Source organism: Alloyangia mangrovi (genome assembly GCF_002300555.2).
GTDB lineage: Bacteria > Pseudomonadota > Alphaproteobacteria > Rhodobacterales > Rhodobacteraceae > Salipiger > Salipiger mangrovi.
Map to the genome: position 1 here is coordinate 1 of NZ_NTHN02000034.1, position 55000 is coordinate 55000.

The window sequence follows — 55000 nt, forward strand, 5'->3', positions numbered from 1 at the left end:
GCTGTCGGGCGTGGCGGCGCTGCGCCAGGACCTCACCGGCGCGTTGCAGCCCGGAGCCACGGCGCCGCTCGCCTTCCACGAGGCCTACCCGGCGGAGGTGACGCTGCGCGCGCCCTCGGAGGGAGGGCTTGTCCGGCTCTGGACGGTGGGGCAGGACGCCTCGGGTGGGGCGGTCGTGGCCTGGGCCTTTGCCGCCGAGCCCTATCACGACGCCCCGACCCACATCGCGCGAGCCGAAGTGCTGGCGCTTCTGAAAGCGCAGGGCGCGGGGATCGATGAGGCACCTGCGGGCAGCGGGGCGCAACGTCCGGCTCTGGTCACCTTCCCGAAGGAGGCGGGGGCCACCGACTGACCACCGCCGGGGGAGCGTGCATGCACCCGACCGACCCTGCGCCCGCACCGCTCCTCGGGAAACAGGCGCCGGGGGGTGATCGGCGTCAATCCCCGGTTTCGACCGCGCTTTCCCGGTGCGCCGAGGTCGCCGCCTCGCCCGCGGGAGAGGTGGCGGCGAGCCGGCGGCGCAGCGGCAGCAGCCCGAGAGCCGAGACCGCGGCAAAGCCGGCACCGGCCAGGAAGGTGGCGCCGGGGCCGTAGGCCTCCCACAGCGCCCCTGCGAGCAGGCTGGCGATCAGCAGGGCGACCCCGGTCACAAGATTGAACATTCCGAAGGCAGTCCCGCGAAGCTCTTCGGGCACGGCCTCGGCAACCAGCGCCGCAAGAAGCCCCTGCGTGAAACCCATGTGCAGACCCCAGATGAGCACACCGACGGCGATGCCCGGCAGCCCGTCCGAAAGCGCCAGCACGAGGTCCGCAACGATCAGCAACCCGAGGCCGCAGAGCAGCAGGCCCATCCGGCCGATCCGGTCCGAGAGCACCCCGATGGGCCAGGCCGAGAGCGCGTAGACAAGGTTCATCCCGACCAGCACCAGCGGCACCAGCATCAGTGGCGTGCCCGCGGTCTGCGCGCGCAGGATCAGGAAGGCCTCGCTGAACCGCGCGAGGGTGAACAGTGTGGCGACCACGACGACCCACCAGTACACTCCGCCGAGCAGCTTCAGCTCGGCGCGGGCCAGCGGGTTGCGCACCTTGCGGCGGGTGACAGGACGCGCGGGTTCCTGCACGACCCACAGCAGCAGCCCCACTGACAGGAACGCCGGTATGACGGCGATCCAGAATACGCTGCGGAAGTCGTCCGAGAAGAGCCACATCAGCCCGATCGCCGCGAGCGGTCCGAGAAAGGCCCCCACGGTGTCGAGCGACTGGCGCAGCCCGAAGGCGGCCCCCCTCAGCCCCGGCGGCGCGAGGTCGGCGACCAGAGCGTCGCGTGGCGCGCCCCGGATGCCCTTGCCGATCCGGTCGATGAACCGTGCCGCGACCACCCAGCCCAGCGAGCCCGCGAGCGGGAAAACCGGCTTGGTCACCGCCGCCAGCCCGTAGCCGAGCGCCGCCAGTTCCTTGCGGCGCCCGATGCGGTCCGACAGCGCGCCGGAGAAGACCTTGGTGATGGCGGCGGTGGCCTCCGCGATGCCCTCGATGACGCCGAGTGCCAGCGCCGAGGCGCCGAGGCCGACCGTGAGGTAGACCGGCAGCAGAGCATGGATCATCTCTGACGAGACGTCCATCAGCAGCGAAACGAACCCGAGCGCCCAGATGCCCGCGGGCAGGCGTGCCTTGGTCTTGGGGTTTTGCATGGTCTGTTCGCCTTCGGTGGTGCACGGCCACCAAAGACGCTGGGTGGGCGGGGTTGCAAGAGCTTTCCGGACAGGGCGCCCGGACCGCTGTCCGGGACGCCGGATTGAAGCGCTTTCGAGGGGCGCGCATGCAGATTGCGGGCAAGGGGTCCCCAGTGCCGAGCTGCAGGGCGAGGTCGGCCCCCGCCCGACAGATGCGCGTCAGCCCCGTTCCTCGAGTGAGGCGCCGAGATGCCGCGTCGCCAGATGCACCAGGAGATGCAGCAAAACCGCGAAGACCCCCAGCGTCAGCATCGCGGCGAACATCAGGTCGGTCTTGGCACGGCCGTTTGCCAGCAGCATGAGGTAGCCGAGCCCGCGCGAGGCACCGACCCATTCGCCGATCACCGCGCCGATGGGCGCGTAGACCGCGGCGAGCCGAATGCCGGAGCCCAGCGACGGCAGCGCCGCGGGAATGCGGATCAGCCACAATGTGCGCCAGCGTCCCGCCTGCATGGTCTGCGAAAGGTCCAGCAGCCCCTGCGGAGTCCGCATGAGGCCGTCGCAGAAGGACGAGGTGACCGGGAAGTAGATGATCAGCACGGCCATGGCGATCTTCGATCCCAGCCCGAAACCGAGCCACAGCGTCAGGATCGGCGCGAGCGCGAAGACCGGCAGCGCCTGGGTGAAGACCAGGACCGGCTGGATTACCAGCCGCCCGATGCGCGAGCTTGCGAGGTAGATCGCGCTTGCGATGCCGAGCGCCGTCCCGATGCCGAGGCCGATCAGAACTTCCATTGCAGTAATCAGGGTGTGCTCGGCGATGAGCAGGCGATTGGTCCACCACGTCTCGGCCACGAGCAGAGGCCCGGGCAGGATGAACTTCGGCAGTCCGGTCAGGGTGACAATCCCTTGCCAGAGCACCAGCGCAAAGCCGACCGCCACAAGGCCCGAGGCATATTTCATCACGCGGCGTCCCGAAGCTGGCGCAGCAGCGCGGCCTGGCATTGCAGCGTCTCCAGATCGTCCACCGGGCGCGGGATCGCGGCGGCGGGCGGCGGGCAGGGAGTCACGCCACCGGCAGTCAGCACGAGGATCGCGTGACCCAGCCGCGCCGCCTCGCCGGGATCATGGGTGACCACCAGCACCGTCCGGCCCCGCAGCAATTCGACCGCCAGCTCCTGCATCGCCGCCCGTGTCTGCGCATCGAGCGCCGAGAAGGGCTCGTCGAGCAGGATGATCGGCTTGTCCTCCATCAGTGTCCTTGCCAGGGCAACGCGTTGGCGCTGCCCGCCGGAGAGCGCGCCGGGTTTCTTGTGGGCATGATCCGAGAGCCCGACCCGCCCAAGGATATGCGCGAGGCGGTCTGCGTCCGCCGGCTGTCCGCGAAGGCGCGCGCCGAGCCGGATGTTGTCACAGACGCTCGCCCAGGGCAGCAGCAGGTCGTCCTGCGCCATATAGGCCACCCGGTCCGGGATCGGCGCGGCGTCGGTGGCGGTGATCGTGCCGTCGAAGCGCGCGCCCGTCGGCAGCCCGCAGATCAGCCGCAGCACTGTGGACTTGCCGACGCCGGAGCCGCCGAGCAGGCAGGTCCAGCGCCCGGCGGGCAGCGTCAGGCCGAGCGGCGCGAAGAGCGGCGCGCCGTCGATGCTGGCACGCCCCGCAAGCGTGATCCCCGGGGCTGGGCTCACGGCGTCAGCCCCATCTGCCAGAATTGGACCTCGAGCTCGGTGGCGGTGCGGAAGGTCCGGCACAGCCGCTCCCAGCGGGGCGAGGTCTCGAACTCCGGCCCCAACCTGCGCACCAGCGCGCTATCGAGCAGCTCGCCCACGGCGCTGCAACTCGACTGGTAGTCCTCGCCCGCGTAGGTGCCGATCCAATCGGCATAGCACTCCGAACTGGCCTCGGCCTGCAGCCGCGCACCGATCTCGCCATAGCCCATCACGCAGGGCGCGAGCGCCGCCAGAAGGTCGAGCAGGTCGCCGCTGTAGCCCGCTTCCAGCACGAAGCGCGTGTAGGCAAGGTTCTCGGGCCGCTCGGTGGTGGCAAAAAGCGCGTCCGCCGGGATACCGGCCTGCGCGCAGATCTCCACGTGCAGCTGCATCTCCTCGGCGACGAGCGCGTTCACCGTGCCTACGGCGGCCAGCATCTCTGCGTGGGTTTCCGATTTCACAACCGCAAGAGCCCAGGCCCGCGAGAAGTGGACGAGGAACACGTAGTCCTGCCGGAGGTAGTGGAGAAAGGCCTCGCGCGGCAGGCTGCCGTCGCCAAGCCCCTCGACGAAGGCATGGCGGGTGTAGTCCCGCCATGCCTCGCCCGCCTGCGCGCGCAGCGCGGCAAAGGCGCGCCCATAGTCCCCGCTCATTGCGCGGTCACGTCGAGGGCGATGGCCTCGACGGGGTTCAGCGCGTCGATCATGCCGCTGTCCTTGAGGAACGCCTCGAAGCGGGCATAGCGCCCCGCGTCAAAGGCCGCCGGCCGCAGCGCGAAGCGCGGCAGCGTGTCCTGCCAGGCGCGGGCGTTCAGCTCGTCCTGCAGCTCGGGCGAGGTGGCAGAGAAGATCTCCCAGCTTTCCTCGGGGTTGTTGATGATGAACTGCGTCGCTTTCTCGGTCGCGGCGAGGAAGCGGGCGATCTTGCCCGCGTCCATGCGGTCCGGATTGGCGACGTAGATCAGCTCGTCGTAGGAGGGCACGCCCTCTTCCTCGATGTAGAAGCAGCGCCCCTCGACGCCTTCGATCTCCATCTGGTTCAGCTCGAAATTGCGGAAAGCGCCGATCACCGCGTCGACCTGGCCCGACATCAGCGACGGCGAGAGCGAGAAGTTCACGTTGATCATCTCGATATCCTCGGGCGTGACGCCATGCCCGCCGAGCATCGCCTGAAGCACCGCCTCTTCGACCCCGGCGACGGAAAAGCCGATTTTCCTGCCCTTGAGGTCGGCCAGTTCCTGCACCGGGCCGTCCTTCAGCACCAGCAGGCAGTTCAGCGGCGTCGCGACCAGCGTGCCGACACGCTTCAGCGGCAGGCCCTCGTGGATCTGCAGGTGCAGCTGCGGCTGGTAGGAGACGGCAAGGTCGGCCTGTCCGGCGGCGACGAGGCGCGGCGGCGCCGAGGGATCGGCAGGGGCGACGATCTCGACCTCGAGATCCTGCTCGGCGAAAAAGCCCTTCTCCTGCGCGATCACGATCGGGCCGTGGTCGGGATTGACGAACCAGTCGAGGAGCAGGGTCATCTTGTCGGCGGCCAGCGCGGGGCTGGCGGTCAGAAGGGCGAGGGCGGTCAACAGGGATTTCACAGGGGGTTTCACAGGGGGTCTCCTCCGGGGGGTCATGAGGCGGAGGCCGCGACGAGAACGATCTCGCCGGGCCAGGTTTCGGCGATCTGTTCCGCCGCCCGCCAGGCGCGCAGGCCGGTGGCGCAGCACAGCGCAAGCCGGGTGCCGGGGGCGGGGGGGATGCGAGGCGACGTCGGCGGCGCCGGTGCGCACCGCTTGCGGGTGCAGGAGGGCGCCCTCGGCACGCAAATCGATGATGTCGTCCTCGGCCCGCAGCTGCGATGCCGCGACGAAGCGGAAGCCGCGCGCGGGCTCCGGCGCGCCGTCGAAGCGGAAACTCGAGGAACGCAGGCACAGCCCGTCGTATTGAACCATCAGCCCGAGCGGCGAGGGCGAGAGCCCCAGCAGCACATTCAGCGCCATCTGCGCCTGCATCGCGCCGAGCGCGCCGACCACGGGGCCGAGCACCCCGGCGGTTTCGCAACTGGCGCCACTGTCAGGCGCCTCGGGGAACAGCGCGCGCAGCGAGGGCGCGCCACCGCAGAACCCGCCGACATAGCCGCCAAGCCCGAGCGCCGAGGCGCTGATCAGCGGCAGGCGCTCGGCAAGGCACAGGTCGCTCAGCATGTAGCTCACCGCGTAGCTGTCGGCGCAGTCGAGGACGAGATCGGCATCGGCGACCATGTCCGGCGCGTTGGCGGGGGTCAGGCGGTGCGGCACGGCCTCGACGGTGATCCCGGGGTTGATCGCGCGGCAGCGCTCGGCTGCCACCTGCGCCTTGGGCCGGTCGCAGTCGGCCTCGGTGAAGAGCGTCTGGCGGTGCAGGTTCGACAGGCTCACCACGTCGCCATCGACGATGCTGATCCGGCCCACGCCCGCGCCGGCCAGCAGCGGCAGCACCGGCGCGCCGAGCCCGCCCGCGCCGACCACCAGAACGCGGGCCTCGGCCAGCCGTCGCTGGCCGGAATCGCCGACTTCCGGCAGGATCATCTGGCGGGCATAGCGGTTCATCGCGTGGCCTCGAGCCATTCGCGGACGCGCGCCTCGGGGTCGGCGTTCAGAGTGATGTCGGTGACCGCCGAGACGATGTCCGCCCCGGCCGCGAACACACCACCGGCGCGTTCCACCGACATGCCGCCGATGGCCACCAGCGGCACCGCGCCGACCCGCGCCTTCCACTCGGTGACGCGCGGCAGCCCCTGCTGGTGCCATTTCATCTTCTTCAGGATCGTCGGGTAGACCGGGCCGAGCGCCACGTAGTCCGGCGCCAGCGCCAGCACCCTTTCGAGCTCCTCGTCGTCATGGGTCGAGACACCGAGCTTCAGACCCGCCCTGCGGATGGCGGCGAGATCGGCGCTGTCCAGATCCTCCTGCCCGAGGTGCAGCCAGTCGCAGCCCAGTTCGATGGCCTCCTGCCAATAGTCATTGACCACCAGCACCGCGCCATGCGCGCGGCACAGATCGCGCGAGAGCGCGATCTCTTCGCGAACCGCCTCCGGCGGCTGGTCCTTGATGCGCAGCTGCACCAGCTTGACGCCGAGCGGCAGCATCCGGCGCAGCCAGTCCGAATGGTCGAAGATCGGGTAGAAACGGTCGAGGGTCATGCGAGGAACGCCTTTCCGATCACCGGGGTCGAGGCTTCGGCCATGTCGCGGGCCTCGATGGGATCGGCCTCATGCGCCAGCCGCCCCGCCTCGATCGCGCGCACCATGGCGCAGGCCATGGCGACGGGATCGCCAGCGCGGGCGACGGCGGTGTTCAGGAGCACCGCGTCATAGCCCAGTTCCATCGCTTGCGCGGCGTGGCTCGGCAGGCCGATACCGGCATCGATCACCAGCGGCACCTCGGGGAATTCCGCGCGCATGGCCCGCAACGCATAGGTGTTGTTCAGCCCACGCCCCGAGCCGATCGGCGCGCCCCAGGGCATCAGCACCTCGCAGCCCGCGGCCAGCAGGCGCTCGCCGACGATCAAATCCTCGGTGGTGTAGGGGAAGACCTGGAAGCCGTCCTCGGTCAGGACCTTCGCCGCCTCGACCAGCTGGAAGACATCAGGCTGCAGGCTGTCGGTGTGTCCGATCAGCTCGAGCTTGATCCAGCGCGTGTCGAAGACCTCGCGCGCCATGTGGGCGGTGGTGACCGCTTCCTTGACGGTGTGGCAACCCGCGGTGTTGGGCAGGATGAGCACGCCAAGCTCCTGGATCATCTTCCAGAAGGCGGCGCCCGCGCCCTCGGCCCCCTCGCGGCGCAGCGAGACCGTCGCGACCCCGGCGCCGCTTGTCCGGAAGGCCTGTTCGAGGATCGCGGGGCTCGGGTATTGCGCGGTGCCCAGCATCAGCGGGTTGGGCAATTCAGTTCCGTAGAAACGCTTCATGGTCATCCTCCCTGCATGGGGGCGAGAATTTCGACGCGGTCGCCGTCGCGCAGCGGGTGCGAGGCGCGCAGCCCGGCGGGCACGAACTCTTCGTTCACCGCGGTGGCGACGCGCCCGGCAATGCCGCGCTCTTGCAGCAGACCGGCGAGCGTCGTGGCGCTCACCTCATAGGGGGCGCCGTTAATCACGATCTTCATCGACCATCTCCGAATGGATGTTGTTGAGGGCAAGATCGGCCACGCCTTTCGCCAGCGCCGGGGCCAGCAGGTAGCCGTGGCGATAGAGGCCATTGGCGTAGATCCGGCCACCGATCCGGCGGATCCGCGGCAGGTTGTCGGGGAAGGCGGGGCGCAGATCGACGCCGATCTCCAGCACCTCGGCCTCGCCGAAGGCGGGGTTCAGCGCATAGGCGGCACTGAGCAGCTCCAGCATCGAGCGCGCGGTGATCCGGCGGCGGTCCTCGCTTTCGATCATCGTCGCGCCCAGCATGTAGACGCCGTTGCCGCGCGGCACGATGTAGAGCGGAATCCGCGGGTGCAGCAGGCGGACCGGGCGGGAGAGCGTGACATCCGGGCATCGGATCACCAGCATCTCGCCCTTCACCCCGCGCAGGTCGGGCAGGGCGCCGCGCGCGCTCAGGCCGCGGCAGTCGATGGCATTCTGCAGACCCTCGGGCGCCTCCCCGGCGTGAAAGGCCACGCCGCGCGCCTGCAGCCCGGCGTGGAGGTCGGCCAGCGCCTTGCGGGGGCTCAGATGCGCCTCGTTCTCGAAATAGAGGCCCTTCGAGAAGCCGTGGAGGTCGGGCTCGAGGTTCGCAAGCTCCGCATCGACCTCGCGAAACCCCTCGGTGCGGCGGGCAAAGCGGCGCAGGTCGGGCAGGTCGCGCCGCCCGGCGACGACCAGCGTGCCGCGGCGCGCGACCGTGGTGCGGTCTTGCCACCAGCCGATCGCCTCTCGGCCAAGCCGGAGCACCGGCTCCTCGGCGTTTTCATATTCACACCATGGCGCCAGCATGCCGCCCGCCCACCAAGAGCAGCCATGCGGCCCGGGCGGGCCCGCCGGATCGAAGATCTGCACCGCGGCCCCGCGCGAGACCAGTTCAGAGGCGACCGCGAGGCCCGCCACACCGGCACCGATGACAGAATACATCGCCTCAGCCCCAGACATGGTGGAAGTGGTGCAACGGCCCGTGGCCGTGGCCGACATTCAGCCCGTCGGCTGCCGCAATCGCCTGCTGCACGTAGCGATGCGCCTCGGCGGTCGCCTCCACGAGGGGCAGCCCCTTCGCGAGACCGGCGGCGATGGCCGAGGAGAGCGTGCAGCCGGTGCCATGGGTGTTTCGGGTGTGCTGGCGCGGCGCGGTGACGCTGGCGAGAACCTCGCCGCCCGAGATCAGGATATCCTCGCAAAGCGCGCCCTCGGCATGGCCACCCTTCATCAGCACCGCCTGCGCGCCGCCGGCGCAGAGAGCCTTGCCCTGTTCGACCATCTCGGCGGGAGTGCGCGCCACCGGTCCTTCCAGCAACGCGGCGGCCTCGGGCAGGTTCGGTGTCACAAGGGTCGCGCGGGGTGCCAGCCTTCGCCGCAGCGCCGAGACGGCGTCGGGAGCAAGCAGCGCATCGCCGGATTTCGCGATCATCACCGGGTCGAGGACAACGGCGCCGTCAAACCCCTTGAGGGCACGGCACACGCAATCGATGATCCCGGGCGTTGCCAGCATCCCGATCTTGATCGCGCGCACGTCGAGATCGCCCAGCACTGCGCTGATCTGCGCCTCGATGATGTCCAGCGGGATGGCGTGCACGGCGGTGACGGCGCGGGTGTTCTGGGCGGTCACGGCGGTAATCACGCTGGCGCCGTAGACCCCGAGTGCGGACATGGTCTTCAGGTCCGCCTGGATGCCCGCGCCGCCGCCGCTGTCGGATCCGGCTATGGTCAAAGCGATATGCGCCAAAGGGTGCTCCTCCAAAGACAAGGGCACCGCGCATGGAAAACGTCCGATAGCTGTAGACCGTTCCCTACGCCGGTATTGCCCGGATCAGGTTCGATGGGTTAGCGCGATCACGCCTCTCAGCCTCGACGAGGCACCCCAACGGTTGCGACTCTGGTAGCAACGCGGCTGACCGAAGTCAAACCGCGACGCGCTGCTGCGCCGTCGACCGCCCTCGCGTGGCGAGGACGGTCTGGGTCTGAGTGGGTTGGTCAGCCGACAGGATCAGCGTCGGGCGCGTGACGTTGCCCTCAGGCGGCATCACCGCATTGGACCGGGTCGCCTTGAGGTCGTGATCCAGGCAGGCCCAGATCACGATTGGCGGGGGCGGCCGCCGGGCGCCGAATCTTACGCCACGAGGGCCTGCCGCTCGCGCAGGGCGCGGTAGAGGCCGCCGTCGCGCACCATGAGCTCGGACGGCGTGCCATCTTCCACGATCCGGCCGCGGTCGAAGACCAGGATGCGGTCCATCTTCTCGACGGTCGCCAGCCGGTGCGCGATGACCAGCGTCGTGCGCCCCTGCATCAGCCGCTCGGCCGCCTCGGCAACCTGCGCCTCGGTCTCGGAGTCGAGCGACGAGGTGGCTTCGTCCATCACCAGCACCGGCGCGTCGGACAGGAAAGCCCGCGCGATGGCCACGCGCTGGCGCTCGCCACCCGAGAGTTTCACGCCGCGCTCGCCGACCTCGGTGCCGTAGCCCTTGGGCAACCGCTCGATGAACTCGGCCGCGCCGGCCCGTTGCGCCGAACGGCGCACGTCCGCCAGCGTGGCTCCCGGGCGCGCATAGGCAATGTTCTCGGCCAGGGACCGGTGGAACAGGATCGGCTCCTGCGGCACCAGCGCGATCTGGCTGCGCAGCTGCTCGAGCGGGACCGTTGCGATGTCGACCCCGCCGAGGGTGATCGCGCCGTCGTTGATCTCGTGGATCCGCTGGATGAGCTTGACGAAGGTTGTCTTGCCCGACCCCGACCGGCCGACGAGGCCGACCTTCTGGCCCGCCGGGATGTCGACCCGAAGATCGGTGAACAGCGGCGAAGAGGCGCCGGTGTAGCCGTAGTCGACCCTGTCGAAGGCCAGCGCGGCCGCGCGGGGCGGCAGGGCGCTGGCAGGCAGGCGCGCGATGGTCTGCTCCTGCGCGGCTGACATCAGATCGACCAGTTCTTCAGCATCGTTCACCGCCTTCTGCAGCATCCGCACATGGCTGCCGACCTGCCGAAGGTAGCCGTCGAGCATGCCGAGCGCCGCCACGACAAAGGCGATCTCCCCGGCGCCCGCCGCACCGCGGACGAAGGTCAAGAGAGCGCCGCCCAGCACCGCCGCGCGCAGACCCCAAAGGGCGATGTCCTGCGCGAAGCCGTTCCAGGTCCCGCGCCGCCAGGTCCTCCGGGTCCGATGCGCCCATTTGTCGAGAACACGCTCGAGCCTGTGGTCCTCACGGTGCTCGGCCGCATGCGCCCGGACGACCGCGTTCGAGGTGATCGCATCCGCCAGCGCGCCCGAGACGCGGCTGTCCTGTGCATTCGCGAGCCGCGCCGCCGGAGCGACCCAGCGCAACGTCAGCGTCAGCGACAGCGTCAGGAAGACGGCGGCTCCGAGAAGGGCCGTCAGGCCGACTTCCAGCCGGAAGGCGGTGAGCGTGATGATGGTGCCAAGCAGCACGAGAACCGACGGCAGAAGCGCCACGAAGAGCACATCCGCCATATCGTCGAGCGCCCAGGCCCCGCGGGTGATCTTGCGGACCGTCGAGCCGGCAAAGGCATTTGCGTGCCAATCCGCCGGAAGCCGCTGGACATGGGCAAAGGCCTCCGCCTCGGCCGCACGCATCGTGGGGATTGTCAGGTCGATGATCGCGAAATAGCTCAACACCTTCGCCCCGAGCGACACGGCGCCAAGGCCGAGAAGCACCGCGAAGATCGCCCAGGGGGCGGTGCCCTCCGAGACGGCGGAGACAAGCCGGCCTGTGAACACCGGGATGGCGATATCGGCGCCGGTTGACGTCAGAACGCACAGCACGAGGGCCGCGACATGGCCGCGCCTGCGCAGCCACAGGCGCGCGGCAAAGGAGAGAACGCGCACAAAGGCGCCGCTGGAATTTTTACGGGTCATGAAATTTGCACGGAAATTAAGAATCCGTGTCCTGAAAGGGAGAGTGACGAGGTCCGAGAGTGGACGAGTGGCGAAGACTACGGGCCGTGACGGCCGATGTCTGTCAGGCGAAGGCGGTCCCGGATCGGATTCCGCCGCGGAGGTCACGATATACGATTGTCATATGCGCCCTCCTTTGCCCGTCGCAATGTCGTCGATCCCGTGTTTCGGTTGCCGGCGTCGCCCTGTCAAGGACTTTGGCGGATCGAGGGCAAGATCCCGCCAGTGCAAGATTGTGTCCGGGCGCCCTGTCGCCCGCAATCTCGCGGCCCCACGGGCGCGCTCCACTGTATCGAGCTCCCTCGAATTCGAAAGCGCTCATGTTGGAAATCGGTAAGGATGGTCGCCTTCGACTCAGGAGGCCGGCGCCCTATTCCCTTGAAGCCCTTGTTTGGGTGAGAGCCGGCAGCCAAGCGATGATCGCACATAGCCTGACTGCGGTTACATCATTGAAAGGGCTTTCTTTTCCGGCGGATTTCCCGCAGGCGCGCGATCCGCAACCCGGGTCGCCTTGTGGAAAACTTGCAACATCCGCTTTCACAAAGATCGCAGCTCTGGAATATATTTTCCCGATTTCGCCCGCGCAATTTAGCATCGAGATCATAGCCAGGTTTGGCCGGGAGGGTGGTATGAAGCGTTTACTGGCAATTTCGATGTTTTTGGCGCTCGGCGCTTGTGAGAATTCGTCCTTCAGCGATCGAACTTTGTCGACCAAGGACACGTCGAGCCTGAGTTTTTATCCAGATGACCAGCTTCTGGTTTCCGCGAAGATGCAATTCCGTGAAGGGAATTACGGAAAATCCTACAAGATGTTCAAGGACGCGCTGGACGTGGTTCCCGACGATACCGCGGCTTGGCTGGGATTTGCCGCGAGCGCGGACATGCTGCGCCAGTTCGAGCGCGCCGATTATGCCTACCGGCGCCTGCAGCCGGTGATCGGACATCGCGTCGAATTTCTCAACAACTACGGCTATTCGATGCTGCTGCGCGGCGAACTCATGGCGGCGCGGAAGTATTTCCTCGCGGCCTATGAGAAGGACCCGTCCAATCCGGTGACGGCCAATAACCTCGAGCTGCTCAGAAACTCCGTGAACTCGCCGAAGCGTGCGACCGGGGACCTGCGCGGGATCTGACGGTCCTTCGTCGTGGAGGTGATCTCGATCATCGCGCAACTCGCCGCCGTCGCCCTGCTGGGCTGGGTGGCGGTCTACGACGCGCGCAATTTCACGATCAGGAACGGCACCGTCCTTGCCCTGCTTGCGCTCTACGTGCTGGCGCAGGGCGCGCTCCTGTTTCCCACCTTGCGCGGCGACCTCGTGGCCGGAGCGCTGCTCTTCGGCATCGGCTTCGTCATGTGGCTGCTGCGCGGGCTCGGGGCAGGGGATGCCAAGCTCATGCTGCCGCTGGGGATGATGCTCGGGATGCAGGGCATGCTGCCGTTCGCCGCCCTGCTCATGCTGCTCTCGGTGCTTCTCTATCTGCTGATCGTGATCTGCCGCGCATTTGGTGCCGAACGCAGCCTTTGGGGATGGCTTGCCCGCATGAAGACCGAGGGCCGCGTCCCCTATGGCGTGCCGCTCGCATTGGCCTCGGCGCCGGTGATTTTCATACAAGCAATATGGAATGTTTGAAATTTGGCACGATTGCTGTAAGCTATTCGGTATTTTAGATGTGTGCTTAGCCGTGTGTTCTGGCGTGCCGTAGACGGTGACCGGTTCGGAAAGGTAAGTATGATTAAAGAGTTTCGCAGTTCCGAGGATGGCTTCATCTTCGTGTTTTCCCTGCTTCTATTGCCGGTATTCATCGGCTTTGGCGTGATTCTCTTCGACGTGAGCCGCGGCAACAACGCGCATGCGGATCTTCAGGCTGCGGCGGATGCCGTGGCGCTTGCCGGGGCGCGCGAGCTTGATGGCGGCGCCGATGCGCTGGTGCGGGCGCGGGCGGCCATGGCGCAGCTCGACAACACGGTCTCGCTGCTTCAGTTCGCCACCGCCACGCCGGTCTCCCTCGTTTACGATCAGACCGACACGCCGTTCTACGTGCGCTTCCTCGACCTGATCCCCGTGCAGGACACAATCCCCATTGATGACGCCTGGATCGCCGCGCATCAGACCGAGGACCCCTCCGAAGCGGAATACGTCTATGCACAGGCTCGATCCGCGGATCTCGAGACGCTCTTCGCGCGGGCGCTGAACTGGGTGACCGGGGGCGTCCCAGTGGCGGCCGTTGCCGTGGCCAAGGCCGAATCCGCCGCCTGCGACATCCCGCCGGTCTTCATTTGCAATCCCTTCGAATATGACAGCTCGGGAAATTACGTTGGCGATGGCCTCCAACTGGCCTTTCAGAACGGAGACTTTCACGGCCGAATGATCCGCCTGCATCCCTCCGGCAATGAAACGCCGATGCCGGGTAATTTCGGGTTCCTCGATGTGAGCGAGGCGGATGTCTCGAACGACGCCAATCCCGGAGGCGGGGCGCGCTCGATCAACGATTACTTCGCGGGCCGGCGCAACAGAACGTGCTACTCCTCCAAGAGCGTCACCACCAAGCCCGGCGCCAGCAACTCGATCCGGAGCGGGATCAATACCCGCTTCGACATGTTCGGCGGCCGCTACAGCTCGGGTCGCGTGAACGGACGGGATGGGTTCGACGTCCGCACGGCGCGCAGCGTGCGCAAGGGCATCCTGCCGCGCACCCAGGGCAACACCGTCCAGGACTGTGTGATGAATGGCGGGGCGATCAGCAGCCAGGCCGAGATCGGCGACGACCATGTCTGGACCCCGGGTGTCGGCTTCAACGCAAACGGCGTAACGGACTACGCCTATGGCCTGCCGGACAACGCCACGATGCTGCCGCCCAACACGGGCGGGTCGGTCACCAGCGACGACGTCGCCGGGGCCTATATCGGCACCGGCGTCTGGGACGGGCAGACTTACTTAGACCGCAACTACGGTAGCTACGCCCCGATCTACGCGGACATCCCCAGCTCCTTTCCGGGCGTGACCGAAGGCTACGCGGGGCCCGGCACGGTCGGCGCTTCGCGCTATGACGTCTACCAGTACGAGCTGGAGACGCAGGTCACCGTCGCGGGCACGCCGATGGATCTCTTCGAGGTCCGTGCCCCCGGCGATCCCCTCGTGACCGACCCCTCGCCGAACGGCGAAAGCGGTGCGGCGCTGTGCAATCCGGGCCATGTGGTGAGTGACGACCTGCCGGATCCGCGCGTCCTGATCGCGGCGATCATCGATTGCGGCACCCATGCGGATGAAAACGGGCGCAGCGAGTTCCCGGTGAACAGTTATGCCAGCATCTTCATGACGCGGCCGATGATCAGCTACGCCCCCGGAGTCGATATGACGATCGACGTGGAGATCATCGATATCACCGGCTTCGGCGGAAACGGAACGCTGGAGACCTTTATTCGCCAGGAAGCGATCCTGGTCCGCTGAATGCTTCTTATGCGCGGAGGAGGGTTGGTTGCCCGGATTTAGATATGCAACCCTGAGGCGTATTTTTACCGTTAAGATTGAGAATTTGGCGGGAGGTTCAATTCTGATCGGTCAGGGATGTTTCGGGTGTCCATATTTGATGCATGTCCTTGAGACTATTGCTCGAAACTGCGGCGCAACGAAATAAATTCTTTACCGACACATGTAGATATGGCAATATTGTGAACATGGCTGGTTCATTTTTGGCCATCCTTGATTTTGAAGAAATTGATCACTTTGCGCCCGGTCGGCGCGCATGCCTTTATTTGGAGGAAATCATGTTTGCACGTTTGAAGATGACTGCGGATTTCACAAAGTATCTCGCACAACGGTTCCGTCGCGAAGACGACGGCCTGGCGCTCACCGAATATCTCGTCGTGCTGGGCCTCATGATCGGTGGCGTGATCTTTGCGGTCATGCTGTTCGGCATGAACCTTAACATTGCTTGGACGCAATGGGCGGAATGGATGGAGGGCAACCTTTGGATCACAGATGGGACAGAAATCCCGACGACTGAAAATCCCTTTGATACGGATACCGGCGGCGACACTTCAACAAATTGACCGATATTTCGCTCGGCATCTCCGATGCGGGACGAAAGAAGAAAAGCTTTCACCCCGCATCGGAAACCCACCTTGTTCAGCCGTTTCGCGTCCGTGTCCCAACCCCGGTCGCGTCGAATAAGTTTTCATCCACGCCCCGTGCCCCACTCTCCCCCGTTCAGGAGAAATCCCATGCGTTTCTCGGTAGTTCTGAGTTTCCTCGTCGCCATGATGCTCGCCGCACTGGCCGTCTTCGGCGCGCGGGGCTGGCTGGACGAGCAGCGGCTGATGCTGATGTCGACCGGACCGCAGCAGGTCGTCGCCGAGCCCGAGAACACCATCGTCGTCGCCGCCGAGCCGATCTCCTTCGGTGAGCGGCTGAACCCCACCAAGCTGCGCGAGATCGCCTGGAGCAGCGATGTCCTCCCCGAGGGCGCCTTTACCAAGGCGGCGACCCTCGTCCCCGATGACAGCGAGGAGAACGCGCGTTTCGCGCTCACGACGATGACGGTGGGCGAGCCGATCCTTGCCAGCAAGATCACCATGCCCGGCCAGCGCGCCAAGCTCTCGACCGCGCTCACTCCGGGGATGAAGGCCATCTCGATCCGCGTCAACGACGTGCTCGGTGTCGCCGGTTTCGTGCTCCCCGGCGACAGGGTCGACGTCCTGCTGACCCGCCGCGACAATCGCGAGGGATCCTTTGTCGACGTATTGCTCCAGGGGTTGCGCGTCTTGGCGATCGACCAGATTGCCGACGAATTGAAGGACAAGCCCAGCGTGGTCCGGACGGTGACCTTCGAGGTAAATACCTCCGAGGCGCAAAAACTGGTCTTGGCCGCGAATGTCGGTACGCTTTCCCTCGCGCTCAGGAATGTCGCTTCGAATGATGTCGAGAGCAACGAAAGAATTACCCTCGCCGATCTGTCGGATATCGATGTCGCCGAGGATTTGATCTCTGCTCCCGCTCCGGAACCTGCGCCCGTGGTCCTTCCCGCGGAGCCTGACGCCAATTCGAAACAGCTCGACGCGATGCAGGTGTTGCTGAAAAACACACTCGACGGAATTTCCGATCGTCTGAGCAGCGTCGAGGATAAAATTCAGAAGCCTGAGCCGGTCGAAATTGAGAAGCTGGTCGAGCGTGTCGTGATCGCGCCACCGCCCAAAGCCGAAAAGGCGACGGTGGTCGTTATCCGGGACGGACGACGTGATGAATATAAAGTCCAGCCGGGTCTTGCTGGCTCCCAGGACGTCAATACGACACGCGGATCGGAACTTGTGACGGTCCAACTGGAGAAATAGGCGGGGAGGGCCGCAGGGCGGAGGGGCCGGGCGACAACACAGAGCAGTGGGACAATGTCATGATGTGGTCGAGTTCAATTTCCAGGGGGCTGCTGGATCGAATTGGGAAGCCAGCGGTTTTTCTTGCTGCGGGGCTGCTGTCCTTCGCGGCTTTGCCCGGCGAGCTGGCCGCGCAGAGCCGGGACATCATCATCGACGATGGCACCGTCTCGAAGCTGGTGCTTGCGCCCAGCACGACGCTGACGGTCAACACCAACCAGCCCTTCGCCGACATCGTGATCGGCAACACCGGCATCGCTGACGTCTTCCCGCTCACCGACACCTCGCTCTACATCCAGGCCAAGGCCTCGGGGCTGACCAACGTCACCCTCTATTCAACCGAGAAGCAGCTGCTCGAGGTGATCGATGTCCGCGTGCAGCTGGACTTCAGCGACCTCGAGAACGTCATCCGGCGCACGGTGCCAAGCGCCCGCGTCGATGTGCTCAACGTGAACAACCGCATCCGCCTGTCCGGGATCGTGAAGGACAACGTCGACCGCCAGCGCATCCTGCAGATCGCGTCGCAGTATTCGGCTGATCCGGTGGTCGATGCGCTGCGGGTCGCCAGCGCCCAGCAGGTCGAGCTCGACGTGCGGATCCTCGAGGTCGAGCGCAACTCCGGCCGCAGCCTCGGCGTCGACCTGACCGGCACCCGCGAGAACGGCGAGACAGCCTTTGTCACCAATGGCGCGATCTTCGCGGCGCAATCGGGAACCCCCTTCGGCTCGGCCATCGGCGAGCTGCTCGAGATTTCGGGCTTCCAGATAGACATGGTGATCAACGCGCTCGAGCAGAAGGGCCTCGCGCGGCGCCTTGCCAATCCCAAGCTGGTGACCACCAGCGGGATCGAGGCGAACTTCGTGGTCGGCGGCGAGGTGCCGATCAGCGTGGCGCAGGTCAACGAGAACGGCACCGCCGTGCAAAGCACCGACTACCGCGAATACGGTGTGCGTCTGAACTTCGTGCCGGTGGTTCTCGACGACCAGCTGATCTCGTTGCAGATCATGCCCGAGGTCAGCGACATCGACCCCTCGGTCTCTGTGAACGGCCAGCCCGCCTTCATCTCGCGCAAGGCCGAGACGACGGTGTCGCTGCGCAATGGCCAGAGCTTCGCGATCGCCGGGCTGCTGCAGGCGAACAACGCGCGCAGCGTCGACCAGGTGCCGTGGCTGGGGCAGATCCCGGTGCTCGGCACGCTGTTCAGCTCGCGCAGCTTCGAGAAGCGTGAATCCGACCTGGTGATCCTGGTGACCCCGCGGCTGGTTGCCCCGGTGGGACCGGACACGCCGCTGCGCTCGCCGCTCGACACGACGCGCTCGTCCAATGACATCGAGCTGTTCCTGCTCGGCATGCTCGAGGTCGACCGTGATCTGCTGCGCCGCTTCCGCGAGGGCTCCGGCGTTGTCGGTCCCTATGGCCACATGATTGATCTGGAGTTTGACGATGCCGTCATTGCAAAGAAGTAAGCCTCTTGTCGCCGCGGCTGCGGTGGCGCTCCTGCTGTCGGCCTGCGGATCGGCGGACTACCAGAACAACTGGGACACCTCCTCGGCCCGCAGCGGCGATGCGATGATGGCCAACACCGCGATCCAGGAACTCGAGGCATGGCCGCCCGCGGCCTATCGCACGACGGTGGGATCCGGCGGGTGAGCTGACACCCCAAAGATTGCCGGATCCGGGCACAGTATTCTTTCCGGTTCCGGCAGGGTCAATTTTTCGGACCCGAGACATTTTTTTTGCGAGTCTCTAGATGTTTAAGTCGAGACGTTCATTCAGGAAGGACGAGCGGGGCAGCGTCTTCGTCGAGGCGCTCATCGTGTTCCCGGTGCTGACGCTTGTCACCTTCGGACTGCTCGAGGTCGGTAACATCCTGTGGGAGCGCGAGCAGATGCAGGCCGGACTGCGGGATGCGGCGCGCTACTGGTCGCGCTGCCGTCCGGTGACCGACAATTACGGGGCGACCTGCTCCGAAGACTACGCCCGCAACATCGCCTTTTACGGTGCGCCTGTCGCCGGAACGGTGCTCCGGGTGCCGGGCTGGGACGAGGCTTCCGAGATCACCTTCAGCCCGGCCAAGGCGGATCTGCCGACGAACCCAGCACCGGGCGATCTGGTCGTCGTCTCGGGGCAGGTGGTCTATTCCGGCTCGGGCGCCTTCGATCTGCTCTTCGGCGATGCGCTGACGATCGCCCACGCGGTCGAGCTGAGGCACATCGGATGGTAGTCCGTGCGCTGCATCGGCAACCGTTTCTCCGCGAAACCTCGGGTCTTGCGATGACCGAGGCCCTGATCGTCGTGCCGGTGCTGATGCTGGTCTGCGGCGCGATGGTCGAGTTTGGCCTGATGGTCTACGAGTGGAACCAGACGCTGAAGGCGATGCAGGTCGGTGCGCGCCGCGCGGCGGTCTCGACGCCGCTCACCGACATCAGCGCGCTGTCGGATTACGGCGCGAGTCTGAGCCAAGGCGACCCGGTCCCGATGCCGCCGCCGGATCCCCCGGAGCCTGGGAACACCTACGCGGTCAGCTGCGGAGCCGGGGCCAGCCCCTGCGATGAGGCGGCTCTCACCCGGCTGATGAACGGCAGCGACGACGACGGCTCCGGGATTACCGGCATTCGCGACATCGCGCCTTTCATCGCTCCCGAGAATATCCGGATCACCTATCAGCACTCCGGCCTCGGCTACGTCGGTCGGCCATTTGGGCCGGTGCTGACGGTCACGCTCGAGGTGCGTGACCTGGCCTTCGATCTGCTTCTGCTCGACATGCTGGTGCCGATCACCATCCCCGCCCACCCGGTGGCCATCACCAGCGAAGACCTGTCCGATTGCGAGGAACCCTGCTGATGAACATGACCGTCGAAGGACCCAAGGCCATCGCGAACATCCCCATGACGCGCATGCTGGTGCTGACCGGGGAGGGGGCGGATAGCGGCGAGATCGAGACCCTGGTCGGCTTCTCGCCGCGCATCAGCGTCTCGCCGCTGGAGGCGGCGCGGCTGCCCGAGCAGCTGGCGGGCAGTGCCGCCGATCTGGTCGTTGCCAACCTTGGCGGGCTGGGAGATGCGCAGATTCATCTTCTGGGAGACATCCGGTCGCTGGCGCCGCAACTGCCGCTGATCGTCGTTTCGCCGCAGCTTTCGTCCGAGGAAACCCGCCGCCTCTTCAAGCTCGACATCCAGGACTGGCTGCCGAGGCCGCTGCAGGCCGGGGACCTGATCGACAGCATCCAGAAGGTCCTGCGCAGCCGGCAGGTGGGCGGCAACCGGGTCCACGCGGTGGTCTCGGCGGTCGGCGGCGCAGGGGCGACGACGCTGGCGCTGAGCATGGCCGATCTCGCGGCGGGCCAGATCATGCGCCGACAGGGATCGGTTGCGCTTTTCGATCTGGATTTCTCTTTGGGGAACTGCGGTTACGCGATAAATGCGGTCAATGAGTTCAACCTCGGCAGCGTCGCCGCAACGCCGCGGCGGGTCGATGCCGAGTTCATGAAGGTGATCCAGAAGAAGCCTCCGGCGGGCTTTTTCCTCTATTCCTTCAAGCGTCCCGAGCTGAACACCGAGCTGAACGGATACGAGCTGGTGCTGCGGATGCTCGATGCGGTGAGCGCGGAGCATGACCTCACCTTCCTCGACATCCCCTACTACGAGACCGAGTGGAGAGAGGATGTCTTCTCGGCGGTGAACAGTTTCTCGCTGGTGTGCGAACTCAACCTGCCGGCGATCAAGCACACGCTTGACCAGATCGCCCGCATCCGCGCGCTGCGAGGCCGGGACGTGCCGGTGCATGTGCTGATCAACAAGCATGAGAGCAGCCTTTTCGGGACGCGCATCGGCAAGCGCCGCCTGCGCGAGCTCTTCGAGGAAACGCCTTTCCACTTTCTGCCCTCTGCCGCGGCCCAGCTCGGACAGGCACTGGACCGCGGCGTGCTGCCCAGCGAGGTGAGCAAGCGGTCGCGTTTCCTGAAGGCGTTGGCGAAATACATGAAGGCGGTAGAGATGACCGCGGAGATCGCAAAATGACTGGAGATCGGCCCAGCCGGCGAAGGGTGATCGCCATGGTGTTCGGGGCCGCTCTTATGCCTCGGAGCGCGATGGCGCAGAACAAGGCGGTGCCGCGCGACCACGGACCGCGCAGCGTCGAGCTGGTGCGCTACGATGGCGCAGAGCCGCCGGGCACCATCCTCATCTCGAACGCCGAGCGGGTGCTGCTGCGCGTGCTCGGCGAGGGCCGGGCGGAGCGCTATCGCATCTCTGTTGGCCGCGAGGGGTTCACCTGGGTCGGGACAACCTATGTCGGGCGCAAGGAGGAATGGCCGGGCTGGCGGCCACCGGCCGAGATGCGCCAGCGCGACGGCTCGCTGCCGGACTACGTGCCACCGGGGCCCTACAACCCGCTCGGGGCGCGGGCGCTCTATCTCTACAGCGGTGGCAGCGACACGCTTTACCGCATCCATGGCACGAATTCCTCCGGCACGCTCGGCGGATACGAGACCTCGGGCTGTTTCCGCCTGTCGAACGCGGACGTGCTCGAGCTGTTCGGGAAGGTTGCAATCGGAACCAAGGTGATCGTGCGGTAGCGCAGGGAGGGTACCCCCATGGCAGGGCGATTTTTCAGGAAGTCGGAGGCGTCGGAGCGGGTCGTCGCGTTGCAGGTGCCCGAGCCGGTGCCTCCGGCGCCGGGCGCGCAGGCCGCCTATGAGCAGCCGGATTTCGTCAACGAGCGGGTCACCCTGCACCGTTTCCTGATCGACAAGATTAACCTGTCGATCCTCGACACCATGGAAGAGGACGAGATCCACGAGGAGTTGCGCCCGCTGGTGCGCAGCTACGCCAAGGAGCACAATTTCCCGCTCAGCGCCTCGGAGCTCGATGATCTGATCGTCAGTATCGGCGACGAGATGCTCGGCCTTGGCCCGATCGAGCCGCTGCTCGACGACGACACGATCAGCGACATCCTCATCGTCGGCGCGGGCACGGTCTTTGTCGAGCGCTTCGGCCGGCTCGAGCGGGCCAAGGTCCGCTTCAAGGACGAGGATCACCTGCTGCGGATCATCAACAAGATCGTCGCCTCGGTCGGCCGCAGGGTGGATGAATCCTCGCCGCTGGTCGACGCCCGGCTTGCCGACGGCTCGCGGGTGAACGTCGCGATCCGCCCGGTGGCGGTGGACGGCCCGCAGGTGTCGATCCGCAAGTTCGCAAAGCGGCCCTATTCGCTGGACCGGCTGGTCGACAACTCCGCCTTGGCGCCGGGCATGGCGGCGCTGCTTGCCGCGGCGGTCGAGGGCAAGGTGTCGATCGTCGTCTCGGGCGGCACGGGCTCGGGCAAGACCACCATGCTCAACGCGCTCTCGGCCTATATCCCGCATGGCGAGCGGCTGGTGACCATCGAGGACGCGGCGGAACTGCAACTGCAGCAGCCGCATGTGGTGCGGCTCGAGACCCGCCCGCCGACGGTGGACGGGCGCAACGAAATCCTGCAGCGCGACCTGGTGAAGAACGCGCTGCGGATGCGGCCCGACCGGATCATCATCGGCGAGGTGCGGGGCGGCGAGGCCTTCGACATGCTGCAGGCGATGAACACCGGCCACGAAGGCTCGATGTCGACAATCCACGCCAACAACCCGCGCGATGCCATCGCCCGCATGGAGCAGATGGTCGGCATGGCGGGCATGCCGATGAACCAGACCAGCATCCGCGCGCAGATCACCTCGGCGGTCGATCTCATCGTGCAGCTCGAGCGGCTGCGCGACGGCACCCGCCGTGTGACCTCGATCTCGGAGATCACCGGCATGGAGGGCGACGTTGTGCAGCTTCAGGAGATCATGAGGTTCAAGCGCAGCGGCATCGACGAGGAGGGCCGGGTGCTGGGCAGCTTCCGCGCCACCGGCATCCGGCCACGGTTCCTCGACGATCTGCAGGCGCAGGGTCTGCTGCTGAAGTCCGATCACTTCGATCCCTCGAAGGAGCTGTGAGATGCTGAATGCCCCCATTGCCATTTACGGGCTGATCTTCATCGCCGTGCTGCTGGTCACCGACACCGTGCTGCGCGCGGTCTTCTCGGCACGGCGCAATTCGCTCGAGGTCCGCAACCGGCTCGAGGCGCTGAAGCTCAAGAGGGGTGCCGAGGTGGCCTATTCGGAGCTGCTGCTGCGGCGCGGGGTCGGCAGCGGGACACGCGAGCCGCTCTTCGAGGCGCTGCGGCGCTTCTATGCGCAGACCGGGCTCGACATGCCGCTGGGCAAGCGGCTGCTGGTTCTTGCCGGGTTCTTCCTTGCCGGTTTCCTGCTGGGCCGGCTGTTCGTCGGCGTCGCGGGGCTGGGCAACCTGGCCTTTGCGGCCGGCTTCACCGTGGTGCTGACCGGCCTGCTGCTCTACCGCCGCCGCCAGTCGCGGATCAAGACGCTGACCGCCCAGCTTGCCCCGGCGATCGACATCATCGTGCGCAGCCTCAACGCCGGGCACCCCCTCGCCTCGGCGATCGCGCTGGTGGCCCGGGAGATGCCCGATCCGCTGGGCTCGGAATTCGGCATCCTCAGCGACCAGATGACCTTTGGGCTCGAGCTCGACCAGGCGATGCTGCACATGATCGAGCGCGTCGGGGCCCCCGAGCTGAACCTCCTGGCGGTGACCGTGAGCGTGCAGCGCGGCACCGGCGGCAACCTGTCGGAGATCCTCGAGAACCTGGCGCAGATGATCCGCGCGCGGCTGATGATCAAGGCGAAGATCCGGGCGATCTCGGCAGAGGGTCGGATCACCGCCTGGATCATGATGGGCTTTCCGTTTTTCCTGTTCTTCCTGATCCGCAGCCTGCAGCCGAAGTATTTCGATCCGGTCTGGGAAAGCGGATACGGCCCCGCGCTGGTGACCGGCGGCCTGGTGGTGATGGCGATCGGCATGGTGATCGTCCGCAAGCTCGTGAATTTCGACTACTGACCAGCCGGGCCACCGGGGAGGTGTGTGATGAATGAGACCCTGATCCTGATCGCGATCTTCGTCGCGGTGCTCATCGCGAGTTTCGCGCTGCTCAGTTTCCTCACCCAGCGCAGGGACGTGCAGCGCAATATCGAGGACACCCGGCGTCGGCGGCGCAGCGAAAACGAGATCGACGCGCTGCTCGGCACCGGCAATGATCGGCTGCGCTATTACCTCGACGTGGTCCAGAACGGCCACAAGGACAGCCTGAAGATGCGGCTGGTGCAGGCCGGCTACCTTTCGCGTTCGGCGATCGCCAAGTTCCACCTGCTGCGCATCGCGGTCTCGCTCTCGGTCTTCCTCGTGGTGCATCTGGCCCTGCAGAAGCTCGTGCCGGAGGCGAGTGGCGCGATGCTGATGGCGCTGGCCGCCATGGCCGGGGGGGCTGGCCTTCATGCTCTGCGCGATGATCCTCGAGCGCATCGGCCTTAGGCGCATGCGCGAGTTCCGCAAGATCTTTCCCGATTTCATGGACCTGCTGCTGGTGTGCGTGGATGCCGGTCTCAGCATCGAGGCGGCGATGGACCGGGTCACCCGCGAGTTCCTGCAGACCATCCCGGATTTCGGCGTGCAGCTCTCGATCATCAACCTCGAGGTGCGCGCCGGCCGACCGCTTCACGAGGCACTGAACAATTTCGCGACCCGGGTGCGGATCGAGGAGGCGCGGACGCTGGCGATCCTGTTCCGGCAGTCCGAGGAGCTTGGCTCGAGCGTCAGCCGCACACTGCGCACTTTCGCCCGCGAGATGCGCGACCATCGGCTGGTGAAGGCCGAGGAAAAGGCGAACGCGCTGCCGGTAAAGATGCTGTTCCCGATGGCGCTGTGCATGTTTCCGGTCAGCATCCTGATCGTGCTCGTGCCGATCATGATGACCATCCTCGAGCTGTTCCGGACGATGGCGCCGGGCTGAGCGCGGGCCCGGAAAGTCCGGGCTGCCGAAAGAAAGAAGGCGCCGGCTCAACGCCGGCGCCTTCTTCTGTTCGGGGTGCGGGCCGTCAGGTCCGGTCGCGCCGCTTGCTTGCGGCGACGTTGCGCCAGGCAAGCTCGAGCAGCTCGAGCGACAGCTCGGGCTCGCGGTCGAGGTACCGGCAGGCGGCGAGGATATGGCGCAGCAGGAACCCCGGATGCGCCCCGGAGGTCACGTAGCCTGCGGTCTCGTACTTGTCCGCGAAGAACCGTTCCATCACGTCGGGTTGCCAGATGATCCCGACCTCCTCGCAGGCAGCTTGGAAGATGCTGAAGTAATCCTCCTTGGTCGGCGAGGGGACGTGGATCTTGAAATATATCCGGCGCAGTGCCGCCGCATCGCCCATCTCTTCGGGCATGAGGTTCGACGAGAACACCACGAGCTGATCGAAGGGCACGGAGAACTTCTTGCCGGTGTGCAGCGAGAGGATGTCGAACCCCTTTTCCAGCGGCACGATCCAGCGGTTCAGATAGGCCTGCGGCGGCTCGCTCTGACGCCCGAAGTCGTCCAGCACGAAGACCCCGCCTAGCGCCTTGAGGTGCATCGGGGCCTCGTAGAAGCGCGCGGTATGCTCGAAGGCGAGATCGAGCATGTGGAGCATCAGCTCGCCGCCCGCGATGACCACCGGGCGGTGGCAGGGCACCCAGCGCAGGTCGCCCCGTGGCTGGCCCTCGGGCAGTTCGGCGGTCTGGTGCAGCGTCTCGTCATGGAAACGGATGACCTGGTTCCCGGCGAGGATCGCGTAGGGAAAGCTCACCACGTCGCGAAACGACTGCCCCAGCGCCTCGGCCAGCGAGGTCTTGCCGTTGCCGGGCTCGCCGTAGAGCAGCATAGAGCGCCCGGAATTGGCCGCCGGTCCGAGCTGCGCCTTGAGGATATCCGGGATCACGAGATGCGCGAGCGCGCGGTCGAGTTCTGAGCGGTGGATTTCCTCATGGGCGATCGACTGGCTCTGGATCTGCGCCTCGAAAGCCTCGAGCGTCACCGGGGCAGGGCCGATGTATTGCGACAGCACGAGCGCATCCATCGCCCATGTCTTGCCGAGATTGGTCAGGGAGTAGCGGATATCGGATTTGATGTCCGCGGAGTCGAGTCCCTGCGCCTCGACCAGCATCAGCGCGGTCATCTGCTTGATGAGCTGCCGGCAGACCAGCTTCGGCAGCTTGACCACATCGGCGATCTGCGCCGGGGTCAACGTGCCGCCCGCGTGCATGACCTTGCACAGGTGGTTTATCAGATAACTTTCGCTCAGCCCGGTCTCTTCGACGGTCTTGGGCGCCGCGCCCGGCAGGAAGAGACGGCGGTCTGGCTCCGACGGGATGGGCGCCTCGGGATCGACGGCTGGGACCGGGCGGGCCATTTCGTCTTGCGCAGGCTCTGCCGGCTGCCGGGACGAAAAGGCCTCGGGCGTCTTGGAAAAGAACTTCACCAATAAATCCTCCGACAAAGTGTCACTGGTAATAAAAGGTCAGTGGAAATGCATTGATGGCAGTGTATTGCGATTTTGCGAGATCACGTAGTGAAAACTGCATGTCTGTCCGTTATGGGTCGTCCTCCTGGTCAGTAGGCCAGCGACGGCAGCCAGAGCGTCAGCGCCGGGAAGAGGATCAGGATCAGCAGCGTCGCGAGGTCCATCAGCAGGAACCACCAGATGCCCCGGAAGATCTCGGGCAGGGTGACCGCGTTGTTGAGCGCGCCGTTGATCATGTAGACATTGAGCCCGATCGGCGGCGTGACAAGGCCGATCTCGAGCAGCTTGACGATGATGATGCCGAACCAGATCGCGTCGATCCCGGTGGTCTGCACCAGTGGCACGAGGATCGGCAGCGTCAGCAGCAGCAGGCCGATGGAGTCGATCAGCATCCCTAGAACCAGGTAGATCACCGTCACCGCAAAGAGGATCCACCAGACCTCGCTGCTGACCGAGAGGATCGCGTTGGAAAAGGCCGTCGGCAGGCCCGAGAGCGCGAGGAAGCGGGTGAAGAAGAGCGATCCGATCAGGATGATGAAGATCGACCCGGTGGAGACCACCGCCTGCGTGACCGCCTCGATCACCGCCGCGCGGGTGAGCTTGCCGCGGACCGCGCTGATCACCGCCGCAAAGAAGGCGCCGAGCGCGCCCGCCTCGGTGGGCGAGAAGACACCCGAGAAGATGCCGCCCAGCACCAGCAGGATCAGCGTCGGCAGCGGCCAGACGTCGCGCAGCGCCTCGCGGCGTTCTTCTTCGGTCGGCGGCGGCGGGGTTTCTCCGGCGAGCGCGGGGTTCAGTTTCACCCGGGTGACGATCATCGCCATGTAGATCAGTGCCGACAGGATGCCGGGAATGAAGCCCGCCATGAAGAGCTGCCCGACCGAGACCTGCGCGTAGACGCCGTAGAGGATCAGCAGCACCGAGGGCGGGATCAGCGAGCCGAGCGTGCCCGAGGCGGCGATGGTGCCGGTGGCGAGCCCCTTGTCGTAGCCCTGCTTCAGCATCTCGGGCACCGCCATGCGCGACATGGCCGAGGCGGTGGCGACCGACGAGCCCGAGGCCGCGGCGAAGAACGCGCAGGCGCCGACCGAGGTGATTGCCAGCCCTCCGGGCAGCCGCGCGAGATAGAGCCGCAGTGACAGGAAGAGCCCGCGGGTCATGTCGGTCGAGGAGCACAGGAAGCCCATCAGCAGGAACATGGGCGCCGCCGAGAGCTCCCATTGTCCGACGTAGTCGAAGGGCGTGGCGGAGATCATCCCCCAGGCGACGTTCATGTTGAACATCAGCGAGATGCCGGCGATCGACACCAGGCCGAGCGCCAGGCCGATCGGCACGCGCAGCGCGATCAGCACGAGGGCGAGGACGGTGCCGAGGATACCGATATCGAGATTGCTCATGGGGTCAGGTCCTCTCGGCGGTTACAGCGCGCGCCGCAGCGTCACGGATTTCAGCAGGTTCGACAGCACCGCCAGCCAGATGCCGGCGAAGCCCAATGGCAGCGCCCAGCGGGCCGGCCAGATGTAGAAGGTGACGTTGCTCATCGCCTCTTCGGCGCGGGTCGTGGCGCCGATCGCGTCCTGGGCCGATTGCCAGAACAGCATCCCGAAGAAGACCAGCCCGAGCCCGCAGGCCAGCACGTAAAGCGCAAGCTGCACGCCCTGCGGCATCATCTTGGCGAAGAGATCGACCCGGATGTGCTCGCCGCGCAGCTCGACGTAGCCGAGCGACAGGAACACGATCACCACCATGTAGTAGTAGGAGACAATCTCGAGCGTGCCGATGAGCCGGCCATCGAAGAAGAACCGCAGCGCCACGTCGGTGGTGATATGCGCCATCATCAGCAGCATGAAGGCGCAGGCGAGCGCCATGACGGCGCGGTTGGTCCAGCGGATCAGGGCGTGCATCTGGGCACCTCCTTGGGGCGTGCGGAAACAGGGGCCCGGCAAGGGGCCCCTGAGGGTTTGGATGCGGGGGCGTTACTTGACGCCGTAGCTCGCCGGGTCGATGTCGCCGTAGATCTCGGACATCGCCAGCGCGGTCAGCGCGTCCTCGTCGGAGGTGTCGACCTCGGCCAGCAGCGCGGCCCACTTGTCCATCTTGGCGCGGAAGTCGTCGATCACTGCCTTGGCGTCGGTCAGCCCGTAGGTCTCGGCCGCCTTGTCGTAGACGCCTTCGAGCGTCTTGGCGCGGAACGCCTCGACCGAGGCGGCGATGTCGGCCCCGGGCTCGTAGACGTTGCCGCCCTTGTCCTTGGCGGTCTCGAGGGCGGCTTCGGCCTGCGCGGTGTAGTTGAGGATCATCCGCGCCATGGAGCGGGCCGAGGCCTGCATGAACACGCTGCGCTGCTCGGCGGTCAGGCCGGACCAGAATCCGGGGTTGAAGCCCCAGTTCGGGCCGGACCAGTACATTCCGGTGGGCAGCAGGGTGGTGTGCTCGGCCACTTCCAGAAGCGAACGGTCCACCAGATCGTTGGCCGCGTTGGTGGCGCAGTCCAGCGTGCCGCGCTCGATCCCGGTGTACATCTCGGACGAGGGCACGTTGACCGGGATGCCCCCGGCGGCCTCGACCCAGGCCGAGACGGCGGAGCCCGCGGTGCGGATGCGCTTGCCCTTCAGCTCGGCGAGGGTACGCACAGGCTCGGCGCACATCAGGATGTAGGGCGGCGTCGCGTAGGCGCCGAGGTAGACGATGCCTTGCTCCTCCCATTCGGCCAGCTGCGCGGCGTTGTGCATCGAGAAATCGGTCACCGCGAAGATCGCCACGAGCGGGTCGGAGTAGTTGAAGCCAAGCTCCTGCACCGCGTTGGCCACCGGCAGATCCGAGGGTGTGTAGATGGCGGCGTGGTGGCCGACCTGCACCACGTTGTCGCGGATGCCCTGCATCGAGGCACGCGGGGCCAGCAGCACGGTGCCGGTGAACACCTGCGGGGCAAGATCGCCGCCGGAGAGGTCCTTCACCATCTCGGCCCATTCGGTGTAGCCGTATTTGGCCAGCGGATGCTGCGCGTCATAGAAGGTGTTGGCGATGAAATCGGTCGCCAGCGCAGGACTTGCAAGCACGCCGGCGAGCAGCGTGGTGGTCAGGAAGGTCTTCATGTCTCTCTCCGGGTTGGTCGGCGGGCGGTTCGGGCCGCCCGCACTTGGGGAAGTCTTTGCAGGGGGTTAGAGGCTTGCCGCCTTCTTGATTGCGCGGCCGCCCTGCATGATCAGCGGCATATGCGCGCCTTGACCGGTCAGCAGGTCGAGGTTTTCAAGCGGGTTGCCCTCGACCGCGATGATGTCGGCATGGGCGCCCGGGGCGATCACGCCGACCTCGCCTTCCATGCGCAGAACCTTGGCCGCGTCCACGGTGGCGGAGCGGATCACCGCGTCGGCGGGGATGTAGCGCCCGCGCAGCGGGAATTCGCCCGACTGCTCGGTCTGCATGCCGCCCAGCAGGTCCGAGCCGTAGCCCATGGTCACACCCGCCTCGTGCAGCTTCACCACGCGCTCGAGCCCCGCCTCGCGCACGTCGGCGACCTTGGCCACCGACTCCGGCGGCAGGCCGAACTCGGCGCCCTTGCGGGCCAGCAGGTCGTAGGTGATGTTGGTCGGCACCACGAAGGCCCCCTCGCGGGCGACGCGCTTGATGGTTTCGTCACCGATCAGGTTGCCGTGCTCGATGCAGGTGATGCCGCAGTCCAGCGCCCGCACGATGGCTTCGTCGGCATAGAGGTGCGCGGCGACATAGGTGCCAAAGCCATTCGCGACCTCGACGAGGGCGGTGAGCTCGTCGACCGAGTAGACGAGGTAGCCGATCGGGTCCGAAGGCGAGGAGACGCCGCCGTCCGCCATCACCTTGAGGAACTGGGCACCGCCCTTCAGCTCTTCGCGTGCGGCGCGCAGAAGCTCGGGCTTGCCGTCGCAGATCCGCCCCAAGGTGCCGAGCGCCTGCGCATACCAGCCGACGTCGCGGTTGTCATAGGGGCCGCGGTAGTCGGTGTGGCCGCCGGTCTGGCTCAGCGCCTTGCCGCAGATCACCAGCCGGGGCGCTGTGAAGTGGCCCTCTTCCACCGCCAGTTGCAGCCCGCGATCGGCCCCGCCGAGGTCGCGCACGGTGGTGAAGCCGCGCAGGATCATGTTCTTCATCAGCGTCGCGGCCCGCGCCGCCACCAGCGAGGAGGGCAGCGAGGCATTGAGGCCGAGGTTCGCGGTCGAGGCGATGGTGTGCACGTGGCAGTCGATCAGGCCGGGCATCACGGTCAGCCCGTTGAGGTCGAGCTCTTCCTCGGCGGTGAAGGCGACGGAGGCGCCGACCTCGCGGATGCGGCCGTCCTCGATGGCGATCTGCATCGGCTCAGTGGGCTCGGGCGAGGTGCCGTCGACGATGCGGGCGTTCTTGATCAGCAGGGAGGTCATCTTGGTCGTCCTTTCGGGTGTCAGATCAGCGCCGGCGCGAGGGTCTGCGCGATGAGGGTCATGTCCGCCATGTCGTCGGGGCTGTAGGCGTCGCGCGCATCGTTCAGCGACAGCACGCCGACGCAGCGCCCGGCCCAGAGCACCGGGGCGCAGGCGCAGGCCTCGCAGCCCTTCGACAGGATCAGCTCGGCGTCGGGAAAGGCCCAGCGGACGTCTTCGGCGGAATTGCCCAGCCAGGCTTCGCCAGCGTCGAGCACCACCTTGCCCCAGTCGGTCAGCCCCATCGGCTTCAGCGCCCCGGTCGGGTAGTCCTTCTCCGAGCTGTGCATCCGCATGACGTTGCCGGTGCCCGGCAGGTTCCGCAGCACGGTCAGGAAGCGGAAGCCGAAGCGTTGGCGGCACGTCTCCTCGACGGCGCGGAAGAGCGTGTGGGGCTGGTTGAGCTGCGCCTGCGCGCGCAGCAGCGGCGCGAGATCGAGCGCGCGGGTAGCGGGGGAGGTCATTGTCTTATCCGTAGAAGAAGTTCGGGAGCCAGAGCGCGATGCCGGGGAAGACGGCCAGCAGCGCGACCCCCACCAGCATCAGCACGAAGAAGGGCAGCGCGGCGCGGGCGACGTAGCTGATCGAGCGGCCCGAGATGCCCTGCAGCACGAAGAGGTTGAAGCCGACGGGCGGTGTGACCTGCGCCATCTCGACCATCAGCACGAGGTAGACGCCGAACCAGATCGGATCGAAGCCCGCCTGCAGCGCCAGCGGCAGCGAGATCGGCAGGCTCATCACCACGATCGAGGTGCCATCGAGGAAGAAGCCGAGCCCGAGGTAGAAGAGCGAGAGCACCACCAGCAGCCCCCAGGGCGGCAGGTTGAGCGAGGCGATGCCGTCGGCCACGTCCGCCGGGATGTGCAGGTAGCCGATGGCGGTCGACATGAAGGCGGCGGTGATCAGGATCGAGCACACCATGGTCGAGGTCCGCAGCGCCCCCATCAGCGTGTCGCGCAGAAGGGTCAGCGACAGCTGGCGGGTCACGGCGGCGATGGCGATGGCGGCGATGACGCCCACGGCTGCGGCCTCGGAGGGGGTGGCGATGCCGGTGTAGATCGAGCCGAGCACGATGGTCATCAGCACCACCAGCGGCGCGAGATCCCAGAGCGCGCGCAGGAAGTCCATTGCGCTGCGGCGCTCGCGCGTGGCCGGCACCAGGCCGGGGTCCAGCTTCGCCCGCAGCATGATGTAGCCCGAGTAGAGCGCGGTGATCATCAGCCCCGGCAGGACGCCGGCAGCAAAGAGGCGCGAGATCGACTGCTCGGCAAGGATGCCGTAGACGATCATCACGATGGACGGCGGGATGAGTAGTCCAAGGCTACCCGCGCCCGCCAGCGAACCCAGCGACAGCCGGTCGTCATAGCCGCGCTGGCCCAGCTCGCGCGTGGTGATCCGGCCGACGGTGGCGGTGGTGGCGGGCGACGAGCCCGAGACCGCGGCGAAGAGCGTGCAGCCCAGCACGTTGGTGTGCAGCAGCCGGCCGGGGATATAGTCGACGAAGGGCGACAGGCCGCGGAACAGCCGGGTCGAGATGTCGGTGCGGAAGATGATCTCTCCCATCCAGATGAACATCGGGATGGCCGAGAGCTCCCAGCTCGTGGAATAGCGGTAGATGATGCCCGCGGCGATCGAGCCGATCCGCGAGAGATCCATCCCGTGCAGGAAGAACAGCGCCGAGGTGGCAACCAGCGCCAGCGAGATGAAGACCCAGGCCCCGAGGCCGAGGAACAACAAAAGGAAGGCCAGCGTCGCGGCCGCGGTCAGGAGCGTGTCCATGTGTTCTCTCCGGGTGGGGCGGCTTATTCGACCGGGGTTGCGAGCGGCGTGCTGGGGGCGGGCGACGGGTGGCCGGTGATGTGACGCAACCCATGCGACAGCGCGGCAAGTGCAAAGAGCCCGAGCCCGAGCATGAGCGCGCCCTCGGGGATCCAGGTCGGCACCGCGGCGACGGACGAGGACACGGTGCCCCGCGACCAGGCGCGCGCAACGCGGATCCAGAACATCCAGGCCAGCCCGGCCGAGAGCGCGCAGGCCACCAGCGCGGCCCCGGCGGTCATCAGCTGCTGCGCGCGCGGTGGCAGGCGGTCGAGCACGAGGCCGACGCGGATCAGGTCACCATGTTCGAGCACGTAGCCGAGCGACCAGATCACGCAGATGCTGATCGCGTAGCCGACGAATTCGTCGAGTACGAAGGTCGAAGTGGCGAAGAAGCTGCGCAGGATGATCTCATAGGCGATGTGGCCCACCATGTAGACCAGCGCACATGCGGCGATCACGGCGGCCAGTCGCGACAGGGCGAAAACGCCTGAATAGAAGCGGGTCATGCGAAGCTCCGGGGAAAGCGAAAGAAATGCGCGGGCGGCAACCGGGGCCACCCGCGCCAGTCGGGGAGAAATCAGCGGCTTTGATACGCGTTCATGATGGACTGTGCGCGCTCGCCGGTGTCCGCGATCCACTCGTCGATGAAGGGCTGCGCCGCCTCGGTCAGCGCCTGCGAGAACTCGGCGGGGATTTCCTCGGTCACCGTCATGCCGTTCTCGCGCATCGTGTCGAAATCCTTGGCTGTGGCTTCCATCAGCAGGCCCCAGCCGAAGTCCTCGGCGTCTTCGGCGGCTTCCTTCACGGCGGCCCGCTGCTCTTCGCTCAGGTCGTCCCAGGCGTCGAGGTTGAGGTGGATCGCCTGCAGCGACGAGGCGTAGTTGACGTTGGTGAAGTTCGACTGCAGCTCCCACATCTGCACGCCGACGCCGCCATTGGGCGAGGTCAGCACGGCGTCGATGGCGTTGGTCGAGAGCTGCGCCGGAACATCGGCCCAGGAGATCTGGATCGGGAAGGCACCGGCGTTCTTGATGGTCTCGGTCGAGGCGACGTCATAGGTCCGCACCTTCACGCCCTCGAGGTCGGCAAGCGAGGTGAAGGCCTTGTTGCCCCAAAGGCCGGACGACGGCCAGGGGGTCGCCAGAAGCAGCATCTGGTTGTTGTCCTCGAGCACCTTCTCGTATTCGGGCTTTGCCAGCTCGTAGAGGTCGTGCACGTCGGCCGAGGTCGGCGCGAGGAAGGGCAGCGACGAGAGCTGGAAGATCGGGTCGATGCCGGTCCAGAACACGAAGGCCGAAGAGGCCGCCTGCAGCGCGCCATCACCCACCGCGTCGAAATGGTCGACGCTCTTGTAGCCGAGCGCCGCGCCGTGGTGGACGGTCACCTCGATGTCGCCGCCGGTCTTTTCGGCCACGGCCTTGGCGAAGAAGTCGGCGGTCTGCCCTTGCAGCGAGCCGGCGGGGTATTCGCTCGACAGATCCCAGGTGGCGGCCAGGGCAGGCGCGGCTGCAAGGCCGATGCCCGCGACGGTGACAAGAAGCGTCTTGATGGTCATGTGGTCTTCCCTGTTGCGGCCCGTGCGAGCGGGCGGACGTTCCAGACTGTTCGCGGCTCGGAGTGTTGCCATTTACGGACAGAACTGTTCGCATCATTCAGTCAGACCTGTTCGTAAATCAACCTCTGGCATGCCAAAAATTGCGTCTTGAGCAAAAAAATTTTGCCAGAAAACGCGGCGACCATCGCAAGTCATTGAAATAACTTGGTTCGAATAGTGGTGAATTTACGAGCAGTTTTTGTCCGGATGTTTGTCCGGAGCTGCCGATCAGGCCTTGCGGGCGATGCGCTTCCACAGGTCGATCAGGTTCCGTGCGGTCTGCGGATCGGAATCGAAGCTCTGGTGCATGGCGATTCCGCGCAGCACGGAAAGGTGTAGCTGCACCTTCAGATCCGCCTCGGCGTCATCCACGTCGCCGCCGACCAGCCTCACGGTGATCCGGTCGCGTGCGCGGATCCAGGTGACGAGGATGTCGCGCAGCGCGTGACCTAGCTCGTTGTCCTGTCGCGCCGCCAGCATCAGTTCCATGGCCGCGATGTAGCGACCGTCGGCGAAGATGTTGCTCCAAAGCGCATCGATCAGCTCGTCCACGGACAACTGGACCGTCTCGGGGTCAAGGCCGAAGGGGTAGCCGTCGCGCCACTCGGCGACCAGCTTCTCGAAGGCGGCGACCAGCATGTCGTTGCGCGTTGGAAACTGATGCGTCAGCGCCCCGCGCGACACCTGCGCCTTCTGGGCGATCAGCGTTGTCGAGATTTGCTCGTAGCCAACATCCATGAGCGCCTGCAGCGTCGCTTCGCAAACCTTGTTGCGGGTCTCCTGCGATCGCTCCGCCTGGGTCCGCCGGGGGCGTTCGGCACGCGGAGATGGGGCCTCGACGCTCATGCTTTGTCCAATGCTCATGTAGTTACGAACTGGTCTACCTGTTTTTGATAGCGTTGCAAACGCCGAGGGCAAAACTGCTGCCCGTGGTGACAGATTTGATGGATTTGACGGCGGTACATCCGTGCAGGTGCCGGCAGGGCAACCAGCTCATGCGCTGAGCGCTTTCGGGGCGGCCTGTTGATCTCCACCCGGAACCGACCGGGACTTGCATGGAGAAGTGACCCGTCTAGGATCATGTTGAGGATGATGGCCGAAAGATGGTGCAAGATCGCCGACCTCCGGAGAGGTTCAAGGCTGGTCGGGCCGCCACGCCCGGTAATCGACCCATTGAGCTTCCGACTGTCGCCCGCAGATCGCAATGGCCATGCCAGCCGCGTCTCGATCGGTGACATCGGGAAGCTGTTCACGGTCGGGCGTCAGCACGTGCGGATATCCGTGGTCATCCGGGGATGGGGCAGGTCTTGCCTACCTCACCCTCTCCGTGCGGACGCAGGTAGGAGTCTCCGAATAAGCACCCCTCCTGCACGCAAGGCTGTGAGGGTATCTGGCGTACGCCTATTGGTACAGTCCGGCCGCTCTTGCGGTTGGCACGACGGTCTTGGGGTTCCCGTCCAAGGCGGCGGCGATCTCGGGTTCGAGGTGATCGAGCGCGTAGGGCATCGACAGAACGCTGCCGAACGAAAGGGCCCCGGCCAAGAGCTGGTTGCAGAAGACTTCGCGCCCTTCGACATAGGCTTGGAGGGTCCGGCGCATGGCGAGTTGCGCGATGTCGCCGGCGCGTTCGTCCGAGGAAATCCAGACCAGCAGATCGGCGTCGATGGGGGACAGGTCCTCTGGCGAGAGCGTGGTGTAGAACCCATCGATCGCCTGCATCGCGCTCAGACGTTCCGGCGCACGGAATCCGAGCTCCGCGAGGAATTGCGCGCGCGTGTCGCCGCCCATGAAGGCACCGGTCTGGCCGCCGTCATGCCATGCGCAGACCGCGCTGCGACCCTGCCAGTCGGGATGCGCCTCGCGGAAGGCGGTGAACCGGCCGCGGACCTCGGTGATCAGCCTTTCCGCCCTGTCCTCCGTGCCGGTGGCGCGGGCGATACGGCGCAGCTCCACGTCCCAGGGGCTGCCGTAGGTGGAATAGGCCGGGTCCTGCATGAGAACGGGCGCGATCCGTGACAGCAGCGCGTATTCCGCCCCGGAGATGCCCGACCCGCTGGCGACGATCAGATCCGGTGCGAGGCTGGCGACCGTCTCGATCGAAACCTCGCCGGTCATTACCGTCGGTTGCGCCGTACCCAGCAACTCCTGCGCCCAGGGCCAGACGCCATAGGGATAATCGCCGTACCAGTAACGGATGCCGACGGGTACGACGCCAAGCGCAAGCAGCGCGTCCTGGGTGTTGTAGCCGAGGGAAACAACGCGTTTTGCCGGGGCAGGCAGCACGGTCTCGCCATAGGAATTCTCGAGCCGCAGCTCGGAGCCCGCGGCAGAGAGCGAAGGCGCGGCGAGCAGGCAGCTGCTCGTGGAGAGAAAGCGGCGTCGGGACAGGACCGCGCGGGTGCTGGTCATGGGGACTCCTATCGATCCTTGGGGTGAGCCGGGCCGCCCAACGTTCAGGGCCGCCCGGCGTCATCGCTCACCAGCTGTATTTCAGCGTCGCGGTCACCGTGCGGCCGTCGCCGTAGTAATCGGTGCCGTAATAGGTGGTGGTTACATAGTCCTCGTCGAAGAGGTTGCTGACATTCAGGTTCAGCGCGACATCCTCGGTCAGCGCGTAACCGACAGAGGCATCGACAAGGGTGTAGGCGTCGTTCTCGACGGTGTTGGCATCGTCGCCCCAGGTGCTGCCGACGTAGCGGATGCCGGCCCCGAGGTCGATGTCGCCGCGTGCGCCGGCACCCGGGATGGTGTAATCCGCCCAGATCGAGGCGAGATGCTCGGGCGTACGGGCAGGGCGGTTGCCCTCGTTGCCAACGATCCCGTCCTCGCGGATCTCTGCATCCCAGTAGGAATACGAGGCGAGCAGGCCGAAGCGTTCGGTGACGTCCAGCTTGGCCTCGAGCTCGAGCCCGCGCACGCCGATCTCGCCGATTTGCCGGTACTCGGTCGGGCTCACGGCGGTCGACACGTTGGTCTGGGTCAGGTCGAAGAGCGCAGCGGTAAAGAGCGCATTGGTGCCCTCGGGCCGATACTTCACGCCAACCTCGTACTGGGTCCCCTCGGTCGGCTCACTGCCAAGGCCCCAGATATCCTGCGAGAAGCTCTCGGAGTAGTTGCCGTAGACCGCCAGTTCAGGCGTGACCTTGTAGGTCAGGCCGAAGCGACCGGAGACGTGGTCGTAGCTTTCCTTGGTGGTCGTCCCGGCGAGATGGTTCTCGACGTCGAAATCGATCCAGTCCTTGCGCAGCCCGGCAGTGGCGATCCACTGGCCCCAGGTCAGCTCTTCCTGCAGGTAGAGCGCCTTGTTGGTCTGCTCCGGCGTCCAGTCGTAATAGGGGACGAGCGAGATCGTGCAGGCGCTGTCGCAATAGTCGGGATCGTTTACGTCGATGCCGTCGACCGTGCCGTAGAAGTCGTCCTCGTCGACGGTGATGTGGCTGTACTCGACCCCGAGCAGCGTCCGGCTCTGCGCGCCGCCCAGCAGGGTCTCGTACTGGAGCGAGGTGTCCATCGCGAATTGCTCACTGTCGCTGTAGACGGCGAAGGCCGATCGCGCGGCGTCTGGATCGGTGGGGCTGGCGCCGTAGACCTGCTCGTAGTCAAGATCGAAGAGGCTGTAGCGCGCGTTGGACCGCAGGCTGAGCCCGCCCCCGAAGTCATGGCTGAACTGCAGCGCCACGCTGCGCTCGACCGAGTTCATCTCGTTGAACTCAGGATCGCCGAGGAAGGTGTCTCGGTCGATACCGTAGCCCGAGGGGATGCCGTTGCCCGGCACGCCATCGCGCTTGTTGTACTCGGCAAGGAAGGTGAGCGTGGTGGCTTCTGTGGGACGCCAGGTCAGACCGCCTTGCAGGTAGGTGCGGTCGTCGTTGGACTCGTCGTAGGAATACTCGCTGTCCTGCCACTTGCCGGTGAGCCGGTAGGCCAGGGTGCTGTCCTTGGTGAGCCGGTCGCCAAAGTCGAAGCCAAGCTCAGAGTGATCCGCGCCAAGGGTGCTGTAGACCTCGCCGAAGCGGTAGCTCTTGGGCGTCTTGGAAACAGCGTTGACCAGACCGCCCGGCGCGCTGAGCCCGAAGAGCGAGGAGTTGGCGCCCTTCAGAACCTCGACCCGCTCCATCCCGTAGGGCTCGCGCCGCGCGTAGGTCCAGCCGGCACCGCGCTGGGGCAACCCGTCTCGGTAGAGCAGGCCGAGCGCCGTCAGGTCGAAACCACGGATGCGGAAGCCGTCGTAGCGGTCGTCCCCGCCCCACTCGTTCACCGACACACCCGCCGTGTAGCCGATCACCTGCTCGAGGTTCTGCGCGCCGCGCTTGGCGATCTCTGCCGCGGTGACCACCGAGACCGAGGCCGGCGTGTCGAGGATGTCGGTGGTCGTCTTGGTGCTTGCCGTGGTCTGCTGCGCAACCGTGGTCGTCGCGTCGTCATCGCCTACGCCAAGCTGGATCGGGCGCAGCTCCACGGGGGCGTCGCTGTCCTGTGCGACGGCGGCCATCGGCAGCATCAGCGCGGTGCTGGCCAGCAGGAGCAGCCGGGGAGTCTTGGAGGCAAAAGCACGGAGCGCGCCCGCGCGGGCGTGGTCGGGGAAGGGGGGAGTCATCCAGCGGTTCCTGTAGGTCTTGAGTATACGGTCGGGCTGGCTGAGGAACGGTCTCCGGCAAGTTTTTGCGCAGGGAGGGCCTTGGCGTGGCTATTTCTTAGTATATTACTAAGTTAAATACCGGAGGGGAAGGGCTTTCCGGCGGAAAAGGAAGGGAAATTTGTCCGGATGCCTCCGAAACGCATTCAAGGCAGCTTGCTCGTGAAGCGGTGCGGGCGTGTCGCCGGTGGCGCATCACGATGACCAGCACGGCGATTGCCGAAGGACCCGCCCTGATCGGCGGGACGCGCTGGTACGATCTGCAGGACAGCGTAACCGGGGCATTGCGACGGGTCTTCCTCTGGATTCCGCCGGGCGAGGCTCCGAAAACGGGCTGGCCTGCACTCACGATGACCGATGGCAACGCGGTCATCGCGACGGCGGTCGATGCGATGCGCGCCCAATCGGCCTATCCGTCGGGAACGAACCTCGGGGCGGGGGTGCTCATCGCGGTGGGCTATCCCACCGACGAGGCTTTCGACCCGCTTCGGCGGAGCTGGGATCTCGGTCCCCCGCCGGGCGCAAGCTATCCGCCGTTCTGGCCGGGCACGCCCGAGGTCAGAACCGGCGGCGGCGCGGAAATGGCACGGTTTCTCCTTGAGGACCTGCGCGACTTCGTCGCCACGAAGGTGCGACTCGACCCGGCACGCCACGGCCTGTTCGGCCACTCCTTCGGCGGGCTCTTTGCCCTTTGGCTGATGTTCGCGCGCCCCGACGCCTTTAGCCACTGGATCGCGGCGAGCCCTTCGATCACCTGGGAAGACCGTTTCCTTTTACGCCACCTCGAGACCTTTGCGCCCGAGGGACGACGGCTGAGCGTCCACCTCTCGGCAGGCGAATGGGAAGGCTCCCGGCTCGCGCCTTTCCAGCTCGGCGCGGACGGCGCCGAGGAACGTCGCGAAAGGGCGCTCCGGCAGCGCACGCTCGAGGCGACCAGAGAGATGCGTGAGGCACTGGCGCGGTTTCCCGAGATCACGGTGCATTTCGAGGAATACGCGGGTGAAACCCACATGTCGGTGCTCCCCGTGGCAGTGAACCGCGCCCTGCACGCCGTCTTCGCGCTGCGCTGAGGCCCCGCGAGGCTTCTGTGCCGGGACGCGGAGAATTCAGGACCTTGTTTGGGCGGCTTGCGTGCTTGCCACGCGCGGTGCCCCAAGCGATGGCCTCCTGTTGTCTCCTCGATCCACCGACGCACTCTCGGTGTGGGCGCAAGGGGCCTCCGTTCCGTGAGATGGAACGCTCACCCGGTTCGTAGAGGCCTTCCGCCAAGATGGCTTCCGGGGTCATGCGATGGCGCTCCTGCGAAGAGCATGCAGCGGAAGACAAGATACGCATCGCACGTGGAGGGGTGACGAGCCGAAGAGAGCCTGCCGATACGCTGCGCCGGGGTGCCACACGCGGGCTGCGCGCAGGGACTCGCAATCGCTCCGTGGGCGATGTCCGGGACCGTCCATCGGTCGATCCCGGAACCTGGACGTCACTTCCGCGCGGCGTCCAGCGCGGCAGGGGCGAAATAGGTGGCGAGCGCCTCGTCGGAGAGCGGCTCGGCCTTGATCACGCCCTGCCCGAGGATCCAGTCGGCCTCGGAGCGGATCAGCTCGGCAAGGCCTTCGTCCAGCGTCAGGCCGATGTCGACGTCCTGCCACATGGCGGCCAGCGCCTCGGTCGAGATCGCGCCCTGCATCGAGGCCGAAACCGCCGCCATCGCCGCCGCGGGATCGGCGGCCACATCGGCATCGGCCTTGGCCAGCGCGCCCATGAAGGCCGCAAGCGAGTCCGACTTCTCTCCGGTCATCTCGGGCGTGGCGGCGAGGATGTAATGCACCGCGTAACCCGGCGCGCGCAGCTCGAGGTAGTTCTCGCCCAGCGTGTCCTTCGCCGCGCCGTAGAAGGTCGGGAAGGGCACAATGGCATCGACGTCGCCGCGCACCACGGCGGGCACCAGATCCGGCGGCGCGGCCGAGACGATCTCGGCCTCGACGCCCGCGCCTTCGAGCGCCTTGTCGAGGAAGTAGTGCACGTTGGTGCCGATGGTGGTGCCGATGCGGCGTCCGGCAAGATCGGCAGGGCTGTTCAGCTGGCCCGCCCCGGCATTGCCGATCACCCGCGAGCCGGTGAAGCGGGCAAGATCGCCGACGATGGCGAATTCCTGTCCCATGAGCGCGCCGGTGGCGGCCGGGAACTCGGCCATGAAGACCACGTCCACCTGTCCGCCAAGCAGCGCCTCGAAACCCGCCCGGCCGGAGTTGAAGGGCACCAGTTCGACCTCGAGCCCGGCGTCGGTGAAATAGCCTTTCTCGAGCGCCACGTCGACCTGCGGGGTCTGCGGGTTGGGGCTCCAGCCGAAGACGAGCTTCTCGGCCATGGCAAGGCTCGGCGTCAGCGCCAGCGCGGTGCCGAGCGCCAGTCTGGTCAATGCGTTCATTGTGTCTCTCTCCTGTTGGGGTCGTTGAGGTCAGTGCACTTCGGCCAGCGCCTTCTGCGGGCGCAGCAGACCGAGGATTTCTTCGCGGATGTCGAGCAGCTCCGAGCCCGAGCGGCTGAAGGCGCGGGGGCGGGGCTGGCTCAGCGGATAGTGGCGGATCAGCCGGCCCGGCGCGTGGCTCATCACCCGCACGTCGTCGGCCAGCAGCAGCGCCTCGTCGACGTCATGGGTGACAAAGAGCACCGTGGCGCGGTGGCGTTCCCAGACCTTGAGCAAGAGCTCGTGCATGCCGATCCGGGTCTGCGCGTCCAGCGCTCCGAAGGGCTCGTCCATCAGCAGAACCTTGGGCTCGCAGGCGAGGGTCCGTGCGATGGCCACCCGCTGCTTCATCCCGCCCGAGAGTTCCTGCGGGAACTTCCCGGCGTGCTGGTCAAGCCCGACCTCGGACAGCGCCGCGCGGGCGCGGTCCATCTCCTCGGCCTTGGGCAGGCCGAAGCGGCGCAACGCGAAGCGCACGTTTCCAAGCGCGGTGAACCACGGGAAGAGCGCGTATTGCTGGAAGATCACGCCGACCTTTTCGGAGGGGCCGCGCACGGCGCTGCCGTCGATGGTGATCGCGCCCGAGGACGGCTCGACGAAGCCACCGATGGCGTTCATCAGCGTGGACTTGCCGCAGCCCGAGGGCCCGATCAGCGCGGTGAAGGTGCCCGGGAGCAGCCGCAGCGTGGTGGTGTCCAGCGCGGTGACCGGTCCCTGCTTGCCCTTGAAGGTGATGGCGACGTCGTTGATCCGCACGTCGCCGTGGAGTTGCTTGCTGTCCATGATCCTACCCCTGCTGCCAGTGGACGATCCGGCGGCCGATGAGGTGCACGATCAGATCGACCGAGGCCCCCAGCGCGCCGAGGATGATGAGAAGCGAGAACATCCGGTCCGTGCGGATGTACTGCCGCGCCTCCTGCAGCCGGTAGCCGAGGCCCGAGGAGGCCCCCGAAAGCTCGGCGGCGACGAGGCTCAGGAAGGCCAGCGCCACCCCCAGCCGCAGCCCGGCGAAGATGTAGGGCGCGGCGGCGGGGATCACCACGGTGAGGAACTCGCGCCGGCGCGAGGCGCCGAGGCTGCGCGAGGCCCGCAGGTAGATGTCGGGCACGTATTCCATGCCGTGATGGGTGTTGAACCAGACCGCGAGGAAGACGGTGTAGGAGATGACGAAATACTTCGAGCCCTCGCCGATGCCGAACCAGACGATGGCCACGGGCACCAGCGCGATCGCCGGGATCGGCCGCAGCAGCGACAGGAACGGCCCGAGCAGCGTGCGCACCAGCGGCACGCGTCCGGTCAGCAGCCCCAGCGCCACGCCAAGCGAGGCGCCCATGGTAAAGCCGATCGCGGCGCGGCTGCACGACACCGCGAGGTCCTTGGGCAGCGAGCCGTTCTGCCACATCTCTACCGTTGCCGACCAGACCGACCAGGGGGCGGGAAAGATCGCCTCGGGCACCAGCTTCAACGCGCCCACGGCGGCCCAGATCGCCAGCACGAAGAGGAAGGACAGCATCGGCTTGCCCATATCGGCGCTCGTGGCCAGCGTGCGGGCGGCGATCCGCGCGGGGCCGCGACGCGTCCGGGCGCGGCGGGTGTCCCTCAGGTCTGTCACAGCCACGACACCTGCTCCGGCTCGTAACGGTGCGCCCGGAAGCAGGAATTGTGCGCGCCGAGGATGAACTTGGACAGCGGGGCGGGGTATTCGGCGAAATCGGGGATCACGTATTCCCAGACCGTCTGGCCCTCGGGGGTCACCTCGAAGAGCCGGCCGAAGGCGCTCTCGCAGATGAGGGTGTTGCCGTTCCACAGCCGCTGGCAGCCCCCCATGTAGGGCGAGAAGAACGAGGGCGGCATCGGGTCGGTGTAGGACCAGACGGTCGCGCCGGTCTTCGGGTCGAACTCCAGCGCGCGCGAGAAGGGCGAGGTCGAGCCCTGCCGCAGGTTGCCGTTGTCGAAGCAGAGGATGCTGCCGCCCTCCATCTCGACCGGCGTGTGCTGCTGCGCCACCACGTCCGGCCCCACGTGCCAGACCACATTGCCGCTGGCGCGGTCGACGGCGATGACGCCCGAGGTTGTGCGCAGGCTCATCAGCACGAGACCGTCCTTGGTCACCGAGAGCCCGTTGATCATCGGCCAGTGGCGGCGGTCGAAGATGGCATGGATCGGGAAATCTGCCGGATCGAGGTGATCCCAGATGCGCCATTCCCAGACCGTCTCGCCGTTGCGGTTCACCTCGCGCACGATGTCGGACTGGATCACCCCGTCGGCACCGTCCTTGCGGGGATCGCCTCCCTGCACCCTAGCTGCCTTGTCGGCGGGCAGGGGCGCGGCGACGGTGTAGAGCAGGTTGCCGTTCGCCAGCCATTGGGCGTCGTGATGGTGGAAGATGTCCTCGTGGTGCCAGACGACCTCGCCCTCGGGGGTGGCCTCGTAGAAATCACCGCCGTGCCAGAGGTCCCAGGCGGGGTAGAGCGCCGCCGAGGTGGCATGGCTGCCGTTGTAGCCGAGGTTGCCGTTCGGCAGGATCACCGCGTCTCGCCCGGCGCGCACCGGCATCTGCCAGCGGTGGGCGAGGGTGCCGTCGATATCCACCAAGTCGACGCGACCCTCTGCTGTCTGCCCGGCAAAGAGCGTGTAGCCCCCGGCGCTCTTGGCGGGGTCGTGGGCGGTCAGCCCGGTGCGGCGGCGGCGCAGGGTCACCTGCTCGACCGGCTTGGATTCGGGGCGGGTCATCACGTGGGCAGTCATCTGGTCCTCCGTTCCGTTAAAACGTTTTAACACTTCTTCTCACTTGCTGGGGTGCAGTTAAAACGTTTTAATGGTCACAGGGGCGAAAAAAGCCGATGCGGCAGGGCAGCGCGCCGAAATTTTGTGCAGCCGAGGCCGGAACGAGGTGGGCAGAGATGAGCGGACAGGTCAAAACAGGGCAGAAGCGCGCCACGGTGGTGGATGTGGCGCGACTCGCCGGGGTCTCTCCGGGGACCGTGTCGAACGCCCTCAGCGGCAAGCGGCGGGTGGATGAAGAGACCCGGGCGCGGATCGACAGTGCGGTGCGCGAGCTGGGCTACGTGCCGAACATGGCAGCGCGGGGCATGCGGACCGGCCGGGCGAACACGATCGCGCTCTTTTCCTCGATGGCAACGGCGGTGGCGGCTGGCCCCTCGAAGCTCGGCTTCCTGATGGAGATCGCCGGCTCTGCGGCGCTGACCGCGCTCTCGCGCAACGTGGCACTGGTGCTGGTGCCGCCGATCCGCGACCCCGAGGCGGCGCTACGCAACGTGCCCTTCGACGGGGCTTTGCTCGTCGAGCCGACGCGCGACGATCCGTTCCTTGCCCTGCTTGCCGCGCGCGACGTCCCGACAGTGGCGATCGGAGAGGCGCATGGGGCCGTCTCGGCGCATGTCGATCTGAATTACGCGCAGACGGCGGACCTGCTGATCGATCACCTGTTGAACGTTGGGTCGCGCAACTTCCCCTTGCTGATCGGGACCGGCGCCCGGCGCTACTACGAGGTGTTCGAGGCCCGCTACCGGCAGCGCGCGGCGCAGGTGGGCATGACGCCCGCGGTGCTGCGGATCGACGAGGCGGAGGGCGAGGCCGGCGCAGCCCGCAGCGTAGCGCGCCACTTGGCAGCGCATCCTGAGACCGATGGCCTGCTGGTGCCGCTGGACGCCCAGGCCACCGGCGCGATGGAGGCGCTGCGCCAGGCCGGTCTGAGCGTCCCGGGCGAGGTCCGCGTGGCGACACGCTATGACGGTCTACGCGCGCGCGCCGAAACACCCGCCCTGACCGCCGTGGACCTGCAGCTAGACACCGTCGCCGCCACTGCGACGAACGCGTTGCTCGATCTTGTCGAAGGCATGGAATGCCGCGCCCATTTCGCAAGTCCGCTCCCAAGGCTTGTGGTTCGTGGATCGACCGAGGGGTGAACTTGCGCTCTTGCTGCGACAGCAGCGGAAACGGGGCAGCGCGGTGCGCGGGCGGCGCGATTCTGCGCGGATGTCGAGTGCGGGCAGCGCTTTCCGGTCTAGACCCGGTCCAGCGTGGCTTGTGCGGCGCCATGGATGCGCCGCAGCCGGTCCCTGTGGGTCTCGTCGCCGCGCAGCGGGCCGGGAATTTCGAGGCCCAGCGGGATATCCCGGGGCAGGCTACGCAGCAGATTGGTCAGATCGATCTCGCCCTCGCCCGGCGGCAGGCGTTCGCGCCGGGCAGTCTCGAGCAAGTCTTTGGTGGAATAGGCCGGACGCACCGGGGCGTCGCACAGATGTGCAAAGGGCAGGCGGTCCGCAGGGAGTGCCGCCAGCTGTGCGATCTTGGAGCCGGATCGGTCGAAGTGCAGGCTGTCGACGAGGATGCCGGGCAGCGGGCCGGCGGCCTCGACCACTTGCCGGCAGGTCGCGAGGTCGGGCACCGGGGTCCAGGGAAAAAACTCCAGCACCGCGCGCAGGCCGCGGTCATCCGCGGCCTCGGCAAGCGCCGCCAGCCTGCCTGCCAGCCGCGACAGGTCGCTGTCGTAGGGGGCGGCGATGACGTGGCGGGCAGCAAGCTCGGCGCCGGTGTCGAGCGTCGGGAGCACCTCGGCCAGCCGGAACTCCGGCGTCAGGCGCAGGAACTCGATGTCGGCGACCTCGATGCCGGTGTCGCGCAGCGCGCTCCGGGTCTCGCGCAGCTCGGTGCGGTCCGAGAGCGGATAGCCGGGGCTGTCGGGGGTGACTTGCATGAGCCGCAGGCCGACCCCGTCAAACCCGGCTTCCGCCGCCGCCCGGATCAGTGCTGCCGGTGCGAGATCGATGGCCGTCAGATGCGCGACGCTCAGCTTGCGGCTCATGCGCTGAGCTCCGCCGCGTCGCGCCCGGCGATGAAACCGAAGGTCATCGCCGGGCCGAGGTTGATGCCGCCCGCCGGGTAGTGCCCGCCGAAGACGCTGGCCATATCGGTGCCGACGGCCCAGAGGCCGGGGATCGGCGCACCCTCGGTGTCCAGCACCTGCGCCCGCCCGTTCGCGGCGAGGCCGGAGAAGGTGCCGAAGCTGCCCGGCACCACCTCGACTGCGAAAAAGGGCGCGCGGCTGATGGCAGCGACGCAGGGGTTCGGCTGCTGCTCGGGGTCACCCTGCAGCCGCATGTAGGGCGTGGTGCCGCGGTGAAAGAGCGGATCCTCGCCCCGCGCCGCGCCGCGGTTCCACTCGGCGACCGTGGCCTCGAGCCCCGCCGGGTCGATGCCGCAGGCCCGCGCCAGCTCTGCCAGATCGCGTCCGGTCTTGAGATAGCCGCGGCGCACCCAGTGCCGCCAAGGCAGTGGTTGCGGGCGCACGATGCCCAAGCCGAAGCGGCGCAGGAAGCGAAAGTCGCAGACCAGCCAGGAACGCGCGGGCTGGTCTTCGGGCGCGGCGCCGAGCAGCGCGTCGACGTAGTCGTGATACCCCAGCCCCTCGTTGCAGAAGCGCTTTCCGTTCGCCAGAACGCCGATCACGCCGGGCTTCCCGCGCTCGATGATATGCGGGAACGTCCCGCGCGTGCCATCGGGCCAGGGCACAACCGAAACCGGGCAAAGCGCCGCCGCCCGGGCCAGGTCGCGGCGCATCTGCGCGCCGATGGCCCGCGCCATGGCGATGCCGTCGCCGCGTGCCTCGGGAATGGCGAGCGTCTGATGCTCGGCATTTCTCGGAAAGGTCTCGGCCCGCAGCACGGCGTCATGCGGATAGCCACCGGTGGCAAGCACCACGCCGACCCGGCAGCGCAGCAGCGTGCCGTCAGCAAGTGTGACCCCGGTGATCCGCCCGTTGTCCTTCTGCAATGCGCGCACCGCGCATCCGGGGCGCAGCTCGACCCCGAGGTCGAGTGCCGAGCGCAGCAGCCTGGCGACAAGTGCATTGCCGTTGCGCAGGTCCATGCCGCGCCGATGCAGGGCCAGATCGCGGAGATGGCGCATGACGCGGCGCGTCGCATGAAGAAAGGCGCGCGGCGAACGGGTCATGGTCATGAAGGCGCGCAGGTCGGCCCGGCCTGGATCGTCATTCCCAGGAAGGTTGTCTCGCGCGTGGGCAGCCGCAGCAGCTCGATGGCCTCGCCCAGCTTGCGGCCGTCAAACGGTTTGGCGATGACCGAGCGCCCGCCGGTGCCTGCGCCGGGTAGCTGGCCATAGGTGTCGGGAATGGCAGTGCCGGCTTCGAATTCGAGCGCGGTCAGGGACTCGAAGAACCCGACCATCTCGGGCGCAGCGGCAAGGAAGGCATCGACCCGCTCGGGTTCGAAACGGTTGCCGAGCAGCGCCTGGAGATAGCGCCGGGGCGCCTCCGCGGGCTCGGTGATGCCGGTACGGCGGACGACGGGATTGCGCGGCGCCCAGATCCAGCCTCCGGACCAGGCGGTGGTGCCACCCAGAACCTCGGCCTTTTCCAGGACGGTGACGGAAAGCCCCTTCGCGGCGGCGGTCACGGCGGCGGAAAGACCGCCTGCGCCCGAGCCGACGACGACAAGGTCCACGCTTCGCGTCATTGCTTCCCCCTTGGATGCCTCCCGTACCTGCTGCCTGCTTACTGTGGGATGTGGTATTAACGTCAATGACATTTTCTGCGATGATGATAACACCATGTTACTGAGGGAGGTGCCCATGCGTGAAATCACGCTGCGTCAGATCGAGGTTATCCGGGCGGTCATGCTGCGGGGCACGATCGCGGGGGCGGCCGAGCTTCTGGGGGTGTCGGCGCCGGGAATCTCGCGGCTTGTCAAACACACCGAGGAGGCGCTGGGGCTGCGACTGTTCGAGCGCCGGGCCGGCCTCTTCGTGCCCTCGGTCGAGGCTGGGCGGATCTTCGACCAGGTGCGCGAGGTCTACAAGGGGGTCGAAAACCTGCAGAGCGCGATCGACTCGCTGCAGAAGGGCGAAGAGGTGCAACTGGCTTTTGCTTCTGCTCCCTCGGTGGCGCAGTTCATCGCGGCGCGGGCAATATCCTCGATCCGGGCGCGCTATCCCGATCTCTACATCGATCTCAATATCCTGAAGATCGAGGAGACCACGGATTACCTTCTGCTGGAGCGGGGCGAGTTCGTGATCATGAGCTCGCCCGTCTACAACCCGGGGATCCACAGCGAAAATATCGCGCATGGGCGCGTTGTCGCGATCCTGCCCGAGGGCCATCCGCTGGCCGAGAAGACCGTGGTGTCGGTACAGGACCTGGCCAGGGAGCCACTGGTCGGCATCGACCCGGCGGACCCCTATGGCCGGATCGTCTCGCGGCCGTTCCGCGAGGCCGGGATCGAGCTGCGCCACTCCATGCGGGGGCGCTTTGCACAGACCATCGTGAGCCTGGTGCGTCACGGGCTCGGCGTGGCGGTGATCGACGAGTTTTCCGTTGCGGAAGTCTATCTGCCGGGCGTGGTGCGCAAGCCCATCCTGGAAGAGACCTCGATCGACATCTATGCCGTGACCAAGAAGGATCGCGTGCTGTCGAACTTCGCCGAATTCAGCATCCAGCAGTTCCGCCGGGAGTTGAACGAGGCTGGCAAGAAGTGGGCAGGTCAAGACGGCTGAAGTAACTTAATGTTATTCAGAACGTGAAATTGGTATTTGACGTTATGCATCCCCCTGGCGCATGAATTTGGGCGACGGACGCGGGGAGGACCGTGTCCGAGCGCTTTCCACGGGAGGAAAAATCATGAAGCGTATTGTACTTGGTGCCGCCTCGGCATTGGTTCTTGCCGCGGCCGCTGCTTCGGCTCAGGACTACCCCACCAAAGAAATCCAAGGGATCATCCAATGGGGAGCCGGCGGCTCCACCGATACCGTGATGCGCTCTGTCACCCCGCATGCCGAGGAGGCCCTGGGCGGCACGGTCGTCATGCAGAACGTGACCGGCGGCGTCGGCGCGATCGCGCTGAACCAGGTGGCCGGGCAGGCAGCTGACGGCTACACGCTGCTGATGGGCGCGGAAAACCCGCTGCTCTACAAGGTGATGGGCCTCGGCGACAAGGATTACTCGGATTTCACCCCGATCAACATCCTGGCGCGCGGCACGCCGATCCTCGTGGCCAACCCCGATGCGCCCTTCGACGATTACGAAGGCATGATGGCCTATATCAAGGAGAACCCGGGTGAGCTTCGGCTGGGCGCGACCGGGCCGGGCGGCCTGCCGTCGGTCGTGACGGCGATGATCAACACCGTCGAGGGCGAGATGGACGTGATCTCGGTTCCCTACGATGGCGACGGGCCGGCGCTGACCGCGCTGCAGGGTGGCGCGATCGACGTGATGCCCGCGGTTCTGGGCGCCGCGATCGAGGGGATCCGCGCGGGCAACATCAAGCCGCTCGCGGTCTTCGATGTCGCCGCCAACGACAAGCTGCCCGAGGTTCCGGCGGTCACCTCGTTCAACGAGGGCTACAACACCTACCTGCCCTGGGGTCCGTTCTTCGGTGTCTTCGTCAAGAAGGGCACGCCCGATGACGTGGTGGCCAAGCTCACCGAGGCCTATGCCGCAGGCGCCGAAACCGCGGACTTCCAGGAGCTGATGGACAACCGCGGTTTCACCATGATGTCGATCTCCGGTGCCGAGGCCGAGGACTTCCTGGCCAAGTGGCAGCAGGGCACCACCTGGCTGCTGCAGGACGCAGGCCTGACCAAGAGCTCGCCGGAAGATTTCGGCATCGCCCGTCCGGGCAACTGATCCGAAGATCCGGCGCCCGCGCCCAAGGATCGAGCTGGCGCCGCGCTTCCGCATGAGAAGGGCGGCGCCTTTTTCTACCGCGTCCCGCGACGCACTGAGGGAGGGGAGGTCCATGTCCCGAATTGAAACGGAACACCACGACGGCACGTCTGACGCGACGCCGGGCGGCTACGAGGGGCAGAGACGTCCCGGAGAGCTGGTTTTCGGAGCGGTCATGGTTATCGCAAGCCTCGTGTTGCTGTGGAACGCCTATGGCATCTCCGGCTTCGAGGCGCTGTCGGCGCCGGGGTCGGTGCCCATGGCGACGACCGCCGTCATGGCCGTCACCGCGCTGGTCATCTTCCTGCGTGACCTGCGCCTGCCGCGTGTCGCCGGCGAGACGGTGGCAAAGGACATCCTGCCGGGTCCCGTGCTGGTCATCGCGCTGATGCTGGTGGCCTACGGCGTCCTGCTCAAGCCGCTCGGCTTCCTTCCGACCTCGGCGCTGTTCCTGATCGCGGCGTTGAAGATGCTGGCGCGTCGCGGCTGGCTCTGGACCATCGGCGTGTCGCTGGGCAGCCTGCTGCTCATCTGGATCATCTTCCGCATCGTCTTCACCGTGTTGATGCCCGCCGGCATCGTCCCCGAAGCCGAAGCGATCCAGGCCTTCCGCAACCTCTTTGCCGGAGGCAAGTGATGGACGCCTTTCTCGCATTCCTGACAGTCTTCACCCAGCCCGAACTGCTGCTGCTCGTGGGTGTGGGCACCTTCGCCGGGGTCTATGTCGGCGCGATCCCGGGGCTTTCGGTGACCATGGCGGTCTCGATCCTCATCTCCTTCACCTTCTCGTGGGATGTCTACCCGGCCATCTCGCTGATGATCGGCATCTTCATGGGCGGGGTCTACGGCGGCTCGCGCACGGCGATCCTGCTCAACATCCCCGGTGCGCCCTCGGCCATCGCGACGGCGCTCGACGGCTATCCCATGGCGCAGCGCGGCGAGGCGGGCACGGCGATCGGCATCACCACGGTCATGTCTTTCTTCGGCGGTTTCATCGGCATCGCCGTGCTGGCGCTCGCCGCGCCGCTGGTGTCGGACTTCGCGCTGAAGTTCCAGCCGCGCGACTACATGCTGCTGGCGGTGCTCGGCATCCTGCTGGTCGGCTCGCTGTCGTCGGGCAGCCTGGTGAAGGGCATCTTCGCCGGTGCGCTCGGCATCGCCATCGGCGCGGTGGGGCGTGACCCTCTTACCTTCACCGAGCGTTTCACCTTCGATCTTTCGATCATGCAGGGCGGTATCAGCTTCATCGCGGTGATGATCGGCATGTTCGGTGTCTCCGAGGCGCTGATGCAGTTGCACCACGTCGACAAGACCGCGGTGCGCCAGAAGATCAGCCGCATCGTTCCCTCGTTCAGCACGATCCGCAAGCACCTGCCGCTGTCGCTGCAGACCTCGACCATCGGGGTGATCATCGGCGCGCTTCCGGGCACCGGCGGCGACATCGCGGCACTGATGGCCTATGACCACGCCAAGCGCGTGACCAAGAAGCCCCAATATCCCTTCGGCAAGGGGGCGATCGAGGGGCTCGTCGCCCCCGAGACCGCCAACAACGCCGCCGTTGGCGGGGCGTTCATCCCGATGATGACGCTGGGCATTCCCGGCGACGCGGTCACCGCGATCATGATCGGCGCGCTGTTCATCCACGGGCTCAACCCCGGGCCGATGCTGATGATCGACCAGCCCGACATGTTCTGGTTCATCGTCGGCGCGCTGGTCACCGCCAACTTCTTCATGCTGCTCTTCGGCCTGACGGGCATCAAGCTCTTCACCAAGATCGTCGAGATGCCGCGGGCCGTGCTGATCCCGCTGATCATGCTGCTGTCGATCGTCGGCGCTTACGCGGTGAACAACTCGATCACCGACGTCTACTGGATGCTCGGCTTCGGCTTCTTCGGCTACTTCATGCGCCACTACGGCTATCCGCTGGGGCCGGTGATCCTCGGGGTGATCCTGTCGCGGCTGCTCGATGACAACTGGCGGCGCGCGATCATCTCGGAGCGCGAGGATCTCGGACGGTTCTTCCATGGCATCGTCACCAGCCCGCTGTCGCTGGTGCTCTTCATCGCGGTCATCCTGATCTTCGTCTCGCAGACGCCGCTCTGGACCCGTGCAAAAGGCAAGCTGCTCGGCGATCCGGCAGAAAAGGTGAAGCAATGACCACGCTCAAAACCCTCAAGCTCGGGCTCATCGGCGACAATATCGCGCGCTCGCGCTCGCCCCTGCTGCACCGGCTCGCCGGTGAGCAGAGCGGCGTCGAGGTGACCTACGACCGGCTGGTGCCCAGGGACAGGGGGCAAAGCTTCGACGAGATCTTCGAAGGTTGCGAAGGGCTTGGGTTCCGCGGGATCAACGTGACCTACCCCTACAAGGAGATCGCCGCCGGCAAGGTCGAGGTCGATGACCCGCTGGTCCGCGCCGTGGGCGCGGTGAACACGGTGATCTTCGGCGGTGCCCGCCCGAAGGGGTTCAACACCGACTATTCCGGTTTCATGTCGGCCTATCGCCGGGTGATGGGCGAGACGCCCACCGGAACCGTGCTGATGATCGGCGCCGGCGGTGTCGGCCGCGCGGTGGCCTTCGGGCTCGCGGGCCTCGGGACTCGCAAACTGCGCCTCGTCGACCGCGATCCTGCCAAGGCCGAAGCGCTGGCCGAGGCGCTGAAGTCGGTCGCGCCGGACATGGAGATCAGCATCTGGCTCAGCGCCGAGAAGGCCGCCGAGGGCTGCAGCGGGGTGATCAACTGCACGCCCGTCGGCATGGTCGGCTACGAGGGGACGCCGCTGGCAGCCGAGGTCCTGCAGGGCGCGGTCTGGGCCTTTGACGCGGTCTACACGCCGGTGGAGACGCAGTTCCTGCAGGCTGCCGGGGCCGCCGGGCTGAAGGTGATTTCCGGCTGGGAGCTCTATTTCTACCAGGGCGTCCACGCCTGGTCGCTGTTCTCGGGTCTCGGCCTCGATGACGTGGCCCTGCGCAAGTCGCTTGTCGATATGGGAGATGCCGAATGAAGACCTGCATCGCGACGGTTTCGATCTCGGGAACCCTCTCCGAGAAGCTCGAGGCGATTTCCGCCGCCGGCTTCGACGGGATCGAGATTTTCGAACAGGATTTCATCACCGACAGCGGCAGCGCGCGCGACGTGGGCAACCGCATCCGTAAGCAGGGGCTGGCATCGCTCTCGGCGCATCCGCCGTCGACTGGCCACCACCGGACCTAGGGCGCTGACCCGCTTTGGCTGTCGGCACCGGTGCTGCGATGCCGACTTGCCCGAGCGCTCGCCTTCTGGACTGGAACAAACGCGGGATCATGCGATGCCTGTCGCGGCTTAGCCGTCACGTCGGCCCAGGCCGCCAAGTAACCAGTAGCTGCCGAGGTAGCTGCAGCCGCCTGACAGGATGACAGCGCAAAGCGCGGCGTACCGGAGACCTTCCGCCTGCAACGCGCCGTCAAGAAAATGGAGCGCGCCCGCCACCACACCGCTCATGATCGCCGAGGACAGCAGCATCCGCGGCAGGCGGCGGCGCAGCCGGGTGTCCAGCTGTGCGGCGGCACCAAAGGTGCGCGTGCCGCGCCAGAGTTGCAGCGTCATGATCCAGCCCGCGACCGTAGTGCCGACCGCTGCGGCGGAGAACCCCATGACCGGCGCGAGGCCAAGCGCCACCGCGGCGTTCACCAGCATCGACCACAGTGCGAAGCGGAAGGGGCTGCGGGTGTCCTCGCGGGCGAAATAGAGCGGCTGGAGAACCTTCTGCAGCACGAAGGCGGGCAGTCCCGCGCCGTAGATCGCCAGCGCGAGCGCGGTCGGGCCGACGTCGGACTGCAGAAAGGCGCCGCGTCGGAACAGCACCGAGATCAGCGGCTCTGCCATGAGGATCAGCGCGGCCGCGGCCGGCAACGTCAGCACCAGCGCAAGTTCGGTCGCGCGGTTGAAGGCATGCCGGCTGCCGGGGGTGTCCCCTGACTTTTGGCGCCGAGAGATCTCGGGCAGCAGCACGATGCCGATGGCGATGCCAACGACTCCCAAGGGCAGTTGATAGAGCCGGTCGGCGTTGGTCAGCCAGGCGATGCCATGCTCGAAGAACGAACCGACCTGCCGCCCGACCAGAAGATTCACCTGCACCACGCCCCCGGCCAGCACCGCCGGGGCGGCGACGGCGAGCAACCTGCGCATGTCGGGGCTCAGCCGGGGGCGGCGCAGGCGCAGCGCAAAGCCCATGCGCCGGGCCGCCCACCAGACCATGCAAAGCTGCACCAGCCCCGACACCGGTGTCGACCAGGCCATCGCCAGCCCCATGTCCCAGCCGAGCCGGTCCGCCGCCAGCATCGCGGCGATCAGCACGAGGTTCATCAGCACCGGCGCGGCGGCGGCGGCAACGAAGCGGCCGCCCGCGTTCAGCAGCCCCGAGAGCAGGGCTGTGAGCGACATGAACAGGATGTAGGGAAAGCAGATGCGCCCGTAGACCACTGCAAGGCCGAACCTTTCATCACCGAGAAAGCCGCTGGCCTGCAGCGCCACCAGCCAGGGCATCGCCAGATGCGCCAGCAGCGAGACCGTCAGCACCACGGCAAAGAGACCGGAAAACGCCTCTTCGGCAAAGCCGCGCGGGTTGTCGCCGCCCTCGAGACGCCGCGCGAACATCGGCACGAAGGCGGTGTTGAATGCGCCCTCGGCAAAGAACCGGCGGAACATGTTGGGCAGGCTGAAGGCGACGAGATAGGCCTGCGCCACCGGCCCGGTTCCGAGATAGGCGGCGATCATCAGATCGCGCAGGAAGCCGACGAGGCGGCTGGCGAGGGTCCAACTTCCGACCGACAGGATACCTCGGAGGAGCGGGCTTCTCATCGGGCGCGCGAGACGGGGCGAGGGGCAGGCATGGGGCCTCATGGGGATCGTCTTCGATGCGCGGTCCCGAAGGCAGGGGTGCCCCCGGGCCGCGCCGTTCGCTTGTGCTATCGTGGCGCCGTCGCGCTGTCGAGGATCGTGCGGCCTGGCGAAGGTGCAATATCCGCCAAGGGGTCGACGAACCTCCGGACGAAATCGGTGGCGGGCTGGTTGCGGATCTCGGCGGGGGCGCCGATCTGCTCGATCCGGCCCATCGACATGACCGCGACCCGGTCGGCA

The 55000-nt window shown here is 66.6% G+C and carries 55 protein-coding genes, 3 pseudogenes and 1 riboswitch (1 of these 59 cut by a window edge); of the genes and pseudogenes, 25 read left to right on the top strand and 33 right to left on the bottom strand.

Annotated elements, in window-relative coordinates; genetic code table 11:
• The coding region (locus CLG85_RS17195) for a hypothetical protein (RefSeq protein WP_260349711.1) at positions 1-352 on the top strand (352 nt) is incomplete at its 5' end.
• 85 nt (positions 353-437) lie between these two features.
• On the opposite strand, the gene CLG85_RS17200 is transcribed toward CLG85_RS17195, so the two are convergent.
• From CLG85_RS17200 to CLG85_RS17255, 12 genes and pseudogenes are all read right to left on the bottom strand, one after another.
• Positions 438-1691, bottom strand: a complete 1254-nt coding sequence (locus CLG85_RS17200; protein WP_260349713.1) for an MFS transporter — start codon at positions 1689-1691, stop codon at positions 438-440.
• A 201-nt stretch (positions 1692-1892) separates the two neighbouring features.
• Complete coding sequence (locus CLG85_RS17205) at positions 1893-2636, bottom strand: ABC transporter permease (RefSeq protein ID WP_235865496.1); 744 nt, start codon at positions 2634-2636, stop codon at positions 1893-1895.
• The gene (locus tag CLG85_RS17210; protein WP_260349715.1) at positions 2636-3361 is read right to left on the bottom strand and encodes an ABC transporter ATP-binding protein; all 726 of its coding nucleotides are present in this window, start codon (positions 3359-3361) and stop codon (positions 2636-2638) included. Before CLG85_RS17210 ends, CLG85_RS17205 begins: the two co-directional genes overlap by 1 nt.
• On the bottom strand, positions 3358-4035 hold the full coding sequence (gene tenA, locus CLG85_RS17215; protein WP_095884236.1) for a thiaminase II: 678 nt from the start codon (positions 4033-4035) through the stop codon (positions 3358-3360). The genes CLG85_RS17210 and tenA overlap by 4 nt, the downstream gene beginning before the upstream one ends.
• Positions 4032-4967, bottom strand: coding sequence for an ABC transporter substrate-binding protein (locus CLG85_RS17220; RefSeq protein ID WP_260349743.1), 936 nt, complete (start codon positions 4965-4967; stop codon positions 4032-4034). Before CLG85_RS17220 ends, tenA begins: the two co-directional genes overlap by 4 nt.
• Positions 4968-4999: 32 nt before the next feature.
• Positions 5000-5957 (bottom strand): annotated as a pseudogene (locus tag CLG85_RS17225) (HesA/MoeB/ThiF family protein).
• On the bottom strand, positions 5954-6550 hold the full coding sequence (locus CLG85_RS17230; RefSeq protein ID WP_095884180.1) for a thiamine phosphate synthase: 597 nt from the start codon (positions 6548-6550) through the stop codon (positions 5954-5956). The pseudogene CLG85_RS17225 and the gene CLG85_RS17230 overlap by 4 nt, the downstream one beginning before the upstream one ends.
• Positions 6547-7317, bottom strand: coding sequence for a thiazole synthase (locus CLG85_RS17235; protein ID WP_260349717.1), 771 nt, complete (start codon positions 7315-7317; stop codon positions 6547-6549). Before CLG85_RS17235 ends, CLG85_RS17230 begins: the two co-directional genes overlap by 4 nt.
• A gap of 2 nt (positions 7318-7319) precedes the next feature.
• Positions 7320-7514 carry a sulfur carrier protein ThiS gene (gene thiS, locus CLG85_RS17240; protein WP_095884179.1) on the bottom strand — a complete coding sequence of 65 codons (195 nt, stop codon included), beginning with the start codon at positions 7512-7514 and terminating at the stop codon, positions 7320-7322.
• Positions 7498-8466 (bottom strand): FAD-dependent oxidoreductase, encoded by a 969-nt coding sequence (locus CLG85_RS17245; RefSeq protein ID WP_260349719.1) that lies wholly within the window; start codon positions 8464-8466, stop codon positions 7498-7500. The genes thiS and CLG85_RS17245 overlap by 17 nt, the downstream gene beginning before the upstream one ends.
• Positions 8467-8470: 4 nt before the next feature.
• Positions 8471-9271: a bifunctional hydroxymethylpyrimidine kinase/phosphomethylpyrimidine kinase gene (gene thiD / locus CLG85_RS17250; protein WP_095880881.1), complete on the bottom strand. Its 801-nt coding sequence runs from the start codon at positions 9269-9271 to the stop codon at positions 8471-8473.
• A gap of 44 nt (positions 9272-9315) precedes the next feature.
• Positions 9316-9419: riboswitch (TPP riboswitch) on the bottom strand.
• A gap of 236 nt (positions 9420-9655) precedes the next feature.
• Positions 9656-11413 carry an ABC transporter ATP-binding protein gene (locus tag CLG85_RS17255; RefSeq protein WP_095880882.1) on the bottom strand — a complete coding sequence of 586 codons (1758 nt, stop codon included), beginning with the start codon at positions 11411-11413 and terminating at the stop codon, positions 9656-9658.
• Between the two features lie 359 nt (positions 11414-11772).
• Here CLG85_RS17255 and CLG85_RS17260 point away from each other — a divergent pair, with 359 nt between their 5' ends.
• From CLG85_RS17260 to CLG85_RS17330, 15 genes are all read left to right on the top strand, one after another.
• A complete protein-coding gene (locus CLG85_RS17260) occupies positions 11773-12585 on the top strand; it encodes a tetratricopeptide repeat protein (protein WP_260349723.1) in 813 nt (270 codons plus the stop codon).
• A gap of 12 nt (positions 12586-12597) precedes the next feature.
• Entirely contained in the window at positions 12598-13083 is a 486-nt protein-coding gene (locus CLG85_RS17265; protein WP_095880884.1) for a prepilin peptidase, read from the top strand.
• A 99-nt stretch (positions 13084-13182) separates the two neighbouring features.
• Positions 13183-14901 carry a pilus assembly protein TadG-related protein gene (locus CLG85_RS17270; RefSeq protein ID WP_095880885.1) on the top strand — a complete coding sequence of 573 codons (1719 nt, stop codon included), beginning with the start codon at positions 13183-13185 and terminating at the stop codon, positions 14899-14901.
• Between the two features lie 149 nt (positions 14902-15050).
• Positions 15051-15503 (top strand): Flp family type IVb pilin, encoded by a 453-nt coding sequence (locus CLG85_RS17275; protein WP_141244435.1) that lies wholly within the window; start codon positions 15051-15053, stop codon positions 15501-15503.
• Positions 15504-15674: 171 nt separating this feature from the next.
• Positions 15675-16781 carry a Flp pilus assembly protein CpaB gene (gene cpaB, locus CLG85_RS17280; protein ID WP_176476477.1) on the top strand — a complete coding sequence of 369 codons (1107 nt, stop codon included), beginning with the start codon at positions 15675-15677 and terminating at the stop codon, positions 16779-16781.
• A 59-nt stretch (positions 16782-16840) separates the two neighbouring features.
• The gene (locus CLG85_RS17285; protein ID WP_176476478.1) at positions 16841-18286 is read left to right on the top strand and encodes a type II and III secretion system protein family protein; all 1446 of its coding nucleotides are present in this window, start codon (positions 16841-16843) and stop codon (positions 18284-18286) included.
• Positions 18264-18470: a hypothetical protein gene (locus tag CLG85_RS17290; protein ID WP_260349727.1), complete on the top strand. Its 207-nt coding sequence runs from the start codon at positions 18264-18266 to the stop codon at positions 18468-18470. Before CLG85_RS17285 ends, CLG85_RS17290 begins: the two co-directional genes overlap by 23 nt.
• A gap of 100 nt (positions 18471-18570) precedes the next feature.
• Positions 18571-19044 (top strand): TadE/TadG family type IV pilus assembly protein, encoded by a 474-nt coding sequence (locus tag CLG85_RS17295; RefSeq protein ID WP_095880887.1) that lies wholly within the window; start codon positions 18571-18573, stop codon positions 19042-19044.
• A gap of 50 nt (positions 19045-19094) precedes the next feature.
• The gene (locus CLG85_RS17300) at positions 19095-19664 is read left to right on the top strand and encodes a TadE/TadG family type IV pilus assembly protein (protein ID WP_217989689.1); all 570 of its coding nucleotides are present in this window, start codon (positions 19095-19097) and stop codon (positions 19662-19664) included.
• Positions 19664-20839 carry a CpaE/TadZ family protein gene (locus CLG85_RS17305; protein WP_095880889.1) on the top strand — a complete coding sequence of 392 codons (1176 nt, stop codon included), beginning with the start codon at positions 19664-19666 and terminating at the stop codon, positions 20837-20839. The genes CLG85_RS17300 and CLG85_RS17305 overlap by 1 nt, the downstream gene beginning before the upstream one ends.
• A complete protein-coding gene (locus CLG85_RS17310; RefSeq protein WP_095880890.1) occupies positions 20836-21396 on the top strand; it encodes a L,D-transpeptidase in 561 nt (186 codons plus the stop codon). The genes CLG85_RS17305 and CLG85_RS17310 overlap by 4 nt, the downstream gene beginning before the upstream one ends.
• Before the next feature lie 18 nt (positions 21397-21414).
• Positions 21415-22791, top strand: coding sequence for a TadA family conjugal transfer-associated ATPase (locus CLG85_RS17315; protein ID WP_095880891.1), 1377 nt, complete (start codon positions 21415-21417; stop codon positions 22789-22791).
• Position 22792: 1 nt separating this feature from the next.
• A complete protein-coding gene (locus tag CLG85_RS17320) occupies positions 22793-23752 on the top strand; it encodes a type II secretion system F family protein (protein ID WP_095880892.1) in 960 nt (319 codons plus the stop codon).
• A 27-nt stretch (positions 23753-23779) separates the two neighbouring features.
• On the top strand, positions 23780-24223 hold the full coding sequence (locus CLG85_RS17325) for a hypothetical protein (protein ID WP_260349731.1): 444 nt from the start codon (positions 23780-23782) through the stop codon (positions 24221-24223).
• Entirely contained in the window at positions 24186-24701 is a 516-nt protein-coding gene (locus CLG85_RS17330) for a type II secretion system F family protein (protein ID WP_260349733.1), read from the top strand. The genes CLG85_RS17325 and CLG85_RS17330 overlap by 38 nt, the downstream gene beginning before the upstream one ends.
• A gap of 85 nt (positions 24702-24786) precedes the next feature.
• Here the strand turns inward: CLG85_RS17330 and CLG85_RS17335 are convergent, their stop codons facing one another.
• The 12 genes from CLG85_RS17335 to CLG85_RS17390 form a co-directional block, all read right to left on the bottom strand.
• Positions 24787-26118 carry an ATP-binding protein gene (locus CLG85_RS17335; protein ID WP_141244436.1) on the bottom strand — a complete coding sequence of 444 codons (1332 nt, stop codon included), beginning with the start codon at positions 26116-26118 and terminating at the stop codon, positions 24787-24789.
• Between the two features lie 200 nt (positions 26119-26318).
• On the bottom strand, positions 26319-27626 hold the full coding sequence (locus CLG85_RS17340) for a TRAP transporter large permease (RefSeq protein ID WP_095880895.1): 1308 nt from the start codon (positions 27624-27626) through the stop codon (positions 26319-26321).
• 21 nt (positions 27627-27647) lie between these two features.
• Positions 27648-28133 carry a TRAP transporter small permease subunit gene (locus CLG85_RS17345; protein ID WP_095880896.1) on the bottom strand — a complete coding sequence of 162 codons (486 nt, stop codon included), beginning with the start codon at positions 28131-28133 and terminating at the stop codon, positions 27648-27650.
• A gap of 72 nt (positions 28134-28205) precedes the next feature.
• Positions 28206-29324 carry a C4-dicarboxylate TRAP transporter substrate-binding protein gene (locus CLG85_RS17350; RefSeq protein WP_095880897.1) on the bottom strand — a complete coding sequence of 373 codons (1119 nt, stop codon included), beginning with the start codon at positions 29322-29324 and terminating at the stop codon, positions 28206-28208.
• 66 nt (positions 29325-29390) lie between these two features.
• Positions 29391-30626, bottom strand: a complete 1236-nt coding sequence (locus CLG85_RS17355) for a metal-dependent hydrolase family protein (RefSeq protein ID WP_095880898.1) — start codon at positions 30624-30626, stop codon at positions 29391-29393.
• Positions 30627-30646: 20 nt separating this feature from the next.
• Positions 30647-31129 carry a GAF domain-containing protein gene (locus CLG85_RS17360; protein WP_095880899.1) on the bottom strand — a complete coding sequence of 161 codons (483 nt, stop codon included), beginning with the start codon at positions 31127-31129 and terminating at the stop codon, positions 30647-30649.
• 4 nt (positions 31130-31133) lie between these two features.
• Positions 31134-32444 carry a TRAP transporter large permease gene (locus CLG85_RS17365; protein ID WP_095880900.1) on the bottom strand — a complete coding sequence of 437 codons (1311 nt, stop codon included), beginning with the start codon at positions 32442-32444 and terminating at the stop codon, positions 31134-31136.
• A 23-nt stretch (positions 32445-32467) separates the two neighbouring features.
• Positions 32468-32992, bottom strand: a complete 525-nt coding sequence (locus tag CLG85_RS17370; protein ID WP_095880901.1) for a TRAP transporter small permease subunit — start codon at positions 32990-32992, stop codon at positions 32468-32470.
• Between the two features lie 71 nt (positions 32993-33063).
• Positions 33064-34041, bottom strand: coding sequence for a TRAP transporter substrate-binding protein (locus CLG85_RS17375; RefSeq protein WP_176476480.1), 978 nt, complete (start codon positions 34039-34041; stop codon positions 33064-33066).
• Positions 34042-34308: 267 nt separating this feature from the next.
• Positions 34309-34926: a TetR/AcrR family transcriptional regulator gene (locus tag CLG85_RS17380; RefSeq protein ID WP_176476481.1), complete on the bottom strand. Its 618-nt coding sequence runs from the start codon at positions 34924-34926 to the stop codon at positions 34309-34311.
• Between the two features lie 555 nt (positions 34927-35481).
• Complete coding sequence (locus CLG85_RS17385; protein WP_095880904.1) at positions 35482-36489, bottom strand: ABC transporter substrate-binding protein; 1008 nt, start codon at positions 36487-36489, stop codon at positions 35482-35484.
• Positions 36490-36556: 67 nt separating this feature from the next.
• Positions 36557-38677, bottom strand: a complete 2121-nt coding sequence (locus CLG85_RS17390) for a TonB-dependent siderophore receptor (protein WP_095880905.1) — start codon at positions 38675-38677, stop codon at positions 36557-36559.
• Positions 38678-38916: 239 nt separating this feature from the next.
• Between CLG85_RS17390 and CLG85_RS17395 the strand changes: the two genes are divergently transcribed.
• Positions 38917-39786, top strand: a complete 870-nt coding sequence (locus tag CLG85_RS17395; protein ID WP_095880906.1) for an alpha/beta hydrolase — start codon at positions 38917-38919, stop codon at positions 39784-39786.
• A 407-nt stretch (positions 39787-40193) separates the two neighbouring features.
• On the opposite strand, the gene CLG85_RS17400 is transcribed toward CLG85_RS17395, so the two are convergent.
• The 4 genes from CLG85_RS17400 to CLG85_RS17415 are packed head-to-tail and all read right to left on the bottom strand — an operon-like array spanning position 40194 to position 43928.
• Positions 40194-41141: an ABC transporter substrate-binding protein gene (locus CLG85_RS17400; protein ID WP_095880907.1), complete on the bottom strand. Its 948-nt coding sequence runs from the start codon at positions 41139-41141 to the stop codon at positions 40194-40196.
• A gap of 30 nt (positions 41142-41171) precedes the next feature.
• Positions 41172-41963, bottom strand: coding sequence for an ABC transporter ATP-binding protein (locus CLG85_RS17405; protein WP_095880908.1), 792 nt, complete (start codon positions 41961-41963; stop codon positions 41172-41174).
• A gap of 4 nt (positions 41964-41967) precedes the next feature.
• A complete protein-coding gene (locus CLG85_RS17410) occupies positions 41968-42798 on the bottom strand; it encodes an ABC transporter permease (RefSeq protein WP_235865297.1) in 831 nt (276 codons plus the stop codon).
• Positions 42789-43928 (bottom strand): aryl-sulfate sulfotransferase, encoded by a 1140-nt coding sequence (locus CLG85_RS17415; RefSeq protein ID WP_217989690.1) that lies wholly within the window; start codon positions 43926-43928, stop codon positions 42789-42791. The genes CLG85_RS17410 and CLG85_RS17415 overlap by 10 nt, the downstream gene beginning before the upstream one ends.
• A gap of 155 nt (positions 43929-44083) precedes the next feature.
• Here CLG85_RS17415 and CLG85_RS27785 point away from each other — a divergent pair.
• Together CLG85_RS27785 and CLG85_RS17420 are read left to right on the top strand one after the other, a co-directional pair.
• Positions 44084-44245 (top strand): annotated as a pseudogene (locus tag CLG85_RS27785) (LacI family DNA-binding transcriptional regulator); the annotation flags it as partial.
• A gap of 114 nt (positions 44246-44359) precedes the next feature.
• Positions 44360-45109: a substrate-binding domain-containing protein gene (locus tag CLG85_RS17420; protein WP_375796935.1), complete on the top strand. Its 750-nt coding sequence runs from the start codon at positions 44360-44362 to the stop codon at positions 45107-45109.
• A 98-nt stretch (positions 45110-45207) separates the two neighbouring features.
• Here CLG85_RS17420 and CLG85_RS17425 read toward each other — a convergent pair whose 3' ends face one another.
• From CLG85_RS17425 to CLG85_RS17435, 3 genes are read right to left on the bottom strand one after another with little or no spacing between them, the layout of a single operon-like run.
• Positions 45208-46008, bottom strand: coding sequence for a sugar phosphate isomerase/epimerase family protein (locus CLG85_RS17425; RefSeq protein WP_095880910.1), 801 nt, complete (start codon positions 46006-46008; stop codon positions 45208-45210).
• Positions 46005-47162, bottom strand: a complete 1158-nt coding sequence (locus CLG85_RS17430) for an FAD-dependent oxidoreductase (RefSeq protein WP_260349737.1) — start codon at positions 47160-47162, stop codon at positions 46005-46007. Before CLG85_RS17430 ends, CLG85_RS17425 begins: the two co-directional genes overlap by 4 nt.
• Positions 47159-47677 (bottom strand): FAD-dependent oxidoreductase, encoded by a 519-nt coding sequence (locus CLG85_RS17435; protein ID WP_260349738.1) that lies wholly within the window; start codon positions 47675-47677, stop codon positions 47159-47161. Before CLG85_RS17435 ends, CLG85_RS17430 begins: the two co-directional genes overlap by 4 nt.
• A gap of 115 nt (positions 47678-47792) precedes the next feature.
• Here CLG85_RS17435 and CLG85_RS17440 point away from each other — a divergent pair, with 115 nt between their 5' ends.
• The 6 genes from CLG85_RS17440 to CLG85_RS17465 all read left to right on the top strand — a co-directional run bounded on the left by CLG85_RS17440 (position 47793) and on the right by CLG85_RS17465 (position 53095).
• On the top strand, positions 47793-48713 hold the full coding sequence (locus tag CLG85_RS17440) for a LysR family transcriptional regulator (protein ID WP_095880911.1): 921 nt from the start codon (positions 47793-47795) through the stop codon (positions 48711-48713).
• A gap of 124 nt (positions 48714-48837) precedes the next feature.
• A complete protein-coding gene (locus CLG85_RS17445) occupies positions 48838-49842 on the top strand; it encodes a tripartite tricarboxylate transporter substrate binding protein (protein ID WP_095880912.1) in 1005 nt (334 codons plus the stop codon).
• Positions 49843-49954: 112 nt separating this feature from the next.
• Entirely contained in the window at positions 49955-50518 is a 564-nt protein-coding gene (locus tag CLG85_RS17450) for a tripartite tricarboxylate transporter TctB family protein (RefSeq protein WP_095880913.1), read from the top strand.
• Positions 50518-52038, top strand: a complete 1521-nt coding sequence (locus CLG85_RS17455) for a tripartite tricarboxylate transporter permease (RefSeq protein WP_095880914.1) — start codon at positions 50518-50520, stop codon at positions 52036-52038. The genes CLG85_RS17450 and CLG85_RS17455 overlap by 1 nt, the downstream gene beginning before the upstream one ends.
• The gene (locus CLG85_RS17460; protein WP_095880915.1) at positions 52035-52886 is read left to right on the top strand and encodes a shikimate dehydrogenase family protein; all 852 of its coding nucleotides are present in this window, start codon (positions 52035-52037) and stop codon (positions 52884-52886) included. Before CLG85_RS17455 ends, CLG85_RS17460 begins: the two co-directional genes overlap by 4 nt.
• Positions 52883-53095 carry an IolE/MocC family protein gene (locus CLG85_RS17465; protein WP_095880916.1) on the top strand — a complete coding sequence of 71 codons (213 nt, stop codon included), beginning with the start codon at positions 52883-52885 and terminating at the stop codon, positions 53093-53095. Before CLG85_RS17460 ends, CLG85_RS17465 begins: the two co-directional genes overlap by 4 nt.
• 108 nt (positions 53096-53203) lie before the next feature.
• On the opposite strand, the gene murJ is transcribed toward CLG85_RS17465, so the two are convergent.
• Positions 53204-54721, bottom strand: coding sequence for a murein biosynthesis integral membrane protein MurJ (murJ, locus tag CLG85_RS17470; protein WP_260349740.1), 1518 nt, complete (start codon positions 54719-54721; stop codon positions 53204-53206).
• A gap of 107 nt (positions 54722-54828) precedes the next feature.
• Positions 54829-55000 (bottom strand): annotated as a pseudogene (locus CLG85_RS17475) (hypothetical protein); its annotated part runs 160 nt beyond the window's last position; the annotation flags it as partial.

Bases quoted from the DNA above. Each gene is read 5' to 3' on its own strand.
- CLG85_RS17230 (WP_095884180.1), bottom strand. From the start codon at position 6,550: ATGACCCTCGACCGTTTCTACCCGATCTTCGACCATTCGGACTGGCTG.
- CLG85_RS17435 (WP_260349738.1), bottom strand. From the start codon at position 47,677: ATGACGCGAAGCGTGGACCTTGTCGTCGTCGGCTCGGGCGCAGGCGGT.
- CLG85_RS17380 (WP_176476481.1), bottom strand. From the start codon at position 34,926: ATGAGCGTCGAGGCCCCATCTCCGCGTGCCGAACGCCCCCGGCGGACC.
- CLG85_RS17350 (WP_095880897.1), bottom strand. From the start codon at position 29,324: ATGAAGACCTTCCTGACCACCACGCTGCTCGCCGGCGTGCTTGCAAGT.
- CLG85_RS17395 (WP_095880906.1), top strand. From the start codon at position 38,917: ATGACCAGCACGGCGATTGCCGAAGGACCCGCCCTGATCGGCGGGACG.
- CLG85_RS17360 (WP_095880899.1), bottom strand. From the start codon at position 31,129: ATGACCTCCCCCGCTACCCGCGCGCTCGATCTCGCGCCGCTGCTGCGC.
- CLG85_RS17420 (WP_375796935.1), top strand. From the start codon at position 44,360: ATGGAGATCGCCGGCTCTGCGGCGCTGACCGCGCTCTCGCGCAACGTG.
- cpaB (WP_176476477.1), top strand. From the start codon at position 15,675: ATGCGTTTCTCGGTAGTTCTGAGTTTCCTCGTCGCCATGATGCTCGCC.
- CLG85_RS17200 (WP_260349713.1), bottom strand. From the start codon at position 1,691: ATGCAAAACCCCAAGACCAAGGCACGCCTGCCCGCGGGCATCTGGGCG.
- CLG85_RS17320 (WP_095880892.1), top strand. From the start codon at position 22,793: ATGCTGAATGCCCCCATTGCCATTTACGGGCTGATCTTCATCGCCGTG.
- CLG85_RS17255 (WP_095880882.1), bottom strand. From the start codon at position 11,413: ATGACCCGTAAAAATTCCAGCGGCGCCTTTGTGCGCGTTCTCTCCTTT.
- CLG85_RS17445 (WP_095880912.1), top strand. From the start codon at position 48,838: ATGAAGCGTATTGTACTTGGTGCCGCCTCGGCATTGGTTCTTGCCGCG.
- CLG85_RS17305 (WP_095880889.1), top strand. From the start codon at position 19,664: ATGAACATGACCGTCGAAGGACCCAAGGCCATCGCGAACATCCCCATG.
- CLG85_RS17400 (WP_095880907.1), bottom strand. From the start codon at position 41,141: ATGAACGCATTGACCAGACTGGCGCTCGGCACCGCGCTGGCGCTGACG.
- CLG85_RS17235 (WP_260349717.1), bottom strand. From the start codon at position 7,317: ATGAAGCGTTTCTACGGAACTGAATTGCCCAACCCGCTGATGCTGGGC.
- thiS (WP_095884179.1), bottom strand. From the start codon at position 7,514: ATGAAGATCGTGATTAACGGCGCCCCCTATGAGGTGAGCGCCACGACG.
- CLG85_RS17465 (WP_095880916.1), top strand. From the start codon at position 52,883: ATGAAGACCTGCATCGCGACGGTTTCGATCTCGGGAACCCTCTCCGAG.
- CLG85_RS17205 (WP_235865496.1), bottom strand. From the start codon at position 2,636: ATGAAATATGCCTCGGGCCTTGTGGCGGTCGGCTTTGCGCTGGTGCTC.
- CLG85_RS17440 (WP_095880911.1), top strand. From the start codon at position 47,793: ATGCGTGAAATCACGCTGCGTCAGATCGAGGTTATCCGGGCGGTCATG.
- CLG85_RS17370 (WP_095880901.1), bottom strand. From the start codon at position 32,992: ATGACCCGCTTCTATTCAGGCGTTTTCGCCCTGTCGCGACTGGCCGCC.
- CLG85_RS17245 (WP_260349719.1), bottom strand. From the start codon at position 8,466: ATGTATTCTGTCATCGGTGCCGGTGTGGCGGGCCTCGCGGTCGCCTCT.
- CLG85_RS17375 (WP_176476480.1), bottom strand. From the start codon at position 34,041: ATGACCATCAAGACGCTTCTTGTCACCGTCGCGGGCATCGGCCTTGCA.
- CLG85_RS17405 (WP_095880908.1), bottom strand. From the start codon at position 41,963: ATGGACAGCAAGCAACTCCACGGCGACGTGCGGATCAACGACGTCGCC.
- CLG85_RS17295 (WP_095880887.1), top strand. From the start codon at position 18,571: ATGTTTAAGTCGAGACGTTCATTCAGGAAGGACGAGCGGGGCAGCGTC.
- CLG85_RS17365 (WP_095880900.1), bottom strand. From the start codon at position 32,444: ATGGACACGCTCCTGACCGCGGCCGCGACGCTGGCCTTCCTTTTGTTG.
- CLG85_RS17335 (WP_141244436.1), bottom strand. From the start codon at position 26,118: ATGGCCCGCCCGGTCCCAGCCGTCGATCCCGAGGCGCCCATCCCGTCG.
- CLG85_RS17340 (WP_095880895.1), bottom strand. From the start codon at position 27,626: ATGAGCAATCTCGATATCGGTATCCTCGGCACCGTCCTCGCCCTCGTG.
- CLG85_RS17315 (WP_095880891.1), top strand. From the start codon at position 21,415: ATGGCAGGGCGATTTTTCAGGAAGTCGGAGGCGTCGGAGCGGGTCGTC.
- CLG85_RS17385 (WP_095880904.1), bottom strand. From the start codon at position 36,489: ATGACCAGCACCCGCGCGGTCCTGTCCCGACGCCGCTTTCTCTCCACG.
- CLG85_RS17330 (WP_260349733.1), top strand. From the start codon at position 24,186: ATGCTCTGCGCGATGATCCTCGAGCGCATCGGCCTTAGGCGCATGCGC.
- CLG85_RS17355 (WP_095880898.1), bottom strand. From the start codon at position 30,626: ATGACCTCCCTGCTGATCAAGAACGCCCGCATCGTCGACGGCACCTCG.
- tenA (WP_095884236.1), bottom strand. From the start codon at position 4,035: ATGAGCGGGGACTATGGGCGCGCCTTTGCCGCGCTGCGCGCGCAGGCG.
- CLG85_RS17290 (WP_260349727.1), top strand. From the start codon at position 18,264: ATGCCGTCATTGCAAAGAAGTAAGCCTCTTGTCGCCGCGGCTGCGGTG.
- CLG85_RS17260 (WP_260349723.1), top strand. From the start codon at position 11,773: ATGTTGGAAATCGGTAAGGATGGTCGCCTTCGACTCAGGAGGCCGGCG.
- CLG85_RS17450 (WP_095880913.1), top strand. From the start codon at position 49,955: ATGTCCCGAATTGAAACGGAACACCACGACGGCACGTCTGACGCGACG.
- CLG85_RS17425 (WP_095880910.1), bottom strand. From the start codon at position 46,008: ATGAGCCGCAAGCTGAGCGTCGCGCATCTGACGGCCATCGATCTCGCA.
- CLG85_RS17415 (WP_217989690.1), bottom strand. From the start codon at position 43,928: ATGACTGCCCACGTGATGACCCGCCCCGAATCCAAGCCGGTCGAGCAG.
- CLG85_RS17390 (WP_095880905.1), bottom strand. From the start codon at position 38,677: ATGACTCCCCCCTTCCCCGACCACGCCCGCGCGGGCGCGCTCCGTGCT.
- CLG85_RS17310 (WP_095880890.1), top strand. From the start codon at position 20,836: ATGACTGGAGATCGGCCCAGCCGGCGAAGGGTGATCGCCATGGTGTTC.
- CLG85_RS17455 (WP_095880914.1), top strand. From the start codon at position 50,518: ATGGACGCCTTTCTCGCATTCCTGACAGTCTTCACCCAGCCCGAACTG.
- CLG85_RS17285 (WP_176476478.1), top strand. From the start codon at position 16,841: ATGATGTGGTCGAGTTCAATTTCCAGGGGGCTGCTGGATCGAATTGGG.
- CLG85_RS17430 (WP_260349737.1), bottom strand. From the start codon at position 47,162: ATGACCATGACCCGTTCGCCGCGCGCCTTTCTTCATGCGACGCGCCGC.
- CLG85_RS17325 (WP_260349731.1), top strand. From the start codon at position 23,780: ATGAATGAGACCCTGATCCTGATCGCGATCTTCGTCGCGGTGCTCATC.
- CLG85_RS17345 (WP_095880896.1), bottom strand. From the start codon at position 28,133: ATGCACGCCCTGATCCGCTGGACCAACCGCGCCGTCATGGCGCTCGCC.
- murJ (WP_260349740.1), bottom strand. From the start codon at position 54,721: ATGAGAAGCCCGCTCCTCCGAGGTATCCTGTCGGTCGGAAGTTGGACC.
- CLG85_RS17270 (WP_095880885.1), top strand. From the start codon at position 13,183: ATGATTAAAGAGTTTCGCAGTTCCGAGGATGGCTTCATCTTCGTGTTT.
- CLG85_RS17300 (WP_217989689.1), top strand. From the start codon at position 19,095: ATGACCGAGGCCCTGATCGTCGTGCCGGTGCTGATGCTGGTCTGCGGC.
- CLG85_RS17460 (WP_095880915.1), top strand. From the start codon at position 52,035: ATGACCACGCTCAAAACCCTCAAGCTCGGGCTCATCGGCGACAATATC.